Genomic DNA, 46,468 nt, shown 5'->3' with positions numbered 1-46,468 from the left:
ATTGAATTGCCGCTTTTTTATTGCCATCAGATCAGAGAATAGAGAGCTAAAAGAGAGTTTGTTGGCGTTTTTCCGGCACTTGCTGAACCTCACCATAATCGCGCAGCTTATTCATTTTACGAATATCGAGACGCAACTCAGTCACGTAGGTATCTCCTACCTTATAGCTACGCACGACTTCTGCACCACGAATAACCCCATCGACCGCACCGGAGGTGACTTCAGTGCCAAGACGTTGATCTTTAAGATCTGCACGACCACTGACTCGCATGCCATAAACTTGTTCTGCTAATTCACGATACGCATCGATCTTTGATGCACGCATAGCGCGAACTTGTTTTTCTTCCGCATCACGACCTTTTTGTTCACCAATACTGGCATAACCGACAGCGGTGAGCCAATCATCTGGACGCATCTGAGTTAAAGGCTGGCAACCCATCATGCTAAATGCAACCAGCAATAATAATAACTTCTTCATGGGTGCTCCTATGGGCGCAAGATAACGGTGTAAGGTTGACGAATGGTTGGGTCTGAGCGGATCAATACACCATCTTGGGTACGAATACTATTTAAGGTATCCAAATCTCGGCCAATTCGATCGGCAGGTAGGAAGCCTTGTGCAGAGGCGACAACAATACGTGATTGCATGCCAACAACACGCGCGTTAACCAATACACCACCTTCTTGACGTAGCATGGTCCCCGTTAGCACATATTCAATATCTTGTTCTTTTGCCAAATCTTTCCAGTCACGACTAAACGCAAAATCACCTTGCGATGTCACTTGTATGCTACCTGTGGTCTTATAATCAACAACTTTGAAGCCACGACGCTGAAATTGATAAATAAACCCTTCTGAAACACTATTGCCTAACCAGTTAGTCGCATCCATATTTTGCAGATCAACAAACGAAGTCACCGCGATAGGTGTGCGAGCAGAAACACTCGTGTTCGATTGCACTAACTCTTCTGTCAAACTCTCTACGAAAAAGTCGAGAGTGTGACGAGGGCTGTCCATCAACATAAACTGACTGCCCTGATAAGGTTCTTTACCATTATAAATAGGGGAGTAAGCGCAAGCAGTCAGAAAGACTACAGGCACTAAAGCTAACCATTTTTTCATTCTCTGATCTCCGATACATTTAGGCATTTATTCATCACTTTTCTCTCTCTATAAAAAAGTGGAACACTCTTTGCTTTTCTCTGTTTGTATATATTAAGAAACGCAATGCCAAAATCTGATACGATTAACCAAGCAAAAACTGTACCTAATTGGTAAATAAAATATGAAAAAACTTGTTTTCGGCCTATTGGCTACGTTTTCACTGAGCTTAAGTTCAACGCTCGCACATGCTGCATGGTATGAAGTGACGGGGATGGCAACTGTTGTTTCATCAGAGGAAGCCGCGCGTTTACACGCTTTAGAAGACGCGCTCTACAAAGCAGTCAGTTTTTCCGGTGCGGATATCGGCAGTATTTCCAATCTTAAACCATTACTAGAAAGTGACCGAAAAGAGTACCAGTTCACTAACCACGAAGTGCGTTATATCTTAGTTGAAGAGCAAAAACTGCGTAAAAATGTCATGCTGGTCAAAGCTCGCATCGATATCTATCCATCGGCAACAGGTTGCCACGTAGATCAATATAAGAAGACATTTTTGGTCGGTAATATCGATTTGGCCTCACCACAACAAGCGGTTATGGGGCAGGTTTATAGCCTCGGCGATGATTTTGCTCAAGTGATCAACCGACAACTAGATGAAGAATCGAGCAGCTTTGTTTCAGTAGGCACCACCGATTTTGAGATCAACAAACGCAACCCAGAGCGCCTAAAAATGATCGCCGAAGATACTGGAGCGCAATACATCATTGGCGGCACCATTACCGATCTCACTGCAACCATCGATCAAAAGTTATTGAAAGACGATACCATCAATCGTCAATTCGCCATGGAACTGACTATTTTTGACGGAAAAACCGGCAGCGAAGTCTACACCCGAAATTACCGAGAGGTGGCATTGTGGCCGTTCCCGAAAACCAGCCAAGTTGACACTCGTAGCGCCCGCTTTTGGGCCTCTACTTATGGCGATATGATGTTACGAGTCAGCCGTAATGTGATGCTGGATCTAGAATCAGAAGTTTCGTGCAAAATCACCTTACCTGAAATTGTTGCTAAATGGGGCAATACTCTGACGATGGATCTTGGTCGAATCCATGGAGTAAGAGAAGGTGATAAATTGCAACTATGGCATACCGGTTCTTTTATCGATCAACGAGGTTTGCCACGTAATAAGGTCACCGCAACTGACATCACGCTCACCGTGGGCCGTGTCTACGAACATGAAGCGGAACTCAGTGTCGATCAACCAGAGTTAGCAAATAGTATTCAAATTGGCGATGTTATGCACAAGCTCATCCCTTAAAGGCAATTTCTGATGGATATATTCATTTAATTGATTATCATCAATGCTCATTAGCTCCCGTGGCACAGCTGGATAGCGCAATCCCCTCCTAAGGGATAGGTCACAGGTTCGAATCCTGTCGGGAGCGCCATCTTTTAAAACCCATGCCTCTGCGCGTGGGTTTTTCTTTATCGATTGATCTGAAACTCTCTCTAGCGACGACTAAATTGTCAGGCATTAATTACCGATAAATACTTCAGTCTATTCAACCCTCTACCATGTGCTATCTGTTACTTATTTAACCTCATTTTTCTGTGAGCAAGACAGGTTCTTGAGCAATAATTTTTAGATGAGCTATCTTTATTGAGTATTCGCACTTTAAAATCCATTAACAATTGCTTACCCTTTCATTAATAACAAATATATCATTTAAAATTATGCCAAAGAGCAATTTAACAACTAATACCGGACACCGGTTTATTTCTAAAGCTAAGACTGCCTACAAAATTCATATCCACACCCCTGAAGACACGGTGCTTCATCGCTCGGTTGGTTTTCTAAAAATCGGGGAGAAGAAAGGCCTGCAGAAGGCGATCAAGCTACGAAATGAACTCGGTAGTGAAATGTGGGGTAAATTTTGGCGGCGCTTGCTAAAAGATCCTTACCTAATGACACGCTTACCACACTCATTAGAACCGAAAATCATCTTCAAACCTCGGCCGACCAAAGAGAGTCCTGATGCGAAAGATGAGTGCTACATTGCTGCATGGCGGAATTATGATGACAGTGGCAAGTTGATCTACAAAAGCGTTGTATGTTCGATCAATAAACATGGTCGACTCGGTGCTTACACCAAGACCAAGAAAGCACTATTGGAAGCCAATAAGATGAATTTAGAAATATTAGAGTTTATGGGCCGGCTCAGTAGTATTGACCTCAAATGAGGTTACTTTCTCTTTCGTTCTGTCACTAAAAAGCCTCGATTACTCGAGGCTTTCAATTTATGGTTTAAGAGTCAAACAATCACGAATTACTGCTGAACTTGGTACTCAAATTCAGGAACAGTAATTTCAACACGACGGTTTTGTTCACGACCTTCACGAGTGCTGTTATCAGCAATCGGGTTGTTCTCACCTTCACCGCTCACCGCCATGCGATCTGTAGCAATACCACGCTCAGCTAAAACATTAGCCACAGCTTGTGCGCGCTTCTCTGACAACGCTTGATTGTATTCCGCTGCGCCAGATGAATCGGTGTAGCCAACAATGCTAACTTTCGCTTGTGGGTACTCATTTAGTACTGCAACTAACTCATCAAGCTTGCTCGCGCTTCCTGGCTTTAACTCAGAACTGTTCAGTGCAAACGTTTCTGTGTCTAACAGTGTCGCTTCGTATGTTTTGGTCATCACAACAACTTCAGCCACTTCTTCAACAACCATCACCTCTTCAGCTACTGGCTCTGGTGCCGCTTCTTCGCTACCACCAAATTTGTAGGCAAAACCGATTGTTGCTGAGTTTGCAAATGCACGTACGATGTCGTTATTGATGTCGGTAATCGCTTGGTACTCTAAACGGACAGAGCCGTTTTCCATTACATCATATTCTAGACCCAATGCGCCTAAGAAAGACGCATCATCTTTAGAGCCATAATTAACGTAAGCACCACCAAATTTACCGTATAAATCCAACGCATCAGTCAAACCAACGCTCAGTTTTGGCGCTAGCGTGAAAGCACCAACACTGCGATCAGGTAGACCAGCACCGGTAAATTTACCTAGGTAGTCATAACCTGCTTCTAAAGCAAGATAGTCATTAAACTCGTAACCACCAAAGATACCTGCAGATGCAGAGTCATCATCATCACAAACAAAGTTTGTCTTACACTCGTCGTTGAGCCATGAATAACCGGCTTTTAAACCTAGGTAAGGTTCGGCCATTGCCACATTTGAAGCCATCATTAAAGAGGCTGAAATTACCACTGCTAATTTTTTCATCATGAATTCCTTAATCCATTGTCTACTTGAGCAAGTGACGATGTCTAAAATAACACCGACTTGTTACGTCACTTCCGAAGTTAAGTTGTCTAAGAGTATGATTATTATCGACAACGGTCGCACTATAATGATTTTTTCAATATCTTAAAGGTAAAATAAGATACCGAAAATCAATACACAATCATCGAATCGAACCTCGCTTTAAGCGATAAGCTTAAGCTGAGTAAAGGACCGCACACATTTGCGCATTGAGTGATTCATAAAATAGCATTTTGATTGTTTGTGCAATTTCTCATCGGTGACACAAATAAAAGTAGAACAGGAAAGGTAGAAATTCCAATTAATTACGCGACGAAAAAAAACCGCAGCCCAATGGCTGCGGTCTTCTGCTATTTTTTCGCACTAATAATTATGCGTTTGCTTCACGCTCAGCAATAAACGCTAATGCCATCTTGATACGAGCCACACAACGCTCTTTACCAATCAGCTGCATTACCGCATCTACTGATGGTGATTGACCGCCGCCAGTCACCGCTACGCGTAGTGGCATACCGATTTTGCCCATACCAATTTCTAAGTCAGCACATACGTCTGCGATCATTTGGTGTAGGTTTTCTGTTGTCCACTCTTCAATCGCTTCCACTTTCGCTAGCGCAACTTCTAGAGGCTCTTTTGCCACACCACGTAGATGTTTCTTCGCCGCGCCCGCTTCAAACTCTGCGAAATCTTCGTAGAAGTAACGGATTTGCTCAGCCAATTCAACCAAGGTATTGCAACGCTCGCCTACTAGCTTAATCACTTCAGTAATCGCTGGGCCATTTTCAATGTTTAGCGCTTGCTGATCGAGATGCCATTGTAGATGCTTAGCTACGTACTCAGGCTCTGACGTTTTAATGTAGTGGTTGTTCAACCAAAGTAGCTTATCTGTATTAAACGCAGAAGCTGATTTAGAGATCGCGTTTAGGCTGAAGAACTCAATCATCTCTTCTTGAGAGAAGATTTCTTGGTCACCGTGAGACCAACCTAGGCGCACTAGGTAGTTATTTAGAGCTTCTGGTAGGTAGCCCATATCACGGTATTGCATTACAGATACCGCACCGTGACGCTTAGACAGTTTTGCACCATCATCACCCAGGATCATTGCACAGTGAGCAAATGTTGGGACTGGAGCACCAAGCGCTTCGTAGATGTTGATTTGACGAGGCGTGTTATTGATATGGTCTTCACCACGGATTACATGAGTAATTTCCATATCCCAGTCATCAACCACAACACAGAAGTTGTATGTTGGCGAGCCATCTGTACGACGGATGATTAGGTCATCCATTTGGCTGTTGCTGATTTCGATACGACCACGAATTTGGTCATCAAAAACAACGCTGCCTTCTTTCGGGTTACGGAAACGGATAACACATGGATCGCCATCTTTTGCCGCGTCGTTTGCTGCTTTAATTTTTGGATGGTTCGCATCGTAACGAGCCATCTCTTTGTTTGCTTCCTGTTCTGCACGAACTTCGTCTAGCAACTCTTTTGATGCGTAACATTTGTATGCTTTGTCTTGTGCAAGTAGCACATCAACCATTTCGTTGTAACGGTCAAAACGTTGAGTTTGGAAGTAAGGACCTTCATTCCACTCAAGACCTAGCCATTCCATACCTTCCATGATCGCATCAACAGCTTCTTGAGAGTTACGCTCAAGATCCGTGTCTTCGATACGTAGAACGAATTCACCTTTGTTGTGTTTAGCATATAGCCAAGAATAGAGTGCTGTACGAGCACCACCTACGTGAAGGTAGCCTGTTGGGCTAGGAGCAAAACGAGTTTTAACCGTCATTTGAATTCCTTAGGGGTAAATACCACGAGAAAGCGATCTCTCGTTATTATATCAAGGATAAAAAGTGGCAACATTTTATCATCGAAAGACAATTCTACAATGATTGTGTGAAGTTTCGCACCATAAAGCGCTGGATAGCAAAAAGGATGGAAACCAATTTTAGTTGCCATCCCTCAGAATTATTTAAATAAAACAATAAAAAAAGCTTATTTTAAGTTGCGCATTGCCCATTGCATAAACTCTTGCTGCTGCTCACGACTCAAATCATTAAAAGAGGCTTTGATTGTTTTCGTGACAGGTGATGAGCGCTCAATACTGCTTTGCGTTGTCTTTTTATTTACCGCTTCTTGATAGTTCGCTACTTCACGTTTGTAATCACGGAAGCCTTGTAAACCACCTTTACGCAATTGAACCATTGAAAAAGCAACATCATTTCCCTGTTTATCTTTGAGTACAACCTTAGGATTTCGTTCAAAAACCTTTGCTTCATCCATTGTACGGAATTTGTTGTATGTCAGTGTTAACTGCGTTTTTTTTCCTGTTTCAAATTCGAGTAACAATGGCTGGGAGTCAAACTTGCGGCGTTTACCATCTTCAAAAACAATTTGTCCAATCGTCACCGCAAGTTGATTCGAACCATCTTCCAACTCGATTGAGTTTTGCTCTGAAATTAACTCAGGGTAAACATATTCACCATTAAGTACTTGTGGAACCAATTCATTTTGCAAAGTCAATTCAGTTGCGAATGTAGGCATTGATATAAGGGCGCAAAGTCCTAAGAGAGTGGCAGTCTTTTTCATCATTATTATCTCTTTCATACCAGTTAAAATTCATCATTGCGATGAACATAAAAAGGGCGATAATCGCCCTTTTTAGTTTCTAAAAGATTAGAAGTAGTATTCAACACCGACTGAAAATTCATCGTAATCAGCTGACTTCCAACGTGCCTCACCAGTATCTAGCGCTGCCGCTCCATCACCGAAGTCGAGAGTTCGAGCTCGCGCATACAATACAGCTGATGGATCAACAAAGTACATGACTTGCGCAGAAATCACATCGTCAGCAGTATCTTCGATAGTTTTGCCATCTCGTTCTAAATCGAAGTTTGCAGCATAACCAAGTTTGTATTGCCAATCACCCGTCGTATACATTAAACCTGCAGAAGTCGAGCCTTGCTTTTCGCTAACACCGTTGCTCGCATCTGCTTCCATGTATTTGTATTGAGCGAAGAATGAAATACCGTTCTCAAACCAACCTTGCACCCCAACTAAGTAAGTGTTGTTATCCCAAGTTTGATCTTCAGACTTAACGTTACGGTTGCCTTCATATGCGGCGTCAAATTGAAGTGGACCTACTTTATAGTGGGCAGCAATGCCTCCCCAGTAGTCATCCCCATCTCCGAGACCAGCTTTATCACCTGCGCCAACAGCTGCGTCGATAGAAAATTTATCAGCATATAATGGAGAGTCCCAACGCACTGTATTTGATTGACGATCTTGATATTTAGCACCGCCAATTGCACCTCCCCAGTCATAAACATCACCAAGACCAGGGTTAGAAGCTGGCCAGTCAACCAACTCGTACATTGGAGTCAGTACTCGGCCTAGTCGGACCATACCCCAAGAGTCGCTTTCAAAACCAACGAATGTATCACGCTCACCAAGCCCTGCCCCTTCACCGCCAAAACTCGGGTCAACATAACCACCTTCAATTTGCCAAATAAAGGTAGAATCAAGATTGGCAAACTGCTTTTTGCCTCGGAAGCCAATACGAGACTCGTTATTCAGCTGTCCCCCACCCAACTTATCATCATCAGCTTTTACTCCAGTATCGTAATCGCGGTAAGCGGCCTGCATCGCGATAATTCCGTAAACTTCATAAGCAAATGAGTCTTTAGTTAGAAAGTTCTCAGTTTCAACATCGCTATTTGCAAACGCATCAGCAAAAGCAGAACCACTGACCATCATGCCTGTTACTGCTGTCGCCAGTAGGCTTTTTTTAAGATAAGACATTTTTAACCCCTATTTTTTATATATTTTCCATTTTCAAATTCACTAACTAGGACGTGGTTAGGATTGATAAATGATTTTGGACGGGGCCAATATGGCAAACTTTTTTATCGATAAAAAACACGCAAAATCGGAATCTGATCCAGTTCAAAGTCAAAAAACCAAATCAAAAATAAATAAAATTAAAACATACACTTAAAAATAAAAAACAAAGAAAAATAAGCATCACTTTTATCTAATTTAACCTTTTGTCTTTCGAATTGGTCCGAGCGTGTTAACTCACTCGCAGCCCATTTTGAACAATTCATGTTGATTAATAATTCCTCACCATGAACCTTGAGGTGACTCGCAAGATAAAACGTTAAAATAGATAGGCAGAAGAGGAGCGGTGAGAAAAATGAATCGCAACTAAGCGCTTGACCTTACCCTTGAGGAAAGGTTTATGCTTCGTCGTATCAACCGTTCGAGGATAAAGTAATGAACAGATTTGCAATCCCACTACAAGGGCTAAATTGTATGGGCTGTGCGCGTAAATTAGAACAACGCCTTAGCGAGCGCTTTGACGTCTCGATTCAAACTCTTTCGCCGACCTTGATCGAACTTGAAACGACAGCCCCCTTAACTGACATCGTCGAGCAAATCGAAGCTTTAGGTTACCAAGCTGAAATAAACAAACGTTTTTTGCTTAGTGGATTAAGTTGTGGACGTTGTGTAGCAAAGCTCACTCAACAATTACAAAGCAACACTGCGATTACCCAAGTTTCAGTCAGTAAAGATAACGTATCGCTGATGACAACTTTATCTGATCAAGCGATCATCGATATCGTCACCGAAGCAGGTTATCAAGCCCAGCCGCTCTCCGAATCAATTACAGATGATACAGATCCATCTATTACGCCAGAAGATCAGCCAAATCATCAACTTGATGCAGAACAAGCCTCTGCAACAATGAAAGTAATCGCGAAAGCAACGAATAGCTCAATCGCAGCCGGGCATAAGTTCAATTTGCTGATCAGCGGTATGACCTGCGCAAGTTGTGTTGCTTCTGTGGAGCACGCATTAGCATCGGTTGAGGGGGTGACAAAAGCGCAAGTCAACCTAGCCGAACAAAGTGCTTTAGTTTTTAGTGATCGCACCGATCTCAATAGCAATTTACTGCTCAGTGCCGTTGCAAAGCTCGGTTATCAAGCACAGTTAATTGATGACCCAAAAACCCAGCAAGAAAAGCAAGCTGAGCAATTGCGCCAAAACCAAGCACACCATAAAAGAAGCGCTTGGATGGGGCTTGCTATTGGTGGGCCATTGATGGCTTGGGGCGTATTTGGCGGCAACATGATGATTCGCAATCTCAACGACCAATTGATTTGGGGCGGCATTGGCCTTGTCTGCTTATGGCTTCTTGCAACAGCAGGACGCAGCTTTTTCAGCAATGCGTGGTTAGCGTTAACCCATCGTCGCGCCACCATGGATACCTTAGTGGCCTTGGGAACAGGCGCTGCATGGCTGTTTTCAATGGTCATCGTCATTTTTCCTAACTGGTTTCCTGTCGCTTCTCGTCATGTTTACTTTGAAGCAAGTGCGATGATCATTGGCCTAATTTCACTGGGCCACTATATTGAAGCAAAAGCGAAAGCGCGTACCACTCAATCGTTACAAGCGCTGATCGATCTACAGCCGAAAAATGCAACACTAGTCACCGCGCAAGGAGATCGAGAAATTGCAGTAGAAGCGATCACACAGGGAATGCAACTGCGTATTAAACCGGGTGAAAAGATCCCGGTTGATGGCATCGTGTTAAGTGGCCACTCATACATTGATGAATCGATGCTGACTGGCGAACCAATGCCCGTTGATAAGCAGATCGATAGCCATGTCTCAGCGGGCACATTAAATCAAGATGGTAGCATTGTTATCCAAGCCACCAGCGTAGGCAGTGACACCATGTTGGCTCGCATTATTGATTTAGTTCGTCAAGCGCAAAGCAGTAAACCAGCCATCGCAAAATTAGCAGACCAAATCTCAGCGGTGTTTGTTCCCGTGGTGGTCGCGATCGCGATTGCTGCCGCATTAGTATGGTATGCCGTTGGGCCCGATCCAAAAGCCAGTTATATGTTAGTTGTAGCAACGACAGTACTGATTATTGCCTGTCCTTGTGCGCTTGGCCTTGCCACACCACTTTCTGTAACCGTAGGGATTGGTAAAGCCGCCGAAATGGGCATCTTGATTCGAGATGCTGACGTACTGCAATCGGCGAGCAAGGTAGACTGCGTAGTATTTGATAAAACGGGCACCTTGACCCAAGGAACGCCGAGCGTTGAGCAGATTTTCAGCCAACAGAGCCAACGAGCACAATGGCTACAAATAGCGGCAAGTTTAGAGCAATACTCAGAGCATCCATTAGCTAAAGCGATTGTCAATCAAGCAAAGCTTGAAAACATTGAGCTTAAAGAAGTGCATGACTTTCATAACTTACGCGGTAAAGGTGTGACTGGGCAACTGGATAATCAAGCGATTGCCGTTATTTCATTGCCACAAGCTCAGCAAACCAATGTGGATTTGTCACACTTTGATACGGCGATATCTGAATGTGAGCAACGCGTTTGGACACCAGTGATCCTTACCGTTTCTGATATCGCTCAAGCGGTCATCGCGATTGCCGACCCGATCAAGCCGGAAGCATTCAGTGCCATCTCAGCACTTAAAGCAATGCAGATCGAACCCGTTATGTTAACTGGTGACAATCAAGCGGTCGCCAATGCGATTGCGAAACAACTAGGGATTAAGAGTGTCATTGCACAAGTTCTCCCTGATCAAAAAGCTCAGCAAGTGCAACAGCTAAAAGAGCAAGGGCACAAAGTGGCTATGGTCGGGGATGGAGTGAATGACGCGCCAGCCCTAGCGCTTGCCGACATTGGGATTGCGATGGGCAGCGGCAGTGATGTGGCGATAGAAAGTGCGCAAATGACGCTACTAAACTCCTCGCCGTTAGCGGTGGTCAATGCGATTGAACTATCCAAAGCAACGGTAAAAAATATGAAAGAAAATTTGTTTGGAGCGTTTATCTATAACTCTCTAGGCATTCCAATTGCTGCCGGTGTCTTATACCCAGCATTTGGCTTTTTACTTAGCCCCGTAGTGGCCGGTGCAGCAATGGCACTTTCTTCTATTACGGTGGTAAGTAACGCTAATCGACTACGACTACGACTATTTAAAACTACAAATCGTTCTTAGAGGCAACTATGACAATGAAAACACTCTCTTTAGCACTGCTGCTAGCATCTTCAGGTTCAGCATTCGCAGCGGATGTGATTAACCATAAATCACCTTACTGTGGTTGCTGCACAGAATGGACGAAACACATGCAAGATGCGGGTTTCACGGTTGAAGAGAAACTGCATGATGATATGAATGCGGTAAAACAACAGCTAGGCTTGGCTCCCAAGTTGGCATCTTGCCATACTGCTGAAATTGGCGGTTACGTTTTTGAAGGCCACATCCCCGCTGACGATATTAAATCATTTCTGGCCAATCCACCAAAGAACGCAAAAGGCTTGGCAGTTCCAGGCATGCCAATGGGCTCTCCTGGTATGGAATATGGCGATGAAAAAGATTCATACGCGGTATACGCCTATAACGAACGCGGCCAAGTGTTTGAGTACAACGTTTACCAAGGTAATCGTTAAACACATACCACACTGAAAAAGCCCAGCAATGCTGGGCTTTGTTCTATGATGAGCAAGATTCTATTTTATCGTTGTTAAAAACCGTAAGAGGCACCAAAAACAAAGGCATTATTGGTTGCGTCAGTACCGTTACCTTGATTGCGGTACTCAAAGTAAGGTTGAACACCTTGGCGAGTCCAGGTCGCTCGAAGCTCGTGATCCATCGAATTATCGGCATCGCCATCATTACGAACGTAAACATTATTGTAGCTTAATGTCAGTTCTGGATTCACGCTGTAGCCGATACGGTTATCAAAACGAAGTTGATCTTCGCCATCTTTTACATCGTGGTAGCGTGTGCGGTTACTGATCGCAATACCGTTATCGAAGTTATAACCAATTTTCACCAATGGGCGATACTGTACCGTTTCACCGTTATTCAATAGATGGTGATAACCAACGGCTACCCATAAGTTGTCATTCACCGAGTAACTTTGCTCGATACCCAAAGTAATATATGGCGAATTGCCTAAGCCGTTGTCTTGAAGCGCGTCATCGTCGTATTTACCCAATGAAATACCATCAAACTCCGTCAAAAGCGTGGTACCCGTATCAAAGGTATGGCCAGCTTCTAGTGTTGAAGTCGCATTAGGTTGCGCATCAGAATGGAATTGCACATTGCCCGTTACATAAGAAGACCCTGCAAATGCAGTAGAGGCGAAAGCAAGCGAAAGTGCGCTAAGAGTAAGAATTTTTTTCATGATAATCTGCCTTAATAAATAAATATTGCCGCGATTCTTGTTGGATGAGTGAACATCGTTATTGATCGCATAAAAGGAGCTTCATCCCTGGCTTGGCTCTATAGTGGCGAATTAATTTGGCAGATAAAAATGCAGCAAAGACGAGTGAGATCTGACGCAACGTAAAAACATCGCATGATATTTAATACCAATATTTCATGCACTTACAAAACATAAAAACTTCTAAGTGACCAGTGAGACGATCCAAATCACAGTCAATATAGAAAAATAACCGCTGAGTGCTATTGGTATCACACCGCTTTTAGCTTGATTGAGTTGTTTGTTAATTTTCCATAATAATAATCGGACCTCGATCACGGTTCATTCAGTAAGCAAATGAATATTACTCGCGCTGCCAACATATCCCGTACCTCTTTGTGTCCACCCATCGTGAGAAACAGGCATAAAAAAGCCACCTTGCGGTGGCTTCAATTTGCATTCACTAGAGCTATAAACACTTACTTTTCCACGAGAGTTCGCATCATCTCGATATGACCATCATCATCATTGAGGCATGGAATAAAGTTAAAGCGTTCTCCACCGTGCTGTTTAAACAAGGCTTGGCACTCTTCTGATATTTCCTCTAGCGTCTCTAAGCAATCGGCCGCGAAGGCTGGCGTCATGACATCAATCGATTTAATACCCTTACTTGGTAACGTTTCGAGGGTTTTATCGGTGTAGGGTTGTAACCATTCTTCACGACCAAATCTCGATTGGTAAGTCATGCCAATTTGCTCATCGCTTAATCCTAGCTCTTGCTGGAGTAGCTGCGTCGTCTGTTGACAATGAATTGGGTAAATATCGCCATTATCAGCAAAACGCTGAGGAATACCGTGATATGAACAGAGCAAGTAATCAGCCTGTCCGTTCTTTTGCCATGAACGGCGCACACTATCCGCAAGCGCTTTGATGTAGAGTGGATGCTGATGATAATCACGCACTAAACGATAGCTTGGTATTACTGCCATCTGTTTGAAGGCTAATGTTAGGCCATCAGAAACAGCGGCCGTTGTCGTCGCTGAATACTGCGGATAAAGGGGCAATACAATTACCTCCTCCACGCCCTGCGCCATTAATGCTTGCAGACCAGACAACAGACTTGGATTACCGTAAGTCATGGCTAATTCGACCGGAATATCAAGTTGTGCAGCCAACTTTGCCGCTTGGCGCTGGGAATACACCATCAGCGGTGAACCTTCATCCATCCAAACTGATTGATAAAGCTTAGCCACTTTGGGTGCACGAAGAGGTAAAATCACTCCATGCAGCAATGGACACCATAACCAGCGAGTCATATCCACAACTCGTTTATCATGCAAAAACTGGCTTAAGAAACGTTTTACCGCTGGCGCGGTTGGCTCGTCTGGCGTACCGAGGTTAACCAGTAACACACCCTGTTTGTTATTGTTATTCATGGCATCCTATCGACGGTAGAAAGAATTTAGATACGCGCTCACGCTAAAAAGCGATCAAACTTCTCGCGGGTTTAAACACTTAAAAAGCAAATAAAAAAGGCGACCATTAGGTCGCCTTTACTATAGCAATTTTTTCTCTTAGTGAGAATTAAGCCAGTGCTTTCTCGATATCTGCACTTACTTCTGCAACTTGCTTAGTACCATCAAATTTAAGGTACTTAGTGTTACCTACTTCAGCTTCTTTACCGTAGTAAGAGATAAGCGGAGCGGTTTGCTCATGGTAAACACCTAGACGAGCACGTACGGTTTCTTCTTTGTCGTCATCACGAACAACAAGGTCTTCACCAGTCACGTCATCTTTACCTTCTTCTTTAGGTGGGTTGTACACTACATGGTAAGTACGACCAGAAGGAAGGTGAGCACGACGACCAGCCATACGCTCAACGATCACGCTGTCAGCAACGTCGAATTCGATAACGTAATCTACCGCAACGCCCATTTCTTTTAGGCCATCAGCTTGAGGGATAGTGCGAGGGAAACCATCTAGAAGGAAACCTTTCTCACAATCGTCTTGAGCAATGCGCTCTTTGATAAGACCAAGGATGATTTCATCAGAAACTAGCTGACCAGCATCGATTACAGCTTTAGCTTGTTTGCCTAGTTCTGTACCTGCTTTGATAGCAGCACGCAGCATGTCACCAGTAGAGATTTGTGGAATACCGTATTTATCCATGATGAAGTTTGCTTGTGTGCCTTTACCTGCACCTGGAGCACCTAGAAGAATGATGCGCATGATTTATCCTCTTTAATATTAGAAATTTATACCGAAGCTCACAATCAGATGCCTCATTCACTCAAGCTTGATTGAGCAAACTAAAACAAGTGCGGACGGTAAGTTTCGGTATATACCCACTAAACGGAGTATTGTGTTTGGGCGAGCAAAATACACGCCTTAAGACTCACATTCAAGTTTCTGAGTCTACCATATTTTACAGGCAGCACGACTCTAATAAGACTAAAGAATGTTAAGCCACTATATCAGCTGACGACTTCAGCCTAATCGCTGCATGTTTTGCTATTTATCTCTGACGTTCAAACAAAAAGCCCGCAAGATGCGAGCTTTTTGTTTTTTAGCTAATATTAGCCCTTAGTCAAAAGGGTATTAATTGCACCTAAGAATTGCGATGGATCTTGCAATGAACCACGTTCTGCCAGCATTGCTTGACCAAGTAGAACTTCAACCCAACGGCCAAAAGCTTGTTCATCGGCTTCATCCGCCATTTGCTTAACCAGTGGATGTTCTGGGTTAATTTCGAAAATGTATTTCACTTCTGGCACGGCTTGGCCTGCTGCTTCAAGCAACTTCGCCATTTGGGTACCCATTTCAAAATCATCCGTTACTACAACCGCTGGTGTTGTGGCGAGCTTAAAGGTAGTACGCACTTCTTTAACGCGATCACCTAGATACTCTTTGGTGCGTTCCACAACCGATTTGAACTCTTCTTCCGCTGCTTTATGCTTCTCTTTTTCAGCTTCATCTTCAAACTTGCTCAGATCAAGACCCGCTTTGGTGATTGACTGGAACTGCTTACCATCAAATTCAGTCAGGTAGTTCATCAACCACTCATCGATGCGATCGTACATCAAGATCACTTCAATGCCCTTGGCTTTAAACTGCTCTAAGTGCGGGCTATTTTTCGCCGCTGCGTAGCTGTCTGCGGTTAGGTAGTAGATCTTATCTTGATCTTCTTTCATGCGCTCAATGTAAGACGCAAGACCAACAGTCTGCTCTTCTGAATCCACTTCAGTTGAGGCAAAACGCAATAGACCTGCCACTTTCTCTTTGTTGGCCATGTCTTCCGCTGGACCTTCTTTTAGCACTAGGCCAAATTCTTTCCAGAAAGAAAGGTACTTATCGTTGTCGTTATTGGCCATGCGCTCAAGCATAGTCAAGACACGTTTAGTACAAGCGTTACGCAATGATTGCGTCACTTTATTATCTTGTAGAATTTCACGAGATACGTTGAGTGGTAAATCATTTGAATCAATCAAACCACGAATGAAACGCAGGTAAGAAGGCATAAACTGCTCAGCATCATCCATAATGAAGACGCGCTGTACGTACAGTTTTAAACCTGATTTATGGTCACGGTTGAACATATCCCAAGGGGCTTTCGCTGGGATGTATAACAGACTGGTGTAGTCGTTCTTACCTTCAACACGGTTATGACTCCACACCAATGGATCAGCAAAATCGTGCGAAACGTGCTTATAAAACTCTTGGTATTCTTCGTCGCTGATGTCCGACTTATTACGAGTCCAAAGGGCTTGAGCTTTGTTAATTTGCTCCCACTTCTTCTCGCCAGTTTCCTTACCTTCTTCATCACGTTCTTCAGTGTGGATCAGAACCGGAATACCGATGTGATCAGAATATTTGCCGATGACATCACGTAAACGCCATTCATTTAAAAACTCTTTACCATCTTCACGCATGTGCAGCACGATATCAGTACCGCGTGTTTCTTTATGGATATCTTCGATGGTGTAGTCGCCTTCACCTTCAGAATGCCACTGAACCGCCTGATCCGCGGATAGGCTTGCTGCGCGAGTGCGCACGGTGACGCTATCTGCGACAATAAATGCCGAGTAGAAGCCCACACCAAATTGACCAATCAGTTGAGAGTCTTTGCTCTGATCATCTGACAGTTTTGAGAAGAATTCCGCGGTGCCCGATTTAGCAATCGTGCCTAGATGCTCAATCACATCTTCACGGCTCATGCCGATACCGTTATCAGAAATGGTTAGGGTGTTGTTCTTTTCATCGAAAGAGAGTTTCACGCTAAGGTCCGCATCACCTTGATACAGATCTGCATTGGACAACGCTTGGAAACGAAGCTTATCTGACGCGTCTGACGCGTTAGAAATTAGTTCACGTAGGAAAATCTCTTTATTTGAGTACAGAGAGTGGATCATTAAGTGAAGCAGCTGTTTTACTTCAGACTGAAAGCCACGAGTCTCTTTATTGTGTGTTGCAGTTTCGCTCATGTTTACTCCGTAACATCTATACTTATCAGGATCCTAGGCTGTTCATACCAAGGATTATTTGATGATGATTGTTAATTAACATGAGGGTGACAAATGTAAATTCAAGGTCAATAATTATAAAAACGGTGTTTTTTTGATTTTAGTTTGTCTATCCTGCCTAACAAAATATTTGTAAATTGCGATCCATATTTATTAAGATTGTGATCCGTATCATTCATTGACACTAGTGATGTCTGAGACCTATCAAAACTGAAGGCCAACTGCATGAGTAATATAGGTACAAAGTTTAATCTGGCGAACAAGTTCACGTTCGATCCAAACACCAACTCACTGATAGAAAAAGACAATGATGTCGATATTATCCGTCTCGGTAGTAATGAAAGCAGGATCCTTCTTCTACTGGTGGAAAAGCCAAATTTAGTCGTAACCCGCAATGAGTTACACGACTTCGTGTGGCGTGAACAAGGATTTGAAGTTGATGACTCAAGCCTAACTCAAGCAATCTCAACACTACGAAAATTTCTAAAAGACTCGACTAAATCGCCGGAATTTGTCAAAACCGTACCGAAACGCGGTTATCAACTGATCTGCTCTGTAGAACGAATGACGCCATTAGTCAGTGGCGACACACCAATCATTGAACCTCAAGACAATGCAACTTATGAGGCCAATGAAGAGCAAGAGCCTGAGATTAATTTGACCGAAGAGATTGAGCGTGAAGTGGAATTACCGCCAACATCCTCACCTCAACTCGAGCCTCAAACAGCGGTAAAAACGACCTCCACTCTATTTAGTAAAGTGTTGATTTCTATTGCATTGTTATTGCCTTTGCTTGCATTAGTTATCGATAAACCAACCGATTCTCAATTTCGTCAAATCAATTCATTTGATGGCGTCGTGGTCAAAACCCCTATTAATCATCCTGACCTTTCTCATTGGTATTCGGCTATTGAGCAGTGTGTGGTTCGCTACAAACAATCCCACTTAAATGAAGCGGCGCCCGTCGAAGTGATCGCCACTGGTGGCCAAAATAATCAGTTGGTGCTGAACTACATTCATCGACTTGATCATTCTGGAGAGAACATTACCGTGCGTATTTTCTCTGACCAAAATGACCTTGACCATATCTGCCAATAAGGAATATTTATGAATCAGAAACTAGCGTTAGCCTTATTAGCAGTATCGGTACTTTTTAGTGGTTGGTTGTACTTAGATAGTGATTTTCAAGTAGAAAAGACCATTACCTCTAAAGAGTGGCAATCAAAAATGGTCACCGTGATCAGCGATAATCTGCAAGAAGAAACCGTCGGTCCGCTGCGTAAAGTCGACGTGGTCTCGAATGTAAAATACCTGCCAAACGGCACTTACATCCGCGTAGCGACGATTCGTTTGTTTGCCAATAGTGAGCAGAGCGATAGCGTGATCAATATTTCTGAAACGGGTGATTGGGAAATCAGTGATAACTATCTACTAATTTCGCCTAAAGAGTTTAAAGATGTCTCTTCCGCGCAAAGCAAAGATTTCACTGATGTACAGCTACAACTGATTAAGCAGTTATTTAAAATGGACTCACAATTGAGCCGTCGCATTGATATCGTCAACGATAAAACCTTGCTTTTAACTAGCTTAAGTCATGGTTCTACGGTACTTTTCTCTAACTAGTTCTCACGACAATGACAAGGGGGCATGACGCTCCCTTTTTTATAATCATGGATTGGATTGATTCCGCTGGCCTATTACTGGGCTCACTCACAGCCAACATACTCGCCGCCCTTTCCGGTGGAGGCGCAGGCCTGCTGCAATTCCCGTTATTACTGTTTTTTGGTCTACCATTCTCTGTTGCACTCGCCACACATAAAGTCGCCAGTGTCGCTCTTGGCTTAGGCGCCGCCTTTACGCACCTAAAACAAAAATCGTTTTCTTTTGCTGAAGCTTGTTATCTCACGCTTGTTGGCAGTATTGGGGTGATCATTGGTGCCAATCTTATCCTGACGATTCCCGACTTTTGGGCGGAAAAAGCCCTTGGTGTGATGATCTTGGCTTTAGGCATCTATTCCTATTTCAAAAAGCAGCTAGGCCAAGAATCCCAACCCATTCATCGTCATTTCTTCGGTTGGTCACTCGGTGGGCTGGGCTTAATTTTTATCGGCATTATTAATGGCTCACTTACCGCAGGGTCCGGCCTACTGGTCACGCTATTTTTAGTACGCTGGTTTGGCTATAGCTACAAGCAAGCGGTGGCACTCACCATGATCTGTGTTGGTCTGTTTTGGAATGGCATTGGCGGCATCGCGATTGTGCATGCTGGCGCTCAAATCTATTGGCCATGGTTACCGCTTTTACTGGTTGGCTCGTTTGTCGGCGGCAGTATCGGCGCGTACCTTTCGACTCGCTTTAGTAATCGAATAATTAAAATCTGCTTTGAAATCCTCACCTTACTGGTGGGCATAAAACTACTTATTTAGGAAATGAAATGGAAAAAGCAAATATTGAGATTTTTTATTGCCGTCAGTGCAATTGGATGCTGCGCTCAACTTGGTTAAGCCAAGAGCTCTTACATACCTTTAGTGAAGAAATTGCTTCGATCTCTCTTCACCCCGATACTGGTGGTCGATTCGAAATCATTTGCAATGGCCAACTGATTTGGGAGCGCAAACGCGATGGCGGCTTTCCTGAAGCCAAAGTCCTAAAACAACGTGTGCGTGATGTGATTGACCCAGAGAGAGACTTAGGTCATTCCGATAATAAATAGCATTGGTATAAATAGCATTCGTTGTAAATAACATTACTAGACAATTACGATAATGAAATGGCTGCGATAAAGCTTAACTTTGCCGCGATTTCGCTTCGAAAAAATAAAAAGGCACCATGCGGTGCCTTTTCCTATTTACACTTTTTGATTACCACTCTTGTGGTTAAAACAACGATTCAAATCAACGATTCAAAATTCAGCGTCTAATTGCGTCTCAGCTAAAGTTTCCCCGACAAAACTCTTCACCTTGATGGTGCTGTTTTCTAGTAAGCCATAACTGGCAGCAAAGCCATCGCGTGGAAATGTGACAGAACCTGGATTGAAAATAAATTGCGCTCCTTTAAGTTCGGCAACCGGAATATGAGTGTGACCATGCACTATCACATCCCCCTCTCGCAACGCTGGGCGTTTATCGCTGTTGTACAGATGGCCGTGGGTAACAAACAAACGCTTACCAGTTGGCAGCATCACCCAAGCAAAATCACTCATCATTGGGAATGACAGCAGCATTTGATCAACTTCACTATCACAATTACCGCGTACTGCGATAATGCGGTCCGCATATTGGTTAAGTAATTCAGCCACTGCGGGTGGGTTATAACCTTCTGGAATCGGATTACGAGGGCCATGATTTAACACGTCCCCCAGCAACACTAAATGCTCGATACCAGAGCGTTCAAACTCTTGTAGTACTTGGGTTGTAGCAGGCAGACTGCCATGTAGATCTGAGGCAAAAAACAATTTCACGACATCAACTCCTCAAAATAATTGAGGCTATTCTACGTAATTGTCGATTAGTCGTCATCTCGCGCCATGCCATTTAGAACAATATTATTGTAACTGACCATACCGATCACTTGACCATTTTCAATCACCGGCGCTCGGCTAATACCGAAACGTTCAAACAGACGAGCACAATATTTGACGTTCATCGTGGGATCCACTCCCAATGCGGGTTTGGTCATCACTTCATAAATATTAGTCCGTTCGCAGGAGCGGTTTTTCGCTAACACTTTTTTAGCAATATCATTCATCAATACAATGCCATATTCATCATCTTGATGACGTTTATTGACCACGAGGGCTTTAACTTGATTTTGCCGTGCTAAACGGATCCCCTCCTGCACTGTCGTTAAGCCATCAATAATGACGTAGTTGCCCGTCATTACATCGCGTACACGAATGATTTCTTGGGTTGTCATAATTCATCCTCTACCACTTTGGTTAACTGCTCAACTTGATGGGCAACACCAACAGCATCTTCGATATCTATTTGGACGGCAATGCCCTGCCCCGATGCTTGATCAAACTCACCGACTTCGCTGATGGTCTCTAATATTTGCCGAGCCAAATGCTCTTCAACCACAAACAGCAACACGTCTTTTTGCACCTCTAATGTCAGGCCAAAAAAGGTCCGTTTTTGGTTAAGTCCTTCGCCACGAGCGTTGTTGATCACCGTCGCCCCTGTCGCGCCCGCTTGACGCGCGGCATCAAGCACTTGTTCGGTTTTACTGTCTTCAACAAAGGCCAAAAGCAACTTAAAGCGCATTTTCTTTATCCTCTTGTTTAGGTTTATTCAACCATTGGGTTATCTGTGCGTAACCCATCACTGAAATGATCGGAAATAAGCTGGCAAATGCAATCAAGCCAAAGCCATCAATCATTGGATTTCGCCCCGGAACCGTAGAAGCAAGGCCAAGTCCAAGCGCGGCGACAAGCGGTACGGTCACCGTGGAAGTGGTCACACCGCCTGAGTCATAAGCTAATGGAATGATTAACTTGGGTGCGAAAAAAGTTTGAATGACGACCACGATATAGCCAAAGATGATGTAGTAATGAATCGGATCACCAACAACAATTCGATAGCTCCCCAGCGAAATACCAATCGCGACGCCCAGCGCAACAGCAATACGCAAACCATTAACCCGAATGCTGCCACCTGAAACCTGATTGGCTTTGATCGCCACAGCGATCAATGATGGCTCCGCAATGGTAGTACTGAAGCCTATACAAAACGCGAACAAATAAACCCAGTAGTAATCAATCCAGCTCAATGTCTCTTGGGCACTAATGCGAACTTGTTGCAGAAAATCTGGCGCGGTCAGTTGCGCTGCCATGGTTTCACCCAAAGGAAAGAGCGCCAACTCAAGGCCAAGCAAGAAAAGTGACAAACCTAAAATGACATAAAAAAAGCCCAATAGCACTTTGATGGGATTAGCGATAGGTCGGCGCAACACCGCAAATTGAAAGCCAAATAGAATCGTGGCAATAGGAATAACATCGCCAACGGTGTCGATAAAGGTATCCAGTAGCTGCACCATCATGCCACCACCATTCCAAAGACCATTACAAACATCATTGGCAGTAAAGAGGCAAATGCGATCAAGCCAAAGCCATCAATCATCGGATTTCGCCCTTTAATTGAAGAAGCCAAGCCCACACCTAATGCTGTAACTAATGGTACAGTAATGGTTGAGGTGGTCACCCCACCGGAGTCGTAAGCCACGCCAATAATACTTTCTGGTGCAAACGCGGTGAGAATCACCACACCGATATAACCACCAATAATCATGGTTTGGATTGGCCAGCCTTTGAGAATACGTAATACGCCTAACACAATAGCGATCCCAACCGATAATGCGACCGTTAGCCGCAAACCATTAGCGTAGTCCTCGCGGCTCGCCTCATCATTGATGATCATACCGCCCTCTGCGGCCACTTCTGCCGCTTCATCGGCAATGGCGGTTAAGGCAGGCTCTGCTACCGTCGTACCAAAGCCCAAGCAAAAAGCAAAAATCAACAACCAAAATACACTGCCTTTGCGGGCAAAAGCTTGCGCCATGGTCTCGCCAATAGGAAAGAGCCCCATCTCAAGCCCAAAAATAAAAAATGTCAGGCCAAGAACCACCAGTAATAAGCCGAATAAGATCGAGAGAAGATTGGGCAGTGGTTCTTGTAGTACCACTAACTGGAAAAAAGCAATTACAATAATGATTGGCATAAGATCACGAAAGCTGCCCAACATGGCGCGCAGTAACGCGCCTATTGCTTGCCTCACTTCCAGCATAATCTCACTCCATTGCTAACCCGTAGGCTATCTTGCCCACATCCTATCTTGCCAAAGCGCCTACTGATAGTATGTGACGGTTGCATCACCACTCATATAGGATGTAACAAAATGTGTATTCTGTGACTCCCTACACTTCCTGATTCGCCGTTGAAACGCGACAATTATCACGCACGCTCTGATCCGAGTGGCGAGGTTATCGCTATAATTACTCCAAGTGAGGAGAATGTAATGAAGATATTGATCACTGGCGGTACTGGATTCGTCGGCAGAGAATTGTTGAAACACTTAACGACCCATGAGGTGGTTCTGCTATCGCGCAACCTAGATAAAGCGAAGCAAACTCTCAGTCATGCTGATTTAGGCAATATTACCTATCTCTCCCACTTGGATGATCTGCATGATTTAAATGATTTTGATGCCGTGATTAATCTCGCCGGAGAGCCCATCGCCGACAAGCGTTGGAACAAAAAACAGAAACAAGCCATCTGCCAAAGTCGCTGGCAACTCACCGAACAAATTGTCAGTCTTATTCATGCAAGCACCACTCCGCCTAAAGTCTTCATCAGCGGCTCAGCAGTCGGCTACTATGGCGATCAACAACAGCATCCATTCGATGAAAGCTTGCATGTTCAAAGCAAAGGCTTTCCTCATTATGTTTGTGCAAAATGGGAAGAGATAGCCAATCGCGCGCGCTCAGAGGAGACTCGAGTATGCATCTTGAGAACCGGTGTGGTTTTAGGTTGTGACGGCGGCGCCTTAAGCAAAATGTTATTGCCCTATAAGCTCGGTGTTGGTGGCCCAATTGGACGAGGCAAACAATACCTACCTTGGATTCACATGTTAGATATGGTACGCGGTATACTCTATTTACTCGAGACTGAACATGCCCATGGGGAATTTAATTTTTGTGCTCCTCACCCCGTCACCAACCGTCATTTCAGCCGTACTTTAGCCCGAACGCTAAAACGCCCTCACCTGTTGTTTACCCCTAAATGGGCGCTGAAAATAATGATGGGAGAGCGCGCGGTGTTGCTCTTCGATAGCGTCCGAGCCAAGCCGAAAAAACTCACCGAGTTGGGCTTTCGTTTTAGCTACTCCAGAATTGAACCTGCACTAAAAAATTTATTACAACATCGCGACTAATCCTTTACTCTAGAGTGGCATATCGTCGCTTAAAGAGAAGGAATTCATGTCAAAAGCAGTACTGATCACCGGCTGTTCATCTGGAATTGGCTACGCCGCTGCCCATGCACTTCATCAACGGGGCTACCAGGTGATCGCATCTTGCCGCAAAGCTGAAGATGTAGAAAGGCTGCAAGCGGAAGGTCTAACTTGCCTTCAATTAGACTTGAGCGATTCAGCCAGTATTGATCTTGCAGTAACGCAAACATTGGCGCTCACCAATGGCCAGCTTTACGGTTTATTCAATAATGGCGCATATGGGCAACCCGGCGCACTCGAAGACTTACCGACCGACGCGCTGCGCGCACAATTTGAGAGTAACTTTTTTGGTTGGCATCAACTGGTTCAACACGTACTGCCAGTAATGCGTAAACAAGGCTATGGTCGTATCGTACAAAACAGTTCTGTACTTGGCTTTGCGGCAATGAAATACCGTGGTGCTTACAACGCCTCTAAATTCGCCCTTGAAGGTTGGAGTGACACCTTGCGCTTGGAGCTTGCCGATACCGAGATCAAAATTAGCTTAATTGAACCTGGCCCCATTGAAACCCGCTTTCGAGCCAATGCCTTAAAAGCCTTTCAGCACTGGATTGATATTGATGGCAGCGTTCATCAAACCGCCTATAAACAACAAATTCAACGACTCGAAAAGGAGGGCTCAAACAATGCTTTTGTACTGCCACCTGAAGCTTGTATCCCCCCATTGATTGATGCCCTTGAAGCACCACGGCCAAAGATCCGCTATCGAGTCACACGACCAACCAAGGTGTTTGCCATTTTAAAGCGCCTATTGCCCAGTCGATGGTTGGATAAAATTTTGCAAAAAGCCGCTTAATGTCATCAATACGTCACAATAGAAGCGCATGATTCACTGGTAACGTAGAAATACCCCATATTAATAAGCGTTTCATTCGGTGCCTGCAGATGTCATTAAATAAATTAAATTGGCTATGTGTGAGTGCTGTGCTAACTCTGTTTATCTTATTTTAAACACCTTCGCTGCACGTGCTGCCAATAAAAATGCCACTGAATTCAGTGGCGTTTTTGTTTTAGAGACTTGATATATACACTTCCTGCCCATACTGTTAGTAGCAATAGGCTCAGCCTAAGTGAATCAATACTAGCGCCCCCAGTACTTATAATTGGCAAGGATAAAGCAAATGCAATCACCTTTTATCGTCGAACTCAATCAGCAGAATTTTATGCCGGTTCTCGAAAGCTCTCGACAAACCCCTCTGCTTATCCACTTTTGGGCCCCTATGAGCCAAGAAAGCAGTGACATCATTCCTCAACTGCAACAGCTCGCTCAAAACTACAATGGTGCGTTTACGCTTGCACTGCTCAATTGTGAACAAGAACAAGGCATTGCTGCGCAATTTGGTGTTCAAGCTTTACCCACCATCGCCTTATTTTCTGAAGGCCAACCCGTGGATGGCATGGGTGGCCCCCAACCGATTAGTGCCATCGAAGAGATGCTTAACCGACACTTACCAAGTCAAGATGCGCTAACAATGAATCGCGCTCTTCAACTGGTCGCTGCAGGCGAGCATACTCAAGCGCTGCCACTACTAAAATCGCTCCCAGAAGAATTATTAGTAAAAGGAGAAGTGAAACTTGCGCTGGCCGCTTGCTACCTTGAAACTCAAGATTTCACTCTTGCTGCAGAACAACTGCAACATATTCCTCTCGAATACCAAGATAACGATTACAAGAGCCTTATTGCTAAATTAGAACTGCATAATCAGGCGGCGAATAGCCCTGAGATCCAATCTCTTGAGAGTGCCTTTGCCCAAGATCAGGACAATGCTAAGTTAGCACTGGATTTGGCATTGAACTACCATAACGTTAATCGTGATGAAGAAGCGCTCGAGCTGATCTGGCGCTTCATTGAAAAAAATCTCAATGCTCTCGACGGCGAAATGAAAAAGACCTTTATGGATATACTCAGTGCATTAGGTCAAGGAAACCCACTGGCTGCGCAATACCGTCGCCAGCTTTACTCTATCCTCTACTAATTACAGAGTAAAAATAGATTCATCTCATTGATAAGGCCGGATATTCCGGCCTTTGTTTTATCAAAATTAGAGGCATAGCTCTCATTTCTAGATTTGTCGCCGCTGGTTTAATAAGCAACAATGGTCACAATCATGAAATAAGGAAAATCAGTATGCCCATTGACTACTCTCTCATTACCACCGCTATTTTTGTTCTCGTTGTTATAGCCTTTGTTTACGCAGGTGTTAAAACCGTTCCTCAAGGTAACCACTGGACGGTAGAACGCTTTGGTCGTTATACCCACACACTCAAACCTGGCTTAAACTTCATCATTCCATTTATTGACAGCATTGGTCATAAGATCAACATGATGGAGCGCGTGCTTGATATCCCGGCACAAGAAGTGATCTCTCGCGATAACGCCAATGTCACCATTGATGCCGTCTGTTTTGTGCAAGCCATCGACGCAGCAAAAGCCGCTTATGAAGTTAACGACCTCGTTCATGCGATTCGTAATCTGACTCTAACCAATATGCGTACCGTACTCGGCTCAATGGAACTTGATGAGATGCTTAGCCAACGTGACCAGATTAACGTTAAACTATTGGCCATCGTTGATGAAGCGACTAACCCATGGGGGGTAAAAGTCACTCGTATCGAAATTAAAGATGTACAGCCGCCGGCAGATCTAACCGCAGCGATGAATGCGCAAATGAAAGCAGAACGTAATAAGCGTGCTGATATTCTTGAAGCTGAAGGGGTTCGCCAAGCGGAAATCCTCAAAGCAGAAGGTCATAAACAATCTGATATCCTGAAAGCAGAAGGCGCTAAACAAGCGGCGATCCTTCAAGCAGAAGCGCGTGAACGTGCCGCAGAAGCCGAAGCTCGAGCGACTGAGATGGTTTCTAACGCGATTGCACAAGGTGATATGCAAGCGGTGAATTACTTTATAGCTCAGGGCTACACTGAAGCCCTAAAAGCAATTGGCCAAGCAGAGAATGGCAAGATCATCATGCTACCACTCGAAGCGACGGGATTGATGGGGTCTGTAGCCGGTATTGCTGAAATGTTTAAACAGCAACCTGAAAAATAACCGCTCATATTGGTATAACGTTATTACATAGAGAAGTGCCGTGATTGAACTACTAGATACTTTTACCCACTGGCATTGGCTTGCTTTAGGTTTAGCCTTGTTGGCGGCGGAACTACTCGGTGCCGCAGGTTACTTGCTATGGCTTGGTATATCAGCACTGTTAGTCGGCCTGCTGCTTTCGTTGTTGCCACTTAGCTGGCAACTGCAATGGGTTTCTTTTGGGGCCTTTGCGCTAGTGACCACATGGCTGTGGTGGCGACGTCAGCTAAAACAAGATCAAGAAAGCGATGAATCGAGAACACTCAATCAAAAAGAGAAACAACTGGTTGGTCAAGTGATCACACTAGAGGAGGATATTCCAGCAGGGAAATCGCGTATTCGCGTTGCTGATACAACTTGGTCTGCATATTGTGAACAATCATTACCAGCGGGAACGGTGGTAAAAGTAATAGGAATTGATGGTATCACGCTGATCATTCAAGCCAATTAATTCGGCATTAACCAATAAAAAGGGGCTAAAAGCCCCTTTTTATTTACAAATGTATCAATAAAGAACCATTCTACTCATCTTTTAAAGCAAAAAACTAATTTCATAGCTAAATATCTAATCAATCATAAGTTTCAGTTATTTGTTGCAGAAAAATATCATTTTTTTTTGATCTTTATCGATCTTGTTTCATACTAAAACTATCTCAGGAATTTGAGATAACTCGCAAAAATAAGGGGATTTATTATGAAAACTGTTATTGCTCTATTTTGTACTGCGCTACTGTCATTTTCTGTATTTGCTGGCGGAGCTGCCACCGAACGCGGTCCTTGGGTGGATTGTACCTACCAAGATGGCTCAATGGATTATATCCCGAGCGGTGTTTGTAAAGAACGAGGCGGCGTTTTGTCGACTAACCAATACTAATAAACTATGAACGCTGACAAGAAAAAAGGCTCTAATACCAAGTGGTATTAGAGCCTTTTTACTCGAATTTTTATTGACTGATAAGCCAAGCAAGAATTTGTTTTCTATCTTCTACCTTAGCTTCTGCATACCAATAACTAAGCATATTCAATGCTTGAGAACCTTCAATGGGAGTTACCTTATCCATTGAGCGATTTTCAAATGCCCAGCTAACAAATTGTTCATTTTCTGCCGGTGTTGCCTTATCCATCCAGTATTCAATCATGGACGCAGGCTCTAGTTCGCCAGTTTTAACTGTCACGACTTTCACTGCTGGTGCAGTTGCTACTACCGCGGCATCAACTTGCGCCACACTAGTCTCGGCATTATTCCCCATAGTTACACCATGTGCTTTGTTATAATGGGCAAGATCCTTACTATAGTCACGCATTAGACCATCGCCAGCAGGTAGTCGATCAATCGTGAAATCAATATTATTGCCACCTTCATCGACCAGCTTTACTTTCGGGTTTTTGTTAAATTCAATTCCTTCGCTTTCACGCAATACACGCATATCAGGTTCTAAGCGGAGATCGATATCTTCTGCATTAAAACTTAACACAAACGCATGCGAGTTAAATTTTTCTCTTTCTCCACCATTACTTTCAATCAATTTGGCCATGCGGAAAACAATTTGGTTTGTACCATTGTCTAACGTTTGAGCCGAAGTTGAAAATAGGCTATATCCCAGCTCTTCACCATCAATAATGATTGGTGAGAGATCGCGATGGAAGTTTAGTCCAACTTCTGCATGTGGAGCGAATGAAGTAGTCATTACACCAATAGCCAACAAGGTTTTCATTACCTTCATTTATAATCTCCTGATAAGAAAAACGAGCACTCGAATGAGTGCTCGTACAATTTAAGACAGTTAGACTAGCTTATAAGACTGAGCTTAGAAGTAGTACTCTGCACCCAATAGGATGTTCGTTGCGTCACCCGCTTTCTCGTCTTTACCTGCTTCTTCAGCTGGCATGTCGTAGTTACGGATATCCATGTATAGGTAAGAGCTTGGTAGCAAGTAACCTAGACGTGCAGTGATTGCTGTTGCTGAATCATCGTAGCCGCCGTTAGCAGTTTTAGATGTAGCTGCGTAACCACCTTTAAGAACCCATTTACCATCAATTACGTACTGAGCTGTTGCAGAGTAAGCATCTTGATCGTTCTTTTTACCTACAAGGTCATTTTTCATGTGTTTGTATGCAGCTGTTAGCGTTAGGTCGCCTAGGTACAAGCTACCACCAACGATTGCGTAAGAAACATCACCCGCTTTTTTAGTTGATGCTTCAGTAGCATCGATCACACCATAACACTGGTCGCTACCAGCTTTGTCTGCGTCTGCAATTGCAGCACAAGTCGCTAGGTCTTTATTAAAGCCCCAAGATGCGCCAGTCGCCGCAACTTTAGCATCGTACTCGCTTTGGCCGTAGTAACCAGCATGTACACTGAACATTTCACGAGTGAAAGATGTACCTAAGCTGTAAACCATCGCTTCGTTCGTTGCATCCATACCACTTAGTGTAGCTTGGAAGTTAAAGCCACCCCATGTTGCAGAGTCAAAACGGATGTTGTCGTTTGCACGATCTTGGTAAGAAGCACCAATTTTGTTGTGCCAATCGAATACGTTACCTAGACCTGGGTTTGAGTGTGGCCAATCGACGTAGTTGTATGCAGCAACAAGTTGACGACCGAATTTGATTGAACCAACGCCGTCGAAATCAAAACCGAAGTAAGTGTCACGACCACCGAAAGAACCTAGACCATCGTTGTTACCGCCACGGTTCCAAGCATTGCCTGTTTCCATTTGGTAAATGAAGTTAGGCTCAAAGTTATCAAACTCTACAGTACCACGAACACCTAGACGAGATTCGATCTCAACTACCGTGTTGCTATCACCCACTTCAGGGTTGTTTAGCTGAAGGCTACCAGCCGCTTGACCGTAAAACTGTACTGCTTGACCGTTTAGCTCAATTGCTGCGTTTGCTGTACCAGCCATTGCTGCTGAAGCAACTGCCGCACATACAAGAGTGCGTTTGAAAAATTTGTCCATGGAAAAAACTCCTAAAAAATGGGATATAGCTGTTTTCATTTCATCTCCCTTAAGTTTGGCCGCCGAAGGAAGAAGATAATTCTTATAAAATCTCAATTACGGTTTAGAATAATTTTTGATTTTAAAGTTACTGCATACACCGTGTGTATCCATGTCCCCTAGACTAACTTCGCAACAAAAAACATCAATCAGAACTTAATTTCTTTATAAAAAAATATGAGCTAACACATACTTTTTCAAAAGTAGTGATCTCGATCTCACTCATTATTTGAACTTTACAAACCTTCATTAAATAACTTTAAAAACAATAAGTTAAACAAAACCACCACCATAACAACTTGAAGTGTGTCGCACTACCCAAGGCTCTTTGAATTGTGTTATTTTTTGTTTGATCATTGTCACGGTTCTTTATTTGAAGATTATTTCTCACAAATAAAAGGATTAAATTTTTTTTCAAAAAAAAAAAAACGCTCTACCACTAGTGGTAGAGCGTTTTTTAGATAAATTTAGTTACATTAAGTTGATTAAATCTTGCTCGGTTTGTACCTCTATACCCAACTCTTGCGCTTTAGCTAATTTAGAACCCGCATTTTCACCAACAAATAGGATATCGGTTTTTTTCGACACGCTACCGGCCACTTTGGCACCTAAATTCTGCAATGCTGCTTTTGCATCGCTACGCGACAATTGTGACAGTGACCCCGTTAGCACCACGGTTTTACCGGCTAACGGTTGCGGCACACTTTCATCACGCTCTTCAATAGCTGGCCAATCAATCCCCTGCTGCTGCAATTCAGTGATCACTTGCTGGTTATTCTCTTGGGCGAAGAAAGCGGTCACATGACTTGCCACAATCACGCCAACATCTTGCACTTCGATCAACTGCTCATGTGTGGCAGCCATTACCGCGTCCAATGATTTAAAGTGCATGGCAAGGTTCGCTGCCGTCGCCTCGCCCACTTCACGAATACCGAGTGAGTATAAAAAGCGAGGTAATGTGGTTTGTTTAGATTTGACTAATGCATCAACGACATTCTGCGCCGATTTAGGCCCCATACGATCTAAAACCGTAATCACGCCGGCACTGAGCTTAAACAGATCAGCCGGAGTGGCAACCATCTCTTTATCGACCAGTTGTTCGATAACCTTTTCACCTAGGCCATCCACATCAAGCGCTTTGCGTGAGACAAAGTGCTTAAGCGCCTCTTTACGCTGCGCCTGACAAACTAAACCGCCAGTACAGCGCGCGACTGCTTCACCTTCGACACGCTCAACCGCTGAGTGACATACTGGGCATTGTGCGGGGAAGACAATTTCACGCGCAGAATCAGGGCGACGATCCAGCACCACTGACACCACCTGCGGGATCACATCACCGGCACGGCGGATAATCACGCTATCACCAATCTTCACCGCTAAACGAGCAATTTCATCGGCGTTATGTAACGTGGCATTACTCACGGTCACACCACCAACAAAAATCGGCTCTAGTTTCGCGACCGGCGTGATCGCGCCAGTTCGACCGACTTGAAACTCTACGTCATTTAGAGTGGTGATTTCTTCTTGCGCCGGAAATTTATAAGCAATCGCCCAGCGTGGCGCGCGGGCAACAAAACCAAGACGCTCTTGCAAAGTCACGTCATCAACTTTAATCACGACACCATCAATCTCGTACGCCAGCGCATCACGGCGAGTCAAGATATCGTGATAATAGGCCTTTACGTCTTCTAAAGAATTAACCAGCTTTGTTTCCGGGCACATTGGCAGGCCCCAGTTTTTCAATTGCAAAAAGCGTTGGTAATGACTCAAGGACAATGGTTCGCCTTCCACCACACCGACACTGTAGGCATAAAAGCTCAGTGGACGAGTTGCGGTAATGCGTGAATCTAACTGACGTAAACTGCCTGCCGCAGCGTTACGTGGGTTAACAAACGGTTTTTCACCTTTTTTGAGAGCGTTTTGGTTTAACTTGTCAAAGCCAGCCTTAGGCATAAACACTTCGCCACGCACTTCAATGCGATTAGGCCAACCTTCACCGCGTAGTTTCAAAGGAATCGCACTGATGGTTCTGACATTTTCAGTCACGTTTTCACCGGTTGCGCCATCACCACGCGTGGCGGCTTGTACCAAAACACCATCGACATAGAGCAAGCTTATTGCCAAGCCATCTAATTTAGGCTCGCAGCAAAACAAATCGAAACGCGCTGCGGGTAGGCGGTCAGCCATTCTTTTATGAAAGCTTTCCAGTTCACCATCATCAAAAGCGTTATCCAACGACAGCATTGGAATTTCATGCGCGACCGATTCGAATCCATCAAGCGGTTTGCCGCCAACACGCTGACTCGGCGAGTCAATCGTCACTAAATCTGGGTGTTGCGCTTCAATATCGAGCAGTTCTCGCATCAGGCGATCATATTCTGCATCTGGGATCTCAGGGCTGTCTTCTACGTAGTAACGAACGGCATGGTAATGAAGCGTTTCGCGTAGTTGTTCGAGTTTTTGTTGGATTTCTGTCGACATAATTTACTCAATGTTCGAAAGGCAATAAAACGAATGGACGGAGTATGACCGCCCGATTTGAGATTCTCAAGTAATACCCAATAGCGATCATCATTTGGCGCGAAAACTCAGAATGAAGATACCAGTAATAAAGAGATTAAAAACAAAAAGGCTCCTATTGAGGAGCCTTAAATTTCAATTCAATACTTAGCCTTGCTGCACGGCCTTAAATTTCTTAATTTGTGCTCGGTAAGCATCTAAACGATTGGGCGTCATTAGATTACGCGCATCATCCAGCACATTCGCACCAAGGTCATCAGCAATTTGCTGTGCGGTTCTAAGCATCAACTTGAAGTTCTGATCAGCATCGCCAAAGCACGGCAAGGTCATAAAGAAAGAGATACCTTTGGTGGTAAAGAGCGCGGGATCATCATGTTTTAACGTTCCCGGTTGCATCATATTTGCGACACTAAATAACACTTTACCCGTCCCCGACAAATCCGCATGGCGATGGAAAATATCCATTTCACCATACAGTAAGCCATTTTGCTGCATGCTATCAAATAGCTTAGTGCCTACAAATGCTTGCTCACCAGTACAATGGACATTGAGGACAATGACATCCATTTCCGGCTCAGCATCAGGCTCACTAGGGCTTTCATCTTTGTCGCTTGTTTCTAACTGAACATCTTCAGGCTGTTTCGTCTCAGCCACATCTAATGCTTTCTCTTCAAATGGTGCTGTTTTGACTTGTTCGCTATCGACACGAGAAAAAGCAGAAGTTGGCTGAACACTCTCTTGCACCTGTTGCGATTTATCATGCAAAGGTTCAACCACCACCGTTTCAGCAACCGCAGACATAGAGGGCAAATCATCAGCAATAGAATAGGCAGGCGTTTGGCGTTCAGCACTGCTGACATCGATGCGGTCTAACTCGGTCTTCGCGTTGACACGCTGATCATCCGCCTCAAGGTAATCATTAACTAACGGATCAACTAAAGGATCGCTAGCCAGCGGATCAATCTCGAGAGGTTCCATCGATAGATCAGGTTCCTTGCGCTCTTTACGAATAATGTCAAAGTCGTCTTCTGGAGCAAAGCCTCGTTCTGCACTGCGATCAGCGATGTCTTCGCTTCCCACTTCGAGCTTCCCTAATGGCTTGTCACCAAATTTAGACTTACCTTCTTTTTTACTCGTCCACAGACCGTGAAATAGCAACGCGGCAATGGCTAGCGCGCCCACCACGATAAGTACGAATCGCAATTCCTGCATTTTTTGCTCTCATTTGCTTAGCCAAAGCGTTATTGTTACCCAAGCTAAGTTTATTAAAACGGTTAACGACCAACTCTACCAAAACTCACTAGGGTTTTAGAACAAATTAATGTGAGAAGTTCCCTCAATGTTGTGATTTTGGACACGCTTCTTTCTTGTTATTATAGAAAGTGCTCATTTTCCACCCAAAACTGTCACTATACAAAAAATAACGATGCAAAAAGTAACTATGAATAACAACACCACACCTCGCTCCGGTTTCGGCTACTTCTTTTACGGCTTCGAGATTGCCCTAAGTGCAGAAATACGTCGCTTTGTCATCTTGCCGCTATTGGCCAATATTGTTTTGGTTGGTGGTGCTCTGTTTTATCTTTTTTCTCATCTTGATGCATGGATATCATCTTGGATGGGACAATTGCCCGAGTTCCTTTCATGGCTAAGCTATCTGCTTTGGCCACTATTAGTTCTCACTATCTTAGCGACGTTTTCCTATTTTTTTAGCACGCTGGCTAATTTTATTGCCGCACCATTTAACGGTTTACTGGCAGAAAAAGTAGAAGAGCACCTGACTGGGCAAAAAATCAATGACGACGGTTTCCTGAGCGTGATAAAAGACACGCCACGAGTCCTAGCGCGCGAATGGCGTAAATTGGTTTACGTATTACCAAAGGCGATTGGACTTTTTTTGCTGCTGCTTATCCCTGCTTTAGGCCAAACTATTGGGCCAATTCTTTGGTTTGTTTTCACCGCGTGGATTCTGGCGATTCAATATTGTGACTATCCATTTGATAATCATAAAATCTGCTTTAACGACATGCGTTACAATTTGAAACAAAAACAAGGAAAGGCGTACGGTTTCGGCGTGCTAGTCAGCATTTTTACCACCATTCCTATTCTGAATTTGATTGTAATGCCTATTGCCGTCTGTGGCGCAACGGCGATGTGGGTGGCAGAGTTCAAAAAGTAGTCGTCAGGGAGCTCACTGCTCCCTGCTATTTTCTTTGCGAGTACCTTCAAGTTAATAAGATATAACTTTTTAATCCTTCTCTAGAATTTTTTACTGTCCTAATCTCTACCACACAAAATAAACAAATAGGGTTGCGCGGTATCCTGACTTTTTCGGTATCCGAGCAAGACGCTAACTAATGAAGGACCATACCATGAGCAAGATTTATGAAGACAACTCACTAACTGTTGGTAACACTCCACTTGTACGTTTAAACAAAGTTAGCAAAGGTAATGTACTTGCTAAAATTGAAGCGCGTAACCCAAGCTTCAGCGTAAAGTGCCGTATCGGCGCCAACATGATTTGGGATGCAGAAAAGAAAGGCACACTTAAACCAGGTGTTGAACTGGTTGAGCCAACTAGTGGTAACACAGGTATCGCACTCGCTTTCGTTGCTGCCGCTCGTGGTTACAAGCTTACGTTAACCATGCCAGAATCAATGAGCCTTGAGCGTCGTAAACTGCTGAAAGCACTAGGGGCTAACCTAGAGCTGACTGAAGCGGCGAAAGGCATGAAAGGTGCAATTGCTAAAGCAGAAGAAATTGTTGCAAGCAACCCTGAAAAATACCTACTGCTACAGCAATTCAACAACCCAGCAAACCCAGAGATCCATGAAAAAACCACAGGTCCTGAGATTTGGGATGCAACCGACGGTGAAGTCGATGTCATCGTAGCCGGTGTTGGAACTGGCGGTACGATTACGGGTACCAGCCGTTATATCAAGGGCGAGAAAGGTAAAGCAATCACCTCAGTAGCAGTCGAGCCAGCAGAATCGCCTGTGATTGCCCAAGTGCTTGCCGGTGACGATATTCAACCGGCACCGCATAAAATCCAAGGTATCGGTGCTGGATTTATTCCAGGTAACCTTGATTTGGAGCTGCTAGACCGTGTTGAAGCCGTGACTTCAGATGAAGCAATTGAAATGGCTCAACGTCTAATGGAAGAAGAAGGCATCCTTGCTGGCATCTCTTCTGGCGCAGCGGTGGTTGCCGCCAACAGAATTGCAGAACTACCTGAATTTGCAGGAAAAACTATCGTCGTAGTATTACCAAGTTCTGGTGAGCGTTACCTAAGTACCGCGCTATTTGCCGGCCTCTTTACTGAAAAAGAGAACCAACAGTAATACGTATCCAAATCAAATTTTCGTTTAAAAAAGCCCCATACAGGGGCTTTTTTGTTGATCCTCGCCACACCTTTGGTAATATCAGCCATGTTTTATTTTTGGCTTCAAAATAATATTGCCAAAACAGTATTTAAGCGGTAATGATCGGTATTCAATGTTTCAGTCGTTACTGCAATATTTGTAACCTGTATCAGTTTCAACACAAAATGATGGCTCGTTTCATAGAAGCGACTTTCATAAACCGTTAAGCTAAACCAGGTTAATAAACTATCTATAATATAAATTAATTGGGGTATACAAAATGTACGAGAAGCAAGTTGAAATCACTGCAGAAAATGGTCTTCACACTCGTCCTGCTGCACAATTCGTAAAAGAAGCTAAAGCTTTTGATGCGGACATCACTGTGACTTCAAACGGTAAAAGCGCTAGCGCAAAAAGCCTTTTCAAACTACAAACTCTTGGCCTAGTAAAAGGCACTGTAGTTAAAATTTCTGCTGAAGGCCCACAAGCACAACAAGCTGTTGACCACCTAGTTGCCCTAATGGACCAACTACACTAATCCGGTCTCCTATTTTCGAAGCCATTTTGTGAAAACAAAATGGCTTTGTTGGAAATAGGGCAAAAGATAAGCTAAACATAATCGTTAGCGCATCCATATTTCTCCCGTTTAAAGTTGACCAATTTAAGGTAAGGCTATGATTTCAGGCATCCTAGCATCTCCTGGTATTGCTATTGGTAAAGCACTACTACTTCAAGAAGATGAAATTGTACTAAATACAAACTCGATCACAGACGATCAAGTAGAAGCAGAAGTTGCGCGTTTCTTTGACGCTCGCGACAAATCCTCAGCTCAGCTTGAAACCATCAAGCAAAAAGCACTTGAAACCTTCGGTGAAGAAAAAGAAGCGATCTTTGAAGGTCACATCATGCTTCTTGAAGACGAAGAGCTAGAAGAAGAAATCCTAGCACTAATCAAAAAAGACAAAATGTCTGCTGATAACGCGATCTACACCGTTATCGAAGAACAAGCATGTGCACTAGAGTCTCTAGACGACGAATACCTAAAAGAGCGCGCGACTGATATTCGCGATATCGGCTCTCGTTTCGTTAAAAATGCTCTCGGCATCAACATCGTATCGCTAAGCGATATCGATCAAGAAGTTATCCTAGTTGCTTACGACCTAACGCCATCAGAAACAGCACAAATCAACCTAGACTACGTATTAGGTTTCGCATGTGACATCGGCGGTCGTACTTCTCACACTTCAATCATGGCTCGTTCTCTTGAGCTTCCAGCGATCGTTGGTACTAACGACATCACGAAGAAAGTTAAGAATGGTGACATGCTAATTCTTGACGCGATGAACAACAAAATCGTTGTAAATCCTTCTGACGCTCAAATTGAAGAAGCAAAAGCCGTTAAAGCCGCTTTTATTGCTGAAAAAGAAGAACTAGCAAAACTTAAAGATCTACACGCTGAAACGACTGACGGTCACCGCGTTGAAGTTTGCGGTAACATCGGTACAGTTAAAGACTGTGACGGTATCATCCGTAACGGTGGTGAAGGTGTTGGTCTGTACCGTACTGAATTCCTATTTATGGATCGTACTGCACTTCCTACTGAAGAAGAACAGTACCAAGCTTACAAAGAAGTTGCAGAAGCAATGGAAGGTCAAGCGGTTATCATCCGTACTATGGACATCGGCGGCGACAAAGATCTTCCATACATGGATCTACCAAAAGAGATGAACCCGTTCCTAGGCTGGCGTGCAGTACGTATCAGCTTGGATCGTCGTGAAATCCTTCGTGACCAACTACGTGGTATCCTACGTGCATCAGCACACGGCACACTGCGTATCATGTTCCCAATGATCATCTCTGTTGAAGAAATTCGTGAGCTTAAAAAAGCGATCGAAGAATACAAAGCAGAGCTTCGTGCAGAAGGCCTAGCGTTTGACGAAAACATCGAAATCGGTGTAATGGTTGAAACACCAGCAGCTGCAGCAATCGCACACCACCTAGCGAAGGAAGTGGCTTTCTTCTCTATCGGTACTAACGATTTAACTCAGTACACACTCGCGGTTGACCGTGGTAACGAGATGATTTCTCATCTTTACAACCCACTATCACCAGCAGTACTAACGGTTATCAAGCAAGTTATCGATGCGTCTCACGCGGAAGGTAAATGGACTGGTATGTGTGGTGAACTTGCAGGTGATGAGCGCGCAACACTACTTCTACTAGGTATGGGTCTAGATGAGTTCTCAATGAGCGGCATCTCTATCCCAGCGGTTAAGAAAGTGATCCGTAACTCTAACTTCGCAGAAGTTAAAGCCATGGCAGAAGAAGCGCTTTCTCTACCAACAGCAGCAGAAATTGAAGCTGTTGTAGAAAAATTCATTGCAGAAAAAAGCAAGTAATCTGCATAGCCAATCTAAAACTGAAAGTGAAAGTGGTCATGCCGTTAGCTGAAAAACACAGCTTACGGTGATGAATTCATCAAGTGATTACTTTCATGACGCCTTATTAGGTTACCGAATAGACGGCTAAAAGTGTTCGTCTATTCGATTAGATTGGTATACTATATTTCGAAAGAATAAAACTAAACGTTAGGAGCATGACACAATGGGTCTGTTTGATAAACTTAAGAAGCTAGTATCTGATGACAGCGCTGACGCTGGTGCAATCGAAATCATCGCACCTCTATCAGGCGAAATCGTAAACATCGAAGATGTGCCAGATGTAGTATTCGCAGAGAAAATCGTTGGTGACGGTATTGCTATCAAGCCTACTGGCGACAAGATGGTAGCTCCTGTAAACGGCACTATCGGTAAGATCTTCGAAACTAACCACGCATTCTCTATCGAATCAGACGACGGCGTTGAGCTATTCGTTCACTTCGGTATCGACACTGTTGAGCTTAAAGGCGAAGGCTTCAAGCGTATCGCTGAAGAAGGCCAAACGGTTAAAGCTGGCGACACAGTAATTGAATTCGATCTAGCTCTTCTAGAAGAGAAAGCGAAGTCAACTCTGACTCCAGTAGTTATCTCTAACATGGACGAGATCAAAGAGCTGAACAAGCTTTCTGGTGCTGTAACTGTTGGTGAAACTCCAGTACTACGTGTAACTAAGTAATTTCTACTTAGCTAAACGAAAAAACGCTGCCCTTGAGCAGCGTTTTTTGTATCTGGCATTTAAAACTATCTATTGGATAGCCGCGCCTATTTTAAACCCAGCGCATACTTCAGCACTTGCTGCTTAATCGGCCCTGTCTTATCGGCCAACTTTAAGGCAGCATTACGCAATAACTTTAGTGGCGCAATGTCATTACTAAAAGTTTTGTAGAAAAAATCCATTCCCGACTGCATTAATAAATTATCGCCACGGCGATTGCGCTCGTAAGTCTTGAGTAAGTCAGCCGAAATAGACTGCCCTTCCAGCACATTCAATAATGCCGCGACATCCTTAAAACCAAGGTTAACCCCTTGCCCTGCTAACGGGTTGATTGTATGGGCAGAATCCCCGACTAAAATACAGCGATTGTTTACGTATTGCTGCGCATGACGACGAGTTAACGGAAATGAACCATGCTGCAACACTTTAATGTGGCCAAGCTCCGCCGGGAAATACGCCATCACCTCTTCACCAAGCTGTTCATTACTCATCGCACCAAGCTGTTTGATTCGCTTTGGTGAATCATACCAAACCAACGATGCTTGCTGACCGCACAGAGGTAAAAACGATCGTGGGCCTGATGGATTAAATTGCTGCCAAGTAATATCTTGCTGCTCATCTTCCGTTGCGACATTGATCAGCATGCAGTGTTGACGATAATCCCATGCCGTCACACCAATACTGGCAAAGTCACGCACTTTTGAATTCGCACCGTCTGCGCCTACAACCCATTCAGCACATAACGTGCTACCTGAAGTTAAGGTGATTTGTACATCATCCCCAAACGTCAAAGAGGCTAAAGAGTCCGGGCAAATAACCGTGAGGTTCGGATACTGGTCAAATTGATGCCATAAACCAAGTTGAATCACCCGATTTTCAACAATATAGCCCAGTTGTTCTAAACCTAGCTCATCAGTGTTAAAGCGAGTTCGACACTCGGGGTGTTCCCACGTTTCGAGACGACGATATGGGCAAACGCGCATTTGTTCTATCGTTTGCCATGCGCCCAAGTGTTGCAGAATATCAACCGAGTGATGGGAAATTGCCGACACACGAATGTCCATCGCCTGCTCATCAGTATAAGCATCAGGCTGATGCCCTTCGATCAGAACCACTTGTCTGCCTTGCTTAGCAAAACCCAATGCGACAGCCGCACCAACCATGCCGCCACCAATCACTGCAATATCGAACTTATTCATTTTCTGTGCGTCATCATCTTGATTTGTGAGTGAATTTTTATTGTACGGATTGATTACGAAAATGTAACTAAAAACCTCAACTCGACCAAGGGTAAAGCCCTTGTAAAATCAAGCATTGACTCATTTGGCGACAACACTAGTCAGGTGCTTTTTAAAGCAGTACAATACGCCGCTTACCGCCGTGACGGCGGCTATAATTTGAATGAACAGTGGTCAATAAAGACTGCCAGTTCAACGATTTTTAAGATTTAACACGAGCGAAAGTGAGATGAGTAAGAAACTGCTAATTAAAACTTGGGGTTGCCAGATGAACGAATACGATTCATCAAAAATGGCCGACCTGCTTAACGCTGCAAATGGCTATGAGCTAACAGAAGACCCTGATGAAGCAGATGTACTTCTACTTAACACCTGTTCGATCCGTGAAAAAGCGCAGGAAAAAGTGTTCCACCAGCTTGGTCGTTGGAAAACACTAAAAGATAAAAAAGCTGGTGTTGTGATTGGTGTCGGTGGCTGTGTTGCCACTCAAGAAGGCGACCACATTCGCCAACGTGCACCCTTTGTTGACGTAATTTTTGGTCCACAAACTCTGCACCGCCTGCCACAAATGATCCAGCAGTCGCAAACTAACGAAGCGCCTGTCATGGACATTTCGTTCCCTGAGATTGAAAAATTCGACAATCTACCTGAGCCTCGTGCAGAAGGGGCAACAGCATTCGTTTCAATCATGGAAGGCTGTTCTAAATACTGTACTTACTGCGTAGTGCCATACACTCGTGGTGAAGAAGTAAGCCGCCCAATGGATGACGTTTTATACGAAATCGCGCAGCTTGCAGAGCAAGGCGTACGTGAAGTCAACCTTCTAGGCCAGAACGTAAACGCATACCGTGGTCCAATGCATGACGGCGAAATTTGTTCGTTTGCTGAATTGCTGCGTCTTGTTGCCTCAATCGATGGTATCGACCGCGTGCGCTTTACCACTAGCCACCCGCTTGAGTTTACTGATGACATCATTGCCGTCTACGAAGATACACCTGAACTAGTGAGCTTCTTGCACCTACCAGTGCAAAGCGGTAGTGACCGCGTATTGACGATGATGAAACGTCCGCACACGGCTATCGAATACAAATCGATTATCCGTAAACTGCGTAAAGCGCGTCCTGACATCCAAATCAGTTCAGACTTTATCGTTGGCTTCCCTGGCGAGTCAGACAAAGACTTCCAAGACACCATGAAGCTAATCAAAGAAGTTGATTTTGATATGAGTTTCAGCTTTATCTTCTCTCCTCGCCCTGGTACACCGGCGGCAGATTACCCATGTGATCTTGCGGAAGAAGTAAAGAAAGAGCGTCTATACGAACTTCAACAAACCATCAACGCGCAAGCGATGCGCTACTCTCGCCTAATGCTAGGTACTGAGCAACGCGTACTGGTTGAAGGCCCATCGAAGAAAAACCTAATGGAGCTTCGCGCGCGTACTGAAAATAACCGAGTTGTGAACTTCGAAGGTAATGCGGAGCTGATCGGTCAATTCGTTGATGTTAAAATCGTTGATGTCATGACTAACTCACTACGTGGTGAGCTAGTTCGCACAGAAAAAGACATGGATCTTCGTAATCTAATTTCGCCAACACAAATGATGGCAAATACACGTCGCGAAGACGAGCTAGGTGTCGCCACCTTTACGCCATAGGTTGGTACATACCGCTCGAATTCGATACTGATTGGATTCGATAAACCGGTATCAAGACCTAAGAGAGCTGATCGCTATCAGCTCTCTACCTATTGGCCACAATGAGAGGTAACTTTGAGCAATAAAATTGTCACGCTAGAGATCGATCTAGAACCTGCCGATAATCACCGTTTAGCCAGCCTTTGCGGACCATTCGATGACAACATCAAGCACTTAGAACGCCGTTTAGGTGTCGAAATTAGCTACCGAGGCAACTTCTTCACCATCGTGGGTAAACCTCACACCTCTGCTGCTGCGCTTGAAATCATTAAAACGCTTTACGTTAATACCGCCCCTGTTCGTGGCAATATTCCTGATATTGAACCAGAAGAGATCCACCTTGCAATTAAAGAAACCGGCATTCTTGAGCAAGACACTGAGTCCAATATCGACTATGGCAAAGAAGTTTTCATCAAAACCAAAAAAGGTGTGATCAAACCGCGCACCGCCAATCAAGCTCAATACTTGGTTAACATGGTCACCCATGACATTACTTTTGGTATTGGTCCTGCGGGAACAGGCAAAACCTATCTTGCGGTTGCCGCAGCCGTTGATGCGCTAGAGCGCCAAGAAGTGCGCCGTATTCTACTGACTCGCCCGGCGGTTGAAGCTGGTGAAAAACTGGGTTTCTTACCAGGTGATTTGAGCCAAAAAGTCGATCCTTATCTGCGCCCACTTTACGATGCGTTATTCGAAATGCTTGGCTTTGAAAAAGTCGAAAAGCTAATCGAACGTAACGTTATCGAAGTCGCGCCACTCGCTTATATGCGCGGTCGCACCTTAAATGATGCGTTTATCATTCTCGATGAAAGCCAAAACACCACCGTTGAACAAATGAAAATGTTCTTAACGCGTATTGGTTTTAACTCACGCGCAGTGATTACTGGTGACGTCACCCAAATCGACTTACCACGTGGTGCTCGCTCTGGCTTGCGCCATGCCATTGAAGTGTTAAACGAAGTAGAAGAAATCAGTTTCAACTTCTTCCAAGCTGATGACGTCGTGCGCCATCCAGTGGTCGCTCGCATCGTTAACGCGTATGAGAAGTGGGAAACCCAAGATCAAAAAGCACGTAAAGAGATTGAACAACGTCGTCGCGAAGAACGTGAAGATAAGTTGTTAGAAGCACAAAAAGCGGAGCTATTAGCCCCTGCTACGGAGAATAAACAGTAATGGCGATCGAACTGGATCTGCAACTGGCGGTCGAAGATGAACAGGGCTTACCTTGTTTTGATGACATTCATCTTTGGTTAAGCAAAGCCATTTCATTATTTCAGCCTGATGCTGAAGTCACCGTACGCATTGTTGATGAACAAGAGAGTCATCAGCTGAACTTAGAGTATCGTGGCAAAGATAAACCAACCAACGTACTCTCGTTCCCATTTGAAGTGCCAGAAGGCATGGAAATGAACCTGCTGGGCGATCTAATCATCTGTCGACAAGTTGTTGAACAAGAAGCAGTTGAACAAGATAAGCCTGCTTTGGCACATTGGGCTCATATGGTTGTACATGGCAGCTTGCATCTGCTAGGTTATGATCATATCGAAGACGATGAAGCTGAAGAGATGGAATCGCTCGAAACTGAGATTATGCAAACGATGGGTTACCAAGACCCGTACATTGCAGAAAAAGAGTAATTGAATTGCTCTAATGATGAAGGTTAAACGCGCTTAATCGCCCAGTTTGACTTTCCTACGTGTGCTATCACACATCTGATAGCGTTATGTAATTGAGACACAATGAACGAAGATAATTCGCCCTCATCTCTAGAAGGTAAGAAAGAAAAATCAGAAGGTCCGAGTAGAAAGTCCTTCTTTGTACGCCTAGGTCAACTATTCCAAGGTGATCTTAAAGATCGCCAAGAGCTTGTGGATGTTATCCGCGACTCAGAAGAAAATGATCTTATTGACCACGATACCCGCGACATGCTCGAAGGTGTTATGGAAATAGCCGAAATGCGAGTGCGTGATATTATGATCCCACGCTCGCAAATGGTCACAGTGGAGCGCACTGACGATCTTGACGCACTGGTTGCGTTGATCACTGATGCTCAACACTCTCGCTACCCTGTTATTAGCGAAGACAAAGACCATGTGGAAGGCATCCTACTCGCGAAGGACTTACTCAAATACCTAGGTTCTGACAGTGCAGAGTTCAACATTGAACAAGTGATTCGCCCTGCAGTTGTTGTTCCTGAAAGCAAACGTGTAGACCGACTGCTCAAAGAATTCCGTGAAGAGCGCTATCATATGGCGATCGTAGTCGATGAATTTGGTGGCGTGTCCGGCCTAGTGACTATCGAAGACATCCTAGAAGAAATCGTTGGCGACATCGAAGACGAGTTCGACGATGAGGAAGAATTGGATATTCGTCAGCTAAGCAAACACACGTATGCTGTCAAAGCCCTCACCACTATTGAAGAGTTCAATGAAACCTTCGGCACTTCGTTCAGTGATGAAGAAGTCGATACCGTAGGTGGTTTGGTAATGACGACATTCGGTCATTTACCATCGCGAGGTGAAGTTGTAGAGATTGATCATTACAGCTTTAAAGTCACCGCAGCCGATAACCGTCGTGTTATTCAACTGCAAGTGACTGTGCCTGACGACGAGCCATCACCGCAACCTATTGAAGAGTAATCGACACTTCTTCTAAATAAGATAATAACGATGATTAGTAAGCTAGTTCATCGCCTCAAGCGGCCCGTAGGGGCCGCTTTTGTTGGCGCCTTAACAACATTTGCATTCACACCCTACCAACTGTGGCCTTTAGCGATTCTGAGTGTCGTGGCGCTGCTGTGGCTTCTCGATGGCCAAAGTACCAAAAAAGCCATCGTCATCGGTTTTGCTTGGGGTGTCGGCCAGTTTGCTACCGGTATCAGCTGGGTTCACGTCAGCATCGACAATTTTGGTGGCATGCCAAAAATTGCCAGCCTGTTTTTGATGTTCTTATTGGTCAGCTATCTGGCGATTTACCCTGCGCTCTTTGCGGGCCTGCTTAATCGTTTTGCCGCAAAAAGTGACCGTCTGCGCTTTTTACTTATTGCTCCAGCACTATGGCTCATTTGTGACTGGTTACGCGGTTGGGTAATGACTGGTTTTCCATGGTTGTGGCTTGGCTACAGCCAAATAGATTCTCCTCTCGCCAGCTTTGCTCCACTTGGTGGGGTTGAACTGATCACCTTGCTTATCGTCATCAGTGGCAGCGCTATCGCTTATACACTGATCCATAAACAGTGGTCGATGCTGGTGATACCCGCGATCATCGTGGCGACCGGTTTTGGGTTACGTAATATTAACTGGGTTACACCCAACCCAGAGAGCACGACTAAATTTGCTCTTATTCAAGGCAATATCGAACAAGCACTCAAATGGCAACCGAGTCAGCGCTGGCCGACCATCATGAAATATGTCGACCTAACCCGACAGAATTGGGATGCCGATATTATCATTTGGCCAGAAGCCGCAATTCCAGCATTCGAGTTTGAGATCAGCTCGTTCTTATCCAATTTGGATAGCACCGCCAAAGCAAATCATAGTGCGGTGATCACCGGAGTGGTCAACCAAGATAGCAATCGTCAGTTCTACAACAGTATTCTGTCTCTCGGCGAAACCAACTATGGTGACTACAGCTACGACCTAGAAAAGCGTTACCATAAACATCACCTACTACCATTTGGTGAATTTGTGCCATTTGAAGCTTTGCTGCGTCCGCTAGCACCATTCTTTAATTTGCCGATGTCATCGTTTAGCCGCGGTGATTACGTGCAAAACAATATTGATGCCAACGGCAAGCAGTTAGCACCAGCGCTTTGCTACGAGATTATTTTTGGTGAGCAAGTGCGTGCCAATATCACTGATGACACCGACTTTATTCTAACCCTATCCAATGATGCATGGTTTGGTCGTTCCATTGGCCCACTGCAACATATGGAAATAGCTCGTATGCGTGCGCTCGAGTTCGGTAAGCCTGTGATTCGTTCAACCAATAATGGCGTCACAGCCGTTACCGACTACAAAGGGCAAATTACTGCACAAATTCCACAATTCGAAACTGGCGTATTGCGCGCTAGCGTTGTCTCAACCAACGGACAAACGCCATACCATGCAGTAGGCTCGTGGCCATTGTATCTTTGGGTACTACTGTGTCTCGCGGTTGGTCTCTATCGCCGTCGTAAACACTAAAAAAAACAGGGCGTCTGATGAGTCCT

Annotated in this window: 44 protein-coding genes and 1 tRNA gene; 25 read left to right on the top strand and 20 right to left on the bottom strand. The window is 44.3% G+C overall.

Annotated features, from left to right (window positions below; translation table 11 throughout):
• Window positions 1-46 precede the first annotated feature (46 nt).
• Window positions 47-478: a flagellar assembly lipoprotein FlgP gene (gene flgP, locus RH86_RS16630; RefSeq protein ID WP_005593535.1), complete on the bottom strand. Its 432-nt coding sequence runs from the start codon at window positions 476-478 to the stop codon at window positions 47-49.
• 8 nt (window positions 479-486) lie between these two features.
• Window positions 487-1,122: a FlgO family outer membrane protein gene (locus tag RH86_RS16625; protein ID WP_005593536.1), complete on the bottom strand. Its 636-nt coding sequence runs from the start codon at window positions 1,120-1,122 to the stop codon at window positions 487-489.
• Between the two features lie 163 nt (window positions 1,123-1,285).
• Here RH86_RS16625 and RH86_RS16620 point away from each other — a divergent pair, with 163 nt between their 5' ends.
• From RH86_RS16620 to RH86_RS16610, 3 genes are all read left to right on the top strand, one after another.
• Window positions 1,286-2,422, top strand: coding sequence for a flagellar assembly protein FlgT (locus RH86_RS16620; RefSeq protein ID WP_009387395.1), 1,137 nt, complete (start codon window positions 1,286-1,288; stop codon window positions 2,420-2,422).
• Between the two features lie 53 nt (window positions 2,423-2,475).
• Window positions 2,476-2,552 (top strand) — tRNA-Arg (locus RH86_RS16615).
• A 286-nt stretch (window positions 2,553-2,838) separates the two neighbouring features.
• Window positions 2,839-3,345, top strand: coding sequence for a Fe3+-citrate ABC transporter substrate-binding protein (locus RH86_RS16610; protein WP_009387394.1), 507 nt, complete (start codon window positions 2,839-2,841; stop codon window positions 3,343-3,345).
• Window positions 3,346-3,431: 86 nt separating this feature from the next.
• Here RH86_RS16610 and RH86_RS16605 read toward each other — a convergent pair whose 3' ends face one another.
• The 4 genes from RH86_RS16605 to chiP all read right to left on the bottom strand — a co-directional run bounded on the left by RH86_RS16605 (window position 3,432) and on the right by chiP (window position 8,240).
• Window positions 3,432-4,394, bottom strand: a complete 963-nt coding sequence (locus RH86_RS16605; RefSeq protein ID WP_009387393.1) for an OmpA family protein — start codon at window positions 4,392-4,394, stop codon at window positions 3,432-3,434.
• A gap of 409 nt (window positions 4,395-4,803) precedes the next feature.
• Complete coding sequence (gene gltX, locus RH86_RS16600; RefSeq protein ID WP_009387392.1) at window positions 4,804-6,228, bottom strand: glutamate--tRNA ligase; 1,425 nt, start codon at window positions 6,226-6,228, stop codon at window positions 4,804-4,806.
• A gap of 206 nt (window positions 6,229-6,434) precedes the next feature.
• Window positions 6,435-7,031, bottom strand: coding sequence for a DUF2057 domain-containing protein (locus RH86_RS16595; protein ID WP_038219833.1), 597 nt, complete (start codon window positions 7,029-7,031; stop codon window positions 6,435-6,437).
• 84 nt (window positions 7,032-7,115) lie between these two features.
• A complete protein-coding gene (gene chiP, locus RH86_RS16590; protein ID WP_009387389.1) occupies window positions 7,116-8,240 on the bottom strand; it encodes a chitoporin in 1,125 nt (374 codons plus the stop codon).
• 474 nt (window positions 8,241-8,714) lie between these two features.
• Here chiP and RH86_RS16585 point away from each other — a divergent pair, with 474 nt between their 5' ends.
• Together RH86_RS16585 and RH86_RS16580 are read left to right on the top strand one after the other, a co-directional pair.
• Window positions 8,715-11,468 carry a heavy metal translocating P-type ATPase gene (locus RH86_RS16585; RefSeq protein ID WP_009387386.1) on the top strand — a complete coding sequence of 918 codons (2,754 nt, stop codon included), beginning with the start codon at window positions 8,715-8,717 and terminating at the stop codon, window positions 11,466-11,468.
• 14 nt (window positions 11,469-11,482) lie between these two features.
• Window positions 11,483-11,920 (top strand): DUF411 domain-containing protein, encoded by a 438-nt coding sequence (locus RH86_RS16580; protein WP_009387385.1) that lies wholly within the window; start codon window positions 11,483-11,485, stop codon window positions 11,918-11,920.
• Between the two features lie 74 nt (window positions 11,921-11,994).
• Here RH86_RS16580 and RH86_RS16575 read toward each other — a convergent pair whose 3' ends face one another.
• The 4 genes from RH86_RS16575 to htpG all read right to left on the bottom strand — a co-directional run bounded on the left by RH86_RS16575 (window position 11,995) and on the right by htpG (window position 17,159).
• Window positions 11,995-12,660, bottom strand: a complete 666-nt coding sequence (locus tag RH86_RS16575) for an oligogalacturonate-specific porin KdgM family protein (protein WP_009387384.1) — start codon at window positions 12,658-12,660, stop codon at window positions 11,995-11,997.
• Window positions 12,661-13,157: 497 nt separating this feature from the next.
• Window positions 13,158-14,114: a ferrochelatase gene (gene hemH / locus RH86_RS16570; RefSeq protein WP_009387383.1), complete on the bottom strand. Its 957-nt coding sequence runs from the start codon at window positions 14,112-14,114 to the stop codon at window positions 13,158-13,160.
• Window positions 14,115-14,262: 148 nt separating this feature from the next.
• Window positions 14,263-14,907 carry an adenylate kinase gene (gene adk / locus RH86_RS16565; RefSeq protein WP_005593545.1) on the bottom strand — a complete coding sequence of 215 codons (645 nt, stop codon included), beginning with the start codon at window positions 14,905-14,907 and terminating at the stop codon, window positions 14,263-14,265.
• A gap of 347 nt (window positions 14,908-15,254) precedes the next feature.
• Window positions 15,255-17,159, bottom strand: a complete 1,905-nt coding sequence (gene htpG, locus RH86_RS16560; RefSeq protein ID WP_009387382.1) for a molecular chaperone HtpG — start codon at window positions 17,157-17,159, stop codon at window positions 15,255-15,257.
• A 264-nt stretch (window positions 17,160-17,423) separates the two neighbouring features.
• Here htpG and RH86_RS16555 point away from each other — a divergent pair, with 264 nt between their 5' ends.
• From RH86_RS16555 to RH86_RS16540, 4 genes are read left to right on the top strand one after another with little or no spacing between them, the layout of a single operon-like run.
• Window positions 17,424-18,296: a transcriptional regulator gene (locus tag RH86_RS16555; RefSeq protein ID WP_009387381.1), complete on the top strand. Its 873-nt coding sequence runs from the start codon at window positions 17,424-17,426 to the stop codon at window positions 18,294-18,296.
• A 9-nt stretch (window positions 18,297-18,305) separates the two neighbouring features.
• Window positions 18,306-18,821 carry a regulatory protein ToxS gene (locus tag RH86_RS16550; protein ID WP_005593548.1) on the top strand — a complete coding sequence of 172 codons (516 nt, stop codon included), beginning with the start codon at window positions 18,306-18,308 and terminating at the stop codon, window positions 18,819-18,821.
• Between the two features lie 47 nt (window positions 18,822-18,868).
• Complete coding sequence (locus tag RH86_RS16545; RefSeq protein ID WP_009387380.1) at window positions 18,869-19,624, top strand: sulfite exporter TauE/SafE family protein; 756 nt, start codon at window positions 18,869-18,871, stop codon at window positions 19,622-19,624.
• 8 nt (window positions 19,625-19,632) lie between these two features.
• Window positions 19,633-19,911: a SelT/SelW/SelH family protein gene (locus tag RH86_RS16540; protein WP_009387379.1), complete on the top strand. Its 279-nt coding sequence runs from the start codon at window positions 19,633-19,635 to the stop codon at window positions 19,909-19,911.
• Window positions 19,912-20,100: 189 nt separating this feature from the next.
• Here RH86_RS16540 and yfcE read toward each other — a convergent pair whose 3' ends face one another.
• From yfcE to RH86_RS16515, 5 genes are read right to left on the bottom strand one after another with little or no spacing between them, the layout of a single operon-like run.
• On the bottom strand, window positions 20,101-20,658 hold the full coding sequence (gene yfcE, locus RH86_RS16535) for a phosphodiesterase (protein ID WP_009387378.1): 558 nt from the start codon (window positions 20,656-20,658) through the stop codon (window positions 20,101-20,103).
• A 47-nt stretch (window positions 20,659-20,705) separates the two neighbouring features.
• The gene (locus tag RH86_RS16530; RefSeq protein ID WP_005593552.1) at window positions 20,706-21,113 is read right to left on the bottom strand and encodes a CBS domain-containing protein; all 408 of its coding nucleotides are present in this window, start codon (window positions 21,111-21,113) and stop codon (window positions 20,706-20,708) included.
• On the bottom strand, window positions 21,110-21,460 hold the full coding sequence (locus RH86_RS16525; RefSeq protein ID WP_009387377.1) for a P-II family nitrogen regulator: 351 nt from the start codon (window positions 21,458-21,460) through the stop codon (window positions 21,110-21,112). The genes RH86_RS16530 and RH86_RS16525 overlap by 4 nt, the downstream gene beginning before the upstream one ends.
• A complete protein-coding gene (locus tag RH86_RS16520; protein WP_009387375.1) occupies window positions 21,450-22,235 on the bottom strand; it encodes a DUF1538 domain-containing protein in 786 nt (261 codons plus the stop codon). The genes RH86_RS16525 and RH86_RS16520 overlap by 11 nt, the downstream gene beginning before the upstream one ends.
• Complete coding sequence (locus RH86_RS16515) at window positions 22,232-22,978, bottom strand: DUF1538 domain-containing protein (protein ID WP_009387374.1); 747 nt, start codon at window positions 22,976-22,978, stop codon at window positions 22,232-22,234. Before RH86_RS16515 ends, RH86_RS16520 begins: the two co-directional genes overlap by 4 nt.
• 231 nt (window positions 22,979-23,209) lie before the next feature.
• Between RH86_RS16515 and RH86_RS16510 the strand changes: the two genes are divergently transcribed.
• The 6 genes from RH86_RS16510 (at window position 23,210) to RH86_RS16485 (ending at window position 28,164) form a co-directional block, all read left to right on the top strand.
• Entirely contained in the window at window positions 23,210-24,124 is a 915-nt protein-coding gene (locus tag RH86_RS16510; RefSeq protein WP_009387368.1) for a TIGR01777 family oxidoreductase, read from the top strand.
• A gap of 46 nt (window positions 24,125-24,170) precedes the next feature.
• Window positions 24,171-24,998 (top strand): SDR family oxidoreductase, encoded by an 828-nt coding sequence (locus RH86_RS16505; protein ID WP_009387367.1) that lies wholly within the window; start codon window positions 24,171-24,173, stop codon window positions 24,996-24,998.
• A 325-nt stretch (window positions 24,999-25,323) separates the two neighbouring features.
• Window positions 25,324-26,178 carry a co-chaperone YbbN gene (locus RH86_RS16500; protein ID WP_009387366.1) on the top strand — a complete coding sequence of 285 codons (855 nt, stop codon included), beginning with the start codon at window positions 25,324-25,326 and terminating at the stop codon, window positions 26,176-26,178.
• A 152-nt stretch (window positions 26,179-26,330) separates the two neighbouring features.
• The gene (locus tag RH86_RS16495) at window positions 26,331-27,251 is read left to right on the top strand and encodes an SPFH domain-containing protein (RefSeq protein ID WP_009387365.1); all 921 of its coding nucleotides are present in this window, start codon (window positions 26,331-26,333) and stop codon (window positions 27,249-27,251) included.
• 40 nt (window positions 27,252-27,291) lie between these two features.
• A complete protein-coding gene (locus tag RH86_RS16490) occupies window positions 27,292-27,741 on the top strand; it encodes an NfeD family protein (protein WP_009387363.1) in 450 nt (149 codons plus the stop codon).
• Window positions 27,742-27,984: 243 nt separating this feature from the next.
• On the top strand, window positions 27,985-28,164 hold the full coding sequence (locus tag RH86_RS16485; protein ID WP_009387360.1) for a hypothetical protein: 180 nt from the start codon (window positions 27,985-27,987) through the stop codon (window positions 28,162-28,164).
• A 70-nt stretch (window positions 28,165-28,234) separates the two neighbouring features.
• On the opposite strand, the gene RH86_RS16480 is transcribed toward RH86_RS16485, so the two are convergent.
• The 4 genes from RH86_RS16480 to zipA all read right to left on the bottom strand — a co-directional run bounded on the left by RH86_RS16480 (window position 28,235) and on the right by zipA (window position 34,024).
• Window positions 28,235-29,014 (bottom strand): DUF2057 family protein, encoded by a 780-nt coding sequence (locus RH86_RS16480; RefSeq protein ID WP_009387359.1) that lies wholly within the window; start codon window positions 29,012-29,014, stop codon window positions 28,235-28,237.
• An 84-nt stretch (window positions 29,015-29,098) separates the two neighbouring features.
• Window positions 29,099-30,253, bottom strand: a complete 1,155-nt coding sequence (locus RH86_RS16475; RefSeq protein ID WP_009387358.1) for a porin — start codon at window positions 30,251-30,253, stop codon at window positions 29,099-29,101.
• Window positions 30,254-30,763: 510 nt separating this feature from the next.
• The gene (gene ligA, locus RH86_RS16470) at window positions 30,764-32,773 is read right to left on the bottom strand and encodes an NAD-dependent DNA ligase LigA (RefSeq protein ID WP_009387357.1); all 2,010 of its coding nucleotides are present in this window, start codon (window positions 32,771-32,773) and stop codon (window positions 30,764-30,766) included.
• Between the two features lie 186 nt (window positions 32,774-32,959).
• Window positions 32,960-34,024 carry a cell division protein ZipA gene (gene zipA / locus RH86_RS16465; protein ID WP_009387356.1) on the bottom strand — a complete coding sequence of 355 codons (1,065 nt, stop codon included), beginning with the start codon at window positions 34,022-34,024 and terminating at the stop codon, window positions 32,960-32,962.
• Between the two features lie 229 nt (window positions 34,025-34,253).
• On the opposite strand from zipA, the gene cysZ reads away from it, so the two are divergent.
• The 5 genes from cysZ (at window position 34,254) to crr (ending at window position 39,288) form a co-directional block, all read left to right on the top strand.
• Complete coding sequence (gene cysZ / locus RH86_RS16460; RefSeq protein ID WP_411572012.1) at window positions 34,254-34,991, top strand: sulfate transporter CysZ; 738 nt, start codon at window positions 34,254-34,256, stop codon at window positions 34,989-34,991.
• Between the two features lie 193 nt (window positions 34,992-35,184).
• Window positions 35,185-36,153, top strand: a complete 969-nt coding sequence (cysK, locus tag RH86_RS16455) for a cysteine synthase A (protein ID WP_009387354.1) — start codon at window positions 35,185-35,187, stop codon at window positions 36,151-36,153.
• 301 nt (window positions 36,154-36,454) lie between these two features.
• Window positions 36,455-36,712, top strand: a complete 258-nt coding sequence (locus RH86_RS16450; protein ID WP_005593570.1) for an HPr family phosphocarrier protein — start codon at window positions 36,455-36,457, stop codon at window positions 36,710-36,712.
• A 136-nt stretch (window positions 36,713-36,848) separates the two neighbouring features.
• Window positions 36,849-38,573 carry a phosphoenolpyruvate-protein phosphotransferase PtsI gene (gene ptsI, locus RH86_RS16445; protein ID WP_005593571.1) on the top strand — a complete coding sequence of 575 codons (1,725 nt, stop codon included), beginning with the start codon at window positions 36,849-36,851 and terminating at the stop codon, window positions 38,571-38,573.
• A gap of 205 nt (window positions 38,574-38,778) precedes the next feature.
• Window positions 38,779-39,288 carry a PTS glucose transporter subunit IIA gene (gene crr / locus RH86_RS16440; protein WP_006711301.1) on the top strand — a complete coding sequence of 170 codons (510 nt, stop codon included), beginning with the start codon at window positions 38,779-38,781 and terminating at the stop codon, window positions 39,286-39,288.
• An 86-nt stretch (window positions 39,289-39,374) separates the two neighbouring features.
• Here the strand turns inward: crr and RH86_RS16435 are convergent, their stop codons facing one another.
• A complete protein-coding gene (locus RH86_RS16435) occupies window positions 39,375-40,526 on the bottom strand; it encodes a 2-octaprenyl-3-methyl-6-methoxy-1,4-benzoquinol hydroxylase (RefSeq protein WP_009387353.1) in 1,152 nt (383 codons plus the stop codon).
• A gap of 268 nt (window positions 40,527-40,794) precedes the next feature.
• Between RH86_RS16435 and miaB the strand changes: the two genes are divergently transcribed.
• The 5 genes from miaB to lnt all read left to right on the top strand — a co-directional run bounded on the left by miaB (window position 40,795) and on the right by lnt (window position 46,442).
• Window positions 40,795-42,219 carry a tRNA (N6-isopentenyl adenosine(37)-C2)-methylthiotransferase MiaB gene (gene miaB, locus RH86_RS16430; protein ID WP_005593575.1) on the top strand — a complete coding sequence of 475 codons (1,425 nt, stop codon included), beginning with the start codon at window positions 40,795-40,797 and terminating at the stop codon, window positions 42,217-42,219.
• A 114-nt stretch (window positions 42,220-42,333) separates the two neighbouring features.
• A complete protein-coding gene (locus tag RH86_RS16425; RefSeq protein ID WP_009387352.1) occupies window positions 42,334-43,431 on the top strand; it encodes a PhoH family protein in 1,098 nt (365 codons plus the stop codon).
• Complete coding sequence (gene ybeY / locus RH86_RS16420; RefSeq protein WP_005593578.1) at window positions 43,431-43,895, top strand: rRNA maturation RNase YbeY; 465 nt, start codon at window positions 43,431-43,433, stop codon at window positions 43,893-43,895. The genes RH86_RS16425 and ybeY overlap by 1 nt, the downstream gene beginning before the upstream one ends.
• Window positions 43,896-43,997: 102 nt before the next feature.
• On the top strand, window positions 43,998-44,897 hold the full coding sequence (gene corC / locus RH86_RS16415) for a CNNM family magnesium/cobalt transport protein CorC (RefSeq protein WP_005593579.1): 900 nt from the start codon (window positions 43,998-44,000) through the stop codon (window positions 44,895-44,897).
• A gap of 30 nt (window positions 44,898-44,927) precedes the next feature.
• A complete protein-coding gene (gene lnt, locus RH86_RS16410; protein ID WP_009387350.1) occupies window positions 44,928-46,442 on the top strand; it encodes an apolipoprotein N-acyltransferase in 1,515 nt (504 codons plus the stop codon).
• Window positions 46,443-46,468: the final 26 nt, after the last annotated feature.

This window comes from Vibrio sp. N418 (assembly GCF_000222565.1).
Classification (GTDB): domain Bacteria; phylum Pseudomonadota; class Gammaproteobacteria; order Enterobacterales; family Vibrionaceae; genus Vibrio; species Vibrio scophthalmi.
Note: the sequence above shows the minus strand (reverse complement) of the source record. Positions and strands in the feature narration are given on the sequence as shown.

Excerpts from the sequence above, each read along its gene's own strand:
- ybeY (WP_005593578.1), top strand. The coding sequence starts at position 43,431 with ATGGCGATCGAACTGGATCTGCAACTGGCGGTCGAAGATGAACAGGGC.
- crr (WP_006711301.1), top strand. The coding sequence starts at position 38,779 with ATGGGTCTGTTTGATAAACTTAAGAAGCTAGTATCTGATGACAGCGCT.
- RH86_RS16510 (WP_009387368.1), top strand. The coding sequence starts at position 23,210 with ATGAAGATATTGATCACTGGCGGTACTGGATTCGTCGGCAGAGAATTG.
- RH86_RS16505 (WP_009387367.1), top strand. The coding sequence starts at position 24,171 with ATGTCAAAAGCAGTACTGATCACCGGCTGTTCATCTGGAATTGGCTAC.
- RH86_RS16500 (WP_009387366.1), top strand. The coding sequence starts at position 25,324 with ATGCAATCACCTTTTATCGTCGAACTCAATCAGCAGAATTTTATGCCG.
- RH86_RS16610 (WP_009387394.1), top strand. The coding sequence starts at position 2,839 with ATGCCAAAGAGCAATTTAACAACTAATACCGGACACCGGTTTATTTCT.
- RH86_RS16475 (WP_009387358.1), bottom strand. The coding sequence starts at position 30,253 with ATGGACAAATTTTTCAAACGCACTCTTGTATGTGCGGCAGTTGCTTCA.
- RH86_RS16550 (WP_005593548.1), top strand. The coding sequence starts at position 18,306 with ATGAATCAGAAACTAGCGTTAGCCTTATTAGCAGTATCGGTACTTTTT.
- RH86_RS16580 (WP_009387385.1), top strand. The coding sequence starts at position 11,483 with ATGAAAACACTCTCTTTAGCACTGCTGCTAGCATCTTCAGGTTCAGCA.
- ptsI (WP_005593571.1), top strand. The coding sequence starts at position 36,849 with ATGATTTCAGGCATCCTAGCATCTCCTGGTATTGCTATTGGTAAAGCA.
- hemH (WP_009387383.1), bottom strand. The coding sequence starts at position 14,114 with ATGAATAACAATAACAAACAGGGTGTGTTACTGGTTAACCTCGGTACG.
- RH86_RS16575 (WP_009387384.1), bottom strand. The coding sequence starts at position 12,660 with ATGAAAAAAATTCTTACTCTTAGCGCACTTTCGCTTGCTTTCGCCTCT.
- miaB (WP_005593575.1), top strand. The coding sequence starts at position 40,795 with ATGAGTAAGAAACTGCTAATTAAAACTTGGGGTTGCCAGATGAACGAA.
- zipA (WP_009387356.1), bottom strand. The coding sequence starts at position 34,024 with ATGCAGGAATTGCGATTCGTACTTATCGTGGTGGGCGCGCTAGCCATT.
- RH86_RS16540 (WP_009387379.1), top strand. The coding sequence starts at position 19,633 with ATGGAAAAAGCAAATATTGAGATTTTTTATTGCCGTCAGTGCAATTGG.
- RH86_RS16625 (WP_005593536.1), bottom strand. The coding sequence starts at position 1,122 with ATGAAAAAATGGTTAGCTTTAGTGCCTGTAGTCTTTCTGACTGCTTGC.
- RH86_RS16555 (WP_009387381.1), top strand. The coding sequence starts at position 17,424 with ATGAGTAATATAGGTACAAAGTTTAATCTGGCGAACAAGTTCACGTTC.
- ligA (WP_009387357.1), bottom strand. The coding sequence starts at position 32,773 with ATGTCGACAGAAATCCAACAAAAACTCGAACAACTACGCGAAACGCTT.
- RH86_RS16515 (WP_009387374.1), bottom strand. The coding sequence starts at position 22,978 with ATGCTGGAAGTGAGGCAAGCAATAGGCGCGTTACTGCGCGCCATGTTG.
- cysK (WP_009387354.1), top strand. The coding sequence starts at position 35,185 with ATGAGCAAGATTTATGAAGACAACTCACTAACTGTTGGTAACACTCCA.
- flgP (WP_005593535.1), bottom strand. The coding sequence starts at position 478 with ATGAAGAAGTTATTATTATTGCTGGTTGCATTTAGCATGATGGGTTGC.
- cysZ (WP_411572012.1), top strand. The coding sequence starts at position 34,254 with ATGAATAACAACACCACACCTCGCTCCGGTTTCGGCTACTTCTTTTAC.
- RH86_RS16435 (WP_009387353.1), bottom strand. The coding sequence starts at position 40,526 with ATGAATAAGTTCGATATTGCAGTGATTGGTGGCGGCATGGTTGGTGCG.
- htpG (WP_009387382.1), bottom strand. The coding sequence starts at position 17,159 with ATGAGCGAAACTGCAACACACAATAAAGAGACTCGTGGCTTTCAGTCT.
- RH86_RS16520 (WP_009387375.1), bottom strand. The coding sequence starts at position 22,235 with ATGATGGTGCAGCTACTGGATACCTTTATCGACACCGTTGGCGATGTT.
- lnt (WP_009387350.1), top strand. The coding sequence starts at position 44,928 with ATGATTAGTAAGCTAGTTCATCGCCTCAAGCGGCCCGTAGGGGCCGCT.
- RH86_RS16545 (WP_009387380.1), top strand. The coding sequence starts at position 18,869 with ATGGATTGGATTGATTCCGCTGGCCTATTACTGGGCTCACTCACAGCC.
- RH86_RS16595 (WP_038219833.1), bottom strand. The coding sequence starts at position 7,031 with ATGATGAAAAAGACTGCCACTCTCTTAGGACTTTGCGCCCTTATATCA.
- RH86_RS16495 (WP_009387365.1), top strand. The coding sequence starts at position 26,331 with ATGCCCATTGACTACTCTCTCATTACCACCGCTATTTTTGTTCTCGTT.
- RH86_RS16480 (WP_009387359.1), bottom strand. The coding sequence starts at position 29,014 with ATGAAGGTAATGAAAACCTTGTTGGCTATTGGTGTAATGACTACTTCA.
- RH86_RS16450 (WP_005593570.1), top strand. The coding sequence starts at position 36,455 with ATGTACGAGAAGCAAGTTGAAATCACTGCAGAAAATGGTCTTCACACT.
- RH86_RS16525 (WP_009387377.1), bottom strand. The coding sequence starts at position 21,460 with ATGCGCTTTAAGTTGCTTTTGGCCTTTGTTGAAGACAGTAAAACCGAA.
- adk (WP_005593545.1), bottom strand. The coding sequence starts at position 14,907 with ATGCGCATCATTCTTCTAGGTGCTCCAGGTGCAGGTAAAGGCACACAA.
- chiP (WP_009387389.1), bottom strand. The coding sequence starts at position 8,240 with ATGTCTTATCTTAAAAAAAGCCTACTGGCGACAGCAGTAACAGGCATG.
- RH86_RS16530 (WP_005593552.1), bottom strand. The coding sequence starts at position 21,113 with ATGACAACCCAAGAAATCATTCGTGTACGCGATGTAATGACGGGCAAC.
- RH86_RS16585 (WP_009387386.1), top strand. The coding sequence starts at position 8,715 with ATGAACAGATTTGCAATCCCACTACAAGGGCTAAATTGTATGGGCTGT.
- RH86_RS16620 (WP_009387395.1), top strand. The coding sequence starts at position 1,286 with ATGAAAAAACTTGTTTTCGGCCTATTGGCTACGTTTTCACTGAGCTTA.
- RH86_RS16485 (WP_009387360.1), top strand. The coding sequence starts at position 27,985 with ATGAAAACTGTTATTGCTCTATTTTGTACTGCGCTACTGTCATTTTCT.
- corC (WP_005593579.1), top strand. The coding sequence starts at position 43,998 with ATGAACGAAGATAATTCGCCCTCATCTCTAGAAGGTAAGAAAGAAAAA.
- gltX (WP_009387392.1), bottom strand. The coding sequence starts at position 6,228 with ATGACGGTTAAAACTCGTTTTGCTCCTAGCCCAACAGGCTACCTTCAC.
- RH86_RS16605 (WP_009387393.1), bottom strand. The coding sequence starts at position 4,394 with ATGAAAAAATTAGCAGTGGTAATTTCAGCCTCTTTAATGATGGCTTCA.